The sequence below is a fragment of the Kumtagia ephedrae genome (assembly GCF_003012745.1).
Classification (GTDB): Bacteria; Pseudomonadota; Alphaproteobacteria; order Rhizobiales; family Rhizobiaceae; genus Kumtagia; species Kumtagia ephedrae.
In genome coordinates this window covers 1-57,671 of the sequence record NZ_PXYK01000023.1, presented here as the reverse complement: position 1 = coordinate 57,671, position 57,671 = coordinate 1, and the positions used below count along the sequence as shown (strand labels likewise).

Annotated in this window: 45 protein-coding genes, 1 tRNA gene and 5 pseudogenes (1 of these 51 running past the window's edge); 26 read left to right on the top strand and 25 right to left on the bottom strand. The window is 62.6% G+C overall.

Going from position 1 to position 57,671, the window contains the following annotated elements:
* Positions 1-1,615, top strand: the 3' portion of a protein-coding gene (locus C7I84_RS21590) for a calcium-binding protein (protein WP_106774286.1). Its footprint begins 74 nt before the window's first position; 1,615 of the gene's 1,689 nt are visible here — the last part of the coding sequence; its start codon lies off the left edge, out of view; the stop codon is at positions 1,613-1,615.
* A gap of 97 nt (positions 1,616-1,712) precedes the next feature.
* Here the strand turns inward: C7I84_RS21590 and C7I84_RS21585 are convergent, their stop codons facing one another.
* Positions 1,713-1,967 (bottom strand): hypothetical protein, encoded by a 255-nt coding sequence (locus C7I84_RS21585; protein ID WP_106774285.1) that lies wholly within the window; start codon positions 1,965-1,967, stop codon positions 1,713-1,715.
* A gap of 86 nt (positions 1,968-2,053) precedes the next feature.
* Between C7I84_RS21585 and C7I84_RS21580 the strand changes: the two genes are divergently transcribed.
* Complete coding sequence (locus C7I84_RS21580; protein WP_106774284.1) at positions 2,054-2,407, top strand: transposase; 354 nt, start codon at positions 2,054-2,056, stop codon at positions 2,405-2,407.
* A gap of 329 nt (positions 2,408-2,736) precedes the next feature.
* On the opposite strand, the pseudogene C7I84_RS21575 reads toward C7I84_RS21580, so the two are convergent.
* Positions 2,737-3,248, bottom strand: a pseudogene (locus C7I84_RS21575) (Hsp20/alpha crystallin family protein).
* Positions 3,249-3,350: 102 nt separating this feature from the next.
* A complete protein-coding gene (locus C7I84_RS21570) occupies positions 3,351-3,830 on the bottom strand; it encodes an Hsp20 family protein (protein ID WP_106774283.1) in 480 nt (159 codons plus the stop codon).
* Positions 3,831-4,060: 230 nt separating this feature from the next.
* Here C7I84_RS21570 and C7I84_RS21565 point away from each other — a divergent pair, with 230 nt between their 5' ends.
* Positions 4,061-4,279, top strand: a complete 219-nt coding sequence (locus tag C7I84_RS21565; protein WP_106774317.1) for a hypothetical protein — start codon at positions 4,061-4,063, stop codon at positions 4,277-4,279.
* Between the two features lie 198 nt (positions 4,280-4,477).
* Here C7I84_RS21565 and C7I84_RS21560 read toward each other — a convergent pair whose 3' ends face one another.
* A complete protein-coding gene (locus tag C7I84_RS21560; protein WP_106774282.1) occupies positions 4,478-4,756 on the bottom strand; it encodes an usg protein in 279 nt (92 codons plus the stop codon).
* Between the two features lie 26 nt (positions 4,757-4,782).
* Entirely contained in the window at positions 4,783-5,130 is a 348-nt protein-coding gene (locus C7I84_RS21555) for a hypothetical protein (RefSeq protein WP_106774281.1), read from the bottom strand.
* A 337-nt stretch (positions 5,131-5,467) separates the two neighbouring features.
* On the opposite strand from C7I84_RS21555, the gene groES reads away from it, so the two are divergent.
* The 3 genes from groES (at position 5,468) to C7I84_RS21540 (ending at position 7,763) form a co-directional block, all read left to right on the top strand.
* Entirely contained in the window at positions 5,468-5,782 is a 315-nt protein-coding gene (gene groES / locus C7I84_RS21550) for a co-chaperone GroES (RefSeq protein ID WP_106774316.1), read from the top strand.
* Between the two features lie 57 nt (positions 5,783-5,839).
* On the top strand, positions 5,840-7,468 hold the full coding sequence (groL, locus tag C7I84_RS21545; RefSeq protein ID WP_106774280.1) for a chaperonin GroEL: 1,629 nt from the start codon (positions 5,840-5,842) through the stop codon (positions 7,466-7,468).
* Between the two features lie 67 nt (positions 7,469-7,535).
* Positions 7,536-7,763 carry a hypothetical protein gene (locus tag C7I84_RS21540; RefSeq protein WP_106774315.1) on the top strand — a complete coding sequence of 76 codons (228 nt, stop codon included), beginning with the start codon at positions 7,536-7,538 and terminating at the stop codon, positions 7,761-7,763.
* Here C7I84_RS21540 and C7I84_RS30135 read toward each other — a convergent pair.
* From C7I84_RS30135 to C7I84_RS21520, 4 genes are all read right to left on the bottom strand, one after another.
* Positions 7,726-7,962: a hypothetical protein gene (locus C7I84_RS30135; protein WP_165816167.1), complete on the bottom strand. Its 237-nt coding sequence runs from the start codon at positions 7,960-7,962 to the stop codon at positions 7,726-7,728. The genes C7I84_RS21540 and C7I84_RS30135 overlap by 38 nt on opposite strands.
* Before the next feature lie 305 nt (positions 7,963-8,267).
* Complete coding sequence (locus C7I84_RS21530; protein WP_106774279.1) at positions 8,268-8,555, bottom strand: hypothetical protein; 288 nt, start codon at positions 8,553-8,555, stop codon at positions 8,268-8,270.
* A gap of 432 nt (positions 8,556-8,987) precedes the next feature.
* A complete protein-coding gene (locus C7I84_RS21525; protein WP_106774278.1) occupies positions 8,988-10,055 on the bottom strand; it encodes a sensor histidine kinase in 1,068 nt (355 codons plus the stop codon).
* Positions 10,052-11,491: a DUF7125 family protein gene (locus C7I84_RS21520; RefSeq protein WP_106774277.1), complete on the bottom strand. Its 1,440-nt coding sequence runs from the start codon at positions 11,489-11,491 to the stop codon at positions 10,052-10,054. Before C7I84_RS21520 ends, C7I84_RS21525 begins: the two co-directional genes overlap by 4 nt.
* A gap of 321 nt (positions 11,492-11,812) precedes the next feature.
* Here C7I84_RS21520 and C7I84_RS21515 point away from each other — a divergent pair, with 321 nt between their 5' ends.
* The 5 genes and pseudogenes from C7I84_RS21515 to C7I84_RS21490 all read left to right on the top strand — a co-directional run bounded on the left by C7I84_RS21515 (position 11,813) and on the right by C7I84_RS21490 (position 17,596).
* Positions 11,813-13,732 carry a hybrid sensor histidine kinase/response regulator gene (locus tag C7I84_RS21515; protein ID WP_165816166.1) on the top strand — a complete coding sequence of 640 codons (1,920 nt, stop codon included), beginning with the start codon at positions 11,813-11,815 and terminating at the stop codon, positions 13,730-13,732.
* Between the two features lie 341 nt (positions 13,733-14,073).
* Positions 14,074-14,859: a YoaK family protein gene (locus C7I84_RS21510; protein ID WP_207771051.1), complete on the top strand. Its 786-nt coding sequence runs from the start codon at positions 14,074-14,076 to the stop codon at positions 14,857-14,859.
* 462 nt (positions 14,860-15,321) lie between these two features.
* Complete coding sequence (locus C7I84_RS21500) at positions 15,322-15,606, top strand: DUF982 domain-containing protein (RefSeq protein WP_106774274.1); 285 nt, start codon at positions 15,322-15,324, stop codon at positions 15,604-15,606.
* Positions 15,607-15,688: 82 nt separating this feature from the next.
* Positions 15,689-15,991 (top strand): DUF982 domain-containing protein, encoded by a 303-nt coding sequence (locus tag C7I84_RS21495; protein ID WP_106774273.1) that lies wholly within the window; start codon positions 15,689-15,691, stop codon positions 15,989-15,991.
* Positions 15,992-16,400: 409 nt separating this feature from the next.
* Positions 16,401-17,596, top strand: a pseudogene (locus C7I84_RS21490) (IS256 family transposase).
* Positions 17,597-18,002: 406 nt separating this feature from the next.
* On the opposite strand, the gene C7I84_RS21485 reads toward C7I84_RS21490, so the two are convergent.
* Positions 18,003-24,740 carry an autotransporter outer membrane beta-barrel domain-containing protein gene (locus C7I84_RS21485; protein ID WP_342587176.1) on the bottom strand — a complete coding sequence of 2,246 codons (6,738 nt, stop codon included), beginning with the start codon at positions 24,738-24,740 and terminating at the stop codon, positions 18,003-18,005.
* Between the two features lie 521 nt (positions 24,741-25,261).
* On the opposite strand from C7I84_RS21485, the gene C7I84_RS21480 reads away from it, so the two are divergent.
* Complete coding sequence (locus C7I84_RS21480) at positions 25,262-26,710, top strand: sensor histidine kinase (protein ID WP_106774272.1); 1,449 nt, start codon at positions 25,262-25,264, stop codon at positions 26,708-26,710.
* A gap of 8 nt (positions 26,711-26,718) precedes the next feature.
* Positions 26,719-27,402 (top strand): response regulator transcription factor, encoded by a 684-nt coding sequence (locus tag C7I84_RS21475; protein WP_245428543.1) that lies wholly within the window; start codon positions 26,719-26,721, stop codon positions 27,400-27,402.
* Here the strand turns inward: C7I84_RS21475 and C7I84_RS21470 are convergent.
* Entirely contained in the window at positions 27,377-27,682 is a 306-nt protein-coding gene (locus C7I84_RS21470) for a winged helix-turn-helix domain-containing protein (protein ID WP_106774270.1), read from the bottom strand. The genes C7I84_RS21475 and C7I84_RS21470 overlap by 26 nt on opposite strands.
* Before the next feature lie 593 nt (positions 27,683-28,275).
* On the opposite strand from C7I84_RS21470, the gene C7I84_RS21465 reads away from it, so the two are divergent.
* Positions 28,276-29,721, top strand: coding sequence for a sensor histidine kinase (locus C7I84_RS21465; RefSeq protein WP_245428541.1), 1,446 nt, complete (start codon positions 28,276-28,278; stop codon positions 29,719-29,721).
* Positions 29,718-30,392, top strand: a complete 675-nt coding sequence (locus C7I84_RS21460) for a response regulator (protein ID WP_106774268.1) — start codon at positions 29,718-29,720, stop codon at positions 30,390-30,392. Before C7I84_RS21465 ends, C7I84_RS21460 begins: the two co-directional genes overlap by 4 nt.
* Here C7I84_RS21460 and C7I84_RS29760 read toward each other — a convergent pair.
* The gene (locus C7I84_RS29760; protein ID WP_133170130.1) at positions 30,365-30,778 is read right to left on the bottom strand and encodes a hypothetical protein; all 414 of its coding nucleotides are present in this window, start codon (positions 30,776-30,778) and stop codon (positions 30,365-30,367) included. The two genes, C7I84_RS21460 and C7I84_RS29760, sit on opposite strands and share 28 nt — an antisense overlap.
* Before the next feature lie 479 nt (positions 30,779-31,257).
* Between C7I84_RS29760 and C7I84_RS21455 the strand changes: the two genes are divergently transcribed.
* Positions 31,258-31,554 carry a DUF1236 domain-containing protein gene (locus tag C7I84_RS21455; RefSeq protein ID WP_106774267.1) on the top strand — a complete coding sequence of 99 codons (297 nt, stop codon included), beginning with the start codon at positions 31,258-31,260 and terminating at the stop codon, positions 31,552-31,554.
* A gap of 47 nt (positions 31,555-31,601) precedes the next feature.
* Positions 31,602-32,297, top strand: coding sequence for a DUF1236 domain-containing protein (locus tag C7I84_RS21450; protein ID WP_106774266.1), 696 nt, complete (start codon positions 31,602-31,604; stop codon positions 32,295-32,297).
* A 378-nt stretch (positions 32,298-32,675) separates the two neighbouring features.
* On the opposite strand, the gene C7I84_RS31065 is transcribed toward C7I84_RS21450, so the two are convergent.
* Entirely contained in the window at positions 32,676-32,903 is a 228-nt protein-coding gene (locus C7I84_RS31065; RefSeq protein WP_425351376.1) for a LysR substrate-binding domain-containing protein, read from the bottom strand.
* 267 nt (positions 32,904-33,170) lie between these two features.
* Here C7I84_RS31065 and C7I84_RS21430 point away from each other — a divergent pair, with 267 nt between their 5' ends.
* Positions 33,171-34,418 (top strand): NAD(P)H-dependent oxidoreductase, encoded by a 1,248-nt coding sequence (locus tag C7I84_RS21430; RefSeq protein ID WP_106774263.1) that lies wholly within the window; start codon positions 33,171-33,173, stop codon positions 34,416-34,418.
* A 110-nt stretch (positions 34,419-34,528) separates the two neighbouring features.
* Here the strand turns inward: C7I84_RS21430 and C7I84_RS21425 are convergent, their stop codons facing one another.
* Genes C7I84_RS21425 through C7I84_RS21415 form a run of 3 tightly spaced genes read right to left on the bottom strand, consistent with a single transcriptional unit; the run spans position 34,529 to position 38,370 of the window.
* Positions 34,529-36,739 (bottom strand): xanthine dehydrogenase family protein molybdopterin-binding subunit, encoded by a 2,211-nt coding sequence (locus tag C7I84_RS21425; protein ID WP_106774262.1) that lies wholly within the window; start codon positions 36,737-36,739, stop codon positions 34,529-34,531.
* Complete coding sequence (locus C7I84_RS21420) at positions 36,736-37,713, bottom strand: FAD binding domain-containing protein (RefSeq protein ID WP_106774261.1); 978 nt, start codon at positions 37,711-37,713, stop codon at positions 36,736-36,738. The genes C7I84_RS21425 and C7I84_RS21420 overlap by 4 nt, the downstream gene beginning before the upstream one ends.
* A 3-nt stretch (positions 37,714-37,716) precedes the next feature.
* Positions 37,717-38,370, bottom strand: a complete 654-nt coding sequence (locus tag C7I84_RS21415; RefSeq protein WP_106774260.1) for a (2Fe-2S)-binding protein — start codon at positions 38,368-38,370, stop codon at positions 37,717-37,719.
* 318 nt (positions 38,371-38,688) lie between these two features.
* On the opposite strand from C7I84_RS21415, the gene C7I84_RS21410 reads away from it, so the two are divergent.
* The 6 genes and pseudogenes from C7I84_RS21410 (at position 38,689) to C7I84_RS21385 (ending at position 49,157) form a co-directional block, all read left to right on the top strand.
* Positions 38,689-39,663 carry a LysR family transcriptional regulator gene (locus C7I84_RS21410; RefSeq protein ID WP_106774259.1) on the top strand — a complete coding sequence of 325 codons (975 nt, stop codon included), beginning with the start codon at positions 38,689-38,691 and terminating at the stop codon, positions 39,661-39,663.
* Positions 39,664-39,740: 77 nt separating this feature from the next.
* A pseudogene (locus tag C7I84_RS21405) lies at positions 39,741-40,423 on the top strand (IS630 family transposase); the annotation flags it as partial.
* Between the two features lie 29 nt (positions 40,424-40,452).
* Positions 40,453-41,994 (top strand): annotated as a pseudogene (rtcR, locus tag C7I84_RS21400) (RNA repair transcriptional activator RtcR); the annotation flags it as partial.
* 311 nt (positions 41,995-42,305) lie between these two features.
* Complete coding sequence (locus C7I84_RS21395) at positions 42,306-43,397, top strand: helix-turn-helix transcriptional regulator (RefSeq protein ID WP_106774257.1); 1,092 nt, start codon at positions 42,306-42,308, stop codon at positions 43,395-43,397.
* Positions 43,398-43,757: 360 nt separating this feature from the next.
* A complete protein-coding gene (locus tag C7I84_RS30895; protein WP_106774256.1) occupies positions 43,758-48,329 on the top strand; it encodes a beta strand repeat-containing protein in 4,572 nt (1,523 codons plus the stop codon).
* 25 nt (positions 48,330-48,354) lie between these two features.
* Positions 48,355-49,157 (top strand): annotated as a pseudogene (locus C7I84_RS21385) (IclR family transcriptional regulator).
* 269 nt (positions 49,158-49,426) lie between these two features.
* On the opposite strand, the gene C7I84_RS21380 reads toward C7I84_RS21385, so the two are convergent.
* Both C7I84_RS21380 and C7I84_RS21375 read right to left on the bottom strand, forming a co-directional pair.
* Entirely contained in the window at positions 49,427-49,741 is a 315-nt protein-coding gene (locus C7I84_RS21380) for a DUF736 domain-containing protein (RefSeq protein WP_106774254.1), read from the bottom strand.
* Positions 49,742-50,559: 818 nt separating this feature from the next.
* Positions 50,560-50,829, bottom strand: coding sequence for a helix-turn-helix domain-containing protein (locus C7I84_RS21375; protein ID WP_106774253.1), 270 nt, complete (start codon positions 50,827-50,829; stop codon positions 50,560-50,562).
* A 95-nt stretch (positions 50,830-50,924) separates the two neighbouring features.
* On the opposite strand from C7I84_RS21375, the gene C7I84_RS21370 reads away from it, so the two are divergent.
* On the top strand, positions 50,925-51,362 hold the full coding sequence (locus C7I84_RS21370; protein WP_106774252.1) for a PAS domain-containing protein: 438 nt from the start codon (positions 50,925-50,927) through the stop codon (positions 51,360-51,362).
* 44 nt (positions 51,363-51,406) lie between these two features.
* On the opposite strand, the gene C7I84_RS21365 is transcribed toward C7I84_RS21370, so the two are convergent.
* The 7 genes from C7I84_RS21365 to C7I84_RS21335 all read right to left on the bottom strand — a co-directional run bounded on the left by C7I84_RS21365 (position 51,407) and on the right by C7I84_RS21335 (position 57,271).
* The gene (locus tag C7I84_RS21365) at positions 51,407-51,823 is read right to left on the bottom strand and encodes a hypothetical protein (protein ID WP_106774251.1); all 417 of its coding nucleotides are present in this window, start codon (positions 51,821-51,823) and stop codon (positions 51,407-51,409) included.
* Positions 51,824-51,883: 60 nt separating this feature from the next.
* Entirely contained in the window at positions 51,884-52,255 is a 372-nt protein-coding gene (locus tag C7I84_RS21360) for a DUF2958 domain-containing protein (RefSeq protein ID WP_106774250.1), read from the bottom strand.
* Between the two features lie 21 nt (positions 52,256-52,276).
* Positions 52,277-52,588: a hypothetical protein gene (locus C7I84_RS21355; RefSeq protein ID WP_245428540.1), complete on the bottom strand. Its 312-nt coding sequence runs from the start codon at positions 52,586-52,588 to the stop codon at positions 52,277-52,279.
* Between the two features lie 122 nt (positions 52,589-52,710).
* On the bottom strand, positions 52,711-54,936 hold the full coding sequence (locus tag C7I84_RS21350; protein ID WP_106774249.1) for a ParB/RepB/Spo0J family partition protein: 2,226 nt from the start codon (positions 54,934-54,936) through the stop codon (positions 52,711-52,713).
* 482 nt (positions 54,937-55,418) lie between these two features.
* A tRNA-Arg gene (locus tag C7I84_RS21345) sits at positions 55,419-55,495 on the bottom strand.
* 282 nt (positions 55,496-55,777) lie between these two features.
* Positions 55,778-56,620 (bottom strand): aldo/keto reductase, encoded by an 843-nt coding sequence (locus tag C7I84_RS21340; protein ID WP_106774248.1) that lies wholly within the window; start codon positions 56,618-56,620, stop codon positions 55,778-55,780.
* Between the two features lie 408 nt (positions 56,621-57,028).
* On the bottom strand, positions 57,029-57,271 hold the full coding sequence (locus C7I84_RS21335; protein ID WP_106774247.1) for a hypothetical protein: 243 nt from the start codon (positions 57,269-57,271) through the stop codon (positions 57,029-57,031).
* Positions 57,272-57,508: 237 nt separating this feature from the next.
* On the opposite strand from C7I84_RS21335, the gene C7I84_RS21330 reads away from it, so the two are divergent.
* The coding region (locus C7I84_RS21330; RefSeq protein ID WP_133170129.1) for a transposase family protein at positions 57,509-57,671 on the top strand (163 nt) is incomplete at its 3' end.

Genomic DNA, 57,671 nt, shown 5'->3' with positions numbered 1-57,671 from the left:
TGATGAAATCTATGGCTATGGCGGCAACGATACGCTGATCGGCTATGCCGGCGACGACATCATTGAAGGCGGGGCCGGCCAAGACAACATCATCGGCGGTGTGTTGAACGTCGTTCTCAACGTCGGCGAGATCAGCTTGTCTGGTAACGACACTGCGATCTACGACACCTCCAACGCCGGCGTGACTGTCAACCTGAGCACCACGTCGACGATCGACGTCGAGGTGTTGGGTGTCCAGATCGCGCTCACCAATGCGACGGTTGGCAAGGGAGGCCATGCCGAGGGAGACATCCTTACTGGCATTACCAACCTGCGGGGGTCCAACTTCAGCGACGCCCTCACGGGCAATGCCGACGCCAATATCCTCACCGGATTGAGTGGCGATGACGATCTGGTTGGTGCTGCTGGCGATGATACGCTTAACGGCGGCAACGGTGCTGACACGCTGAACGGCGGCCTCGGCAACGACACTATGACCGGTGGTGCGGGCAATGACACCTACATCGTCAACAGCCTGTTGGACGAGGTGATCGAACTAGCCGGTGGAGGCACTGCCGACCGCGTCGCATCCAGCATCGACTGGGTTCTTGGCTCTGACGATCAGATCGAGATACTCACGACCACCAACTCGCAAGGCACGGCGAGCATCAACCTGCGCGGCAATGCCTTTGCTCAGACGATCACCGGCAATGACGGCAACAACGTCTTGCATGACGGCGGTACGGGACCAGGAGGCAGCGACAGCCAACCCGATACTTTGGTCGGACGCCTCGGCAACGACACCTACATCGTCTACAATTCCGATGCCGTAGTTGTCGAGCGTGCTGGCGAAGGCACCGATCGTGTTGCTGCCGGCGTCGATTACAAGCTCGCCACCGGCGTGCACGTGGAAGCCCTGAGCACGACCTCCCAGACCGCCATTTACGAGATCAATCTGACCGGCAACAGGTTCGCTCAGACGATCACCGGCAATGACGGCAACAACGTCCTGAACGACGGCGGCGCCGGCGCGGCCGACGTGCTGCGTGGACGCGATGGGGACGACACCTACTTCGTCTACAACTCCAATGACACGATCATCGAAGTTGCCGGTGAAGGAAACGACACGGTTGGCACCAATGTCGACTTCGCGTTGTCGGCCAGTGCATCGGTCGAGGTGATGCGGACTACCAGCTCGCAGGGCGTTTCCGGGATCGATCTGACCGGCAACAACTTCGCCCAGGAGATCTTCGGCAATGCCGGGGCCAACCGTCTCGACGGCAAGGGCGGCTCGGATACGCTGACCGGCGGTGCCGGCCCCGACACCTACGTGTTTTCGAGCGCGCTGGGTGCCGGCAATGTCGACACCATCAACGGCTTCAGCGTGGTCTCGGACACGATCGAGCTGGAGAACGCGATCTTCACCGTTCTCACGACCGGCACCCTGGCGGCGGGCGCTTTCCGGGCAAACGCCACCGGGCTGGCACAGGACTCGTCAGATCGCATCATCTACGACACCGACAGCGGCGCGCTGTTCTACGACGCCGACGGCAGCGGCAGCGGCTCGTCTGCGATCCAGTTCGCCACGTTGACTCCGGGCCTGTCACTCACCAATGCGGATTTCTCCGTGGCGTAGTAAAACGACAGTGCCCCGTCGGCTGGACCGACGGGGCACTGCACGTCCCAGACGGAAAACCGCGAGGGCGAAGCTCGGCTGGCTGGGGTCTCACCTGTCAGCTTGCGGCTTTAGTCGCCGGACCACCAGCTCCAAGAGAATATCGGCAATCCACATGGCGCACAGGCCCGCCGCCGATGAGAAAGGCAGCCGCATGTGCGCTGGCCACGTCGTCCGGCGGCAGCGGCAGCCCAATCGACTTGATGTAATGCAACGTCGGGACGGTCAGATAGCCGGCCGCAAGCGCGCCGCAGATCGGCGAGGCGACTATCTCGCGAAACTTGAACACGCTGCAAACGAAGCAGATCGACATCGAGAACGAGATCCGCGGGACGCTTCGTGTCTTCGGCATCAAGCTGGCCGGCCGCGTAACCTCGGGACCGTTCGAAGGCAGGGTTCTTGATAGAGGATTTTCCTCGCCTGGCGGCGATGGTGAAGCCGATGCTGGCCGCCCGGGCAGCTCTTCGGCATGAATGCGCAGTGCTTCACAAGATGATGCTGGACATCGTGCGGAAGGATGAGACGTGCCGGCGCCTGATGACCATACTTGGCGTAGCAGCCATCACTGCCGTCACCTACCTCACGACCATTGACGATCCTGTTCGCTTCGAACGATCTCGGGACGTCGGCGCACATCTTGGACTGAGGCCGAAGAAATACGGAGAGGTCGACCGAAACAGCGGCATCTCGAAATGCGGCGACGTGGCAATGCGGACGGTGCTCTACCAAGCCAGTCTGGTCTGGCGTTGCTGACACGGTCCGAAGAAGCAATCTGGTCTTCGGGATATCGCTGGGAGAACAAAGCCGTCGAGACTGCCTGAATGTGACCTGAACTGATTTCCAGAATCTGCCGGAGGCAGAGCGATGTCCCGCAAGGACCTGGTCTAGATGACTGACCGCATCGTGCGGGAATGTGGAGCGCCCGATGGGCAACGCGAAAGAACCGACCGGACAATTGTCGTTGTCAGGCCGGAGATTGTTCCCCGGGGGAACCGAATTGTTGTGTAGCGTCTCCATAATTCGTGTCTCCCTCGCAAGAGAAGGAGATGCTGGAGGCGGCCAGACCGCCTCCAGCGCCGTAGTCAGTGCGCGCCGTTGATGGCGATGCGTTTCGCCTTCGTCTGCGCTTTCTCGGTCTTCGGCAGGGTGACAGTCAGCACGCCATTCCTGAAATCGGCGCTGACCTTGTCGTCCTCGACCTCGTAGCCGAGCGGTATGCGGCGCTCAAAGCGACCGTAGAAGCGCTCCGAGAACTGACGGTCCTTGTCCTCGGTCTCGGACCTCTTCTCTCCTTTCAGCGTCAGCACGCCATCTTCGAGCAGGACCTCGACGTCCTTTTCCTCGAGGCCGGGGCGGTGACACGGATATCCTTTTCACCATCGGAGACCTCCACGCTCGGCCAGCCACCGCCGCCGAAGGAGGAGAGCCTGCCGAGCGCCGGCAGACGGCTGTCGAAGCCGCGGAAGACATCGTCGAACAGCCGGTTCACTTCGCGGTGCAGCGAGAGGAACGGGTCACGATCGTCATCACGGAAGACCCTCGGAAGTTGGTTGCCGTTGTTGCGGCCCCAAGGAATCAGATCACGTACGCTCATCGTAATTTCTCCTTTCATGTCTTCATGGTCGTTTTCAGGAAGACTCCACCGCGAGCCGGACGCAAACGCCCGGCTCGAGGCAAGTCGTCATCGTGCACGACTTCAGGCAGCCTGCTTTTCCGCCTCGATCTTGCGCTGCGCGACCTTCGGCATGGCCGTGGCGTTGCCGATCTCGATCCGGCGCGGCTTCATCTCTTCGGGAATTTCGCGCTTGAGATCGATCGTCAGAAGGCCGTTCTCCAGCCCAGCGCCAGTGACCTTCACGTGGTCGGCCAACTGGAAGCGGCGCTGGAAGGTGCGCCCCGCAATACCGCGATGCAGGTATTCGCCGGTGTCCTCGCCAGACTTCTGGCCCGACACGACGAGCATGTTCTGCTCCTGCGTGATCGACAGCTCGTCCTGGCTGAAGCCGGCTACCGCCATGGTGATGCGGTAGTCGTCGTCGCCAGTCTTGGCGATGTCATAGGGCGGCCAGTTGTCGACGGTTGTTGTCGCCCGGCTCGCGTTCTCGAGCAGGTCGAACACCCGATCGAAGCCGATGCTCGACCGGTAGAGGGGAGAAAAGTCGAATGCGGTTCTCATAGCCATATCCTCCATTGAGCAACATGGATACGAGGAGCGCCAAGAAGCTGGCGCTCCCTGACCATGCCGGGTCCTATTCAGCGACCGGCTCCTTTGAGCTAGGAATCTTGTTTCGAAGCGTCAAGACCCATCCATCAGGAGTCGAAAATTGTCGCCGGAACGTCGATCAGACATCCGGTGTTAGACGTCACATGCTCAGAATGGGCTCGCAGATACTGGGAGGCCGGACGATGGCGATTACACGTGACGAGATCGTATCGATCCTCGGGCCGGTCGACGCCCAACTCATCGCAGAGCTGATGGGGACCGGAGCATCGGCCGAGGAAATCAGAGAGGCCTGGGGTTGGCTGCATAACGACGAGGCTCTGATGGGTGCGGGGCGCCCGCTGCCGGGGACACGTGTCGGCAGGTTGATCGAGATGCTGGAACCGGACGAGGACGAGGCTTAGCGCGCCGTCGGGGCACCGGGCGTCTTGAGCTCAGGCCAGCCTGTCGCGATAGGCTCGACGGATGGTTTCACGAAGGCGTCACGGCAGAGTTTCGTCAAGGCCGCCGATCGCATAGGGCTGTTGCCGGGCGGGCGGCGGTCCAGCGCCGGTTTGGCACCGGACGGAATCCGGCGAGGCACGCGTAGCGACCGCCGGCACTCAGTGAATTGCGATAATGCCGTCCACCACCTTCCACTCCGACGGTTGGATCAAGCGATGGTGGGCTACCCGCACCGAATGCAGCGCGCCCTCCAGCGTTTCCTTCCAGTAGTCGAGAAAGCCGCGCAGTTCGGGAAAATCTGGCGCGAGGTCATACTCCTGCCAGACATAGAGCTGCAGCAGGCTCGGATGATCGGGCATGTGGTAGTGAATCTCGGCGGTCGTCAGGCCATAGCCCTCCATTTGCATCCGGAATTCCCGGCTCACGCTCGCTGCCATTCTCCACCTTTCCTCTTGCTCGCTGCCTATGCATCCAGCCGCTGCTGCTCGGAACCACGTTCGCCTTTGGCTCCGTTCGAACGCCTGGAATCGATGCCGTCGAGCTGACGTAGCGCGTCCATGACTGCGTCGAAGGGGATTGGCTGCCGGGCCCCCGGCGGCTGCCTCAACGCCGGCATGGATTCGACCGCGCAGGCGTCGGACGCCCATGATGAAAGGATTGCGCGCTTTTCGCCAATATCCAGCGCACGGTCGCGAAGAACGTGGTCTGGATGCTTGTAGTGGCGAGCCGGCGACAGCAGCCGGTCAAGCGCGAGGTCAGATGTTTCGAGGGCGAGGGAAGGAATGATCGGCGAAAGCTTCTGTCGGTCCATCGTTGTCCTCCGTCTCCGATAACTCCTTGTGTCGATCCCGGTTTCGTCCTCCCGGCACGGCCGAGGCTTGCGGTAATTTTGTCCGGCTTGGCGGCAAATTCAAGGGGCAAGATTCTTCGCGAAGGCCGGAATAGCTTCATGTTTTCATGGCACTAGCACTCTATAGGTGCGAGTGCCAAAAAAATTGCGCGCCAGCTCTTGAAACTCGAAAAACGCACAACTAGGTCGATTTGCGCGCGATGCCTGATGAAGGGTCGCCGCGGCCCGCATCGGCCCGATATTGCCGGTCCGGTGTGGAGGAATCTTAAAAAGCTGTTTGTCCTTGAAGGAGAACGACATGGCGTTCCGTCCATTGCATGACCGTATCTTGGTCCGCCGCATCGAAGCCGACGAAAAGACGGCCGGCGGCATCATCATCCCCGACACCGCGAAGGAGAAGCCGCAGGAGGGTGAGGTCATCGCCGTCGGTCGCGGCGCGCGTGACGAGAGCGGCAAGCTGGTCGAACTCGACGTGAAGGTCGGCGACCGCATTCTGTTCGGCAAATGGTCCGGCACCGAGATCAAGCTGAACGGCGAGGACCTGCTCATCATGAAGGAAAGCGATGTGATGGGCGTGATCGACCAGAGCGTCGCGTTCAAGAAGGCCGCGTGAAAACGGGCCACGAAGAACCAGTCAACGAAAGCTGCCTAGATTTGAAGGAGTGATCCAATGGCTGCCAAGGAAGTCAAATTCCACACCGAGGCCCGCGAGAAGATGCTGCGTGGCGTGGATATTCTTGCCAATGCGGTGAAGGTGACGCTCGGCCCCAAGGGCCGCAACGTCGTCATCGACAAGTCGTTCGGCGCGCCTCGCATCACCAAGGACGGTGTCACCGTCGCCAAGGAAATCGAGCTTGAGGACAAGTTCGAGAATATGGGCGCCCAGATGGTGCGCGAAGTCGCCTCCAAAACCAATGATCTTGCCGGCGACGGCACCACGACCGCGACCGTTCTCGCGCAGGCGATCGTCAAGGAAGGTGCCAAGGCCGTCGCCTCCGGCATGAACCCGATGGACCTGAAGCGCGGTATCGACAAGGCTGTGGACGCCGTCGTCGCCGAACTCAAGGCCAACGCCCGCAAGGTGACGCAGAACAACGAGATCGCACAGGTCGGGACCATCTCGGCCAATGGCGACGGCGAGATCGGCCGCTTTCTGGCGGAAGCAATGGAGAAGGTCGGCAACGAGGGCGTCATCACCGTCGAGGAAGCCAAGACCGCCGAGACCGAACTGGAGGTGGTCGAAGGCATGCAGTTCGATCGTGGCTACCTGTCGCCGTACTTCATCACCAATCAGGACAAGATGCGGGTCGAGCTTGAAGAGCCCTACGTGCTGATCCACGAGAAGAAGCTCGGAAATCTGCAGGCGATGCTTCCGGTGCTCGAAGCCGTGGTGCAGTCGGGCAAGCCGCTGCTCATCATCGCCGAGGACGTCGAGGGCGAGGCGCTGGCCACGCTCGTCGTCAACAAGCTGCGGGGTGGGCTCAAAGTTGCAGCGGTCAAGGCCCCCGGCTTCGGCGATCGCCGCAAGGCCATGTTGGAGGACATCGCAATCCTGACCGGCGGTACAGCGATCAGCGAGGATCTTGGCATCAAGCTGGAGAATGTCACGCTGCAGATGCTCGGCAGGGCGAAGAAGGTCGTCATCGAGAAAGAGAACACCACCATCGTCGACGGCGCCGGCTCGAAGGCCGAGATCGAAGGCCGTGTGAAGCAGATCAAGGCGCAGATCGAGGAGACCACCTCGGACTATGACCGTGAGAAGCTGCAGGAGCGCCTGGCGAAGCTTGCTGGCGGTGTCGCGGTGATCCGCGTCGGCGGCTCGACCGAGGTGGAGGTCAAGGAGCGTAAGGACCGAGTCGACGACGCGCTGCATGCCACGCGCGCGGCTGTCGAGGAAGGCATCCTGCCCGGCGGCGGTGTGGCGCTGCTGCGCGCGTCGAAAGCACTGGATAACCTAGAGGTCGATAACCCCGACCAGAGGACCGGCGTCGAAATCGTGCGCCGCGCCATCGAGACGCCGGCCCGCCAGATCGCCGAGAACGCAGGGGCCGAAGGCTCCATCATCGTCGGCAAGCTGCGCGAGAAGACCGAGTTCGCCTGGGGCTGGAACGCCCAGACCAACGAGTTCGGCGATCTCTACAGCCAAGGCGTCATCGACCCGGCCAAGGTCGTGCGCACTGCGTTGCAGGACGCCGCCTCCGTCGCCGGCCTTCTCGTCACCACCGAGGCGATGGTGGCCGAGAAGCCGAAGAAGGAAGCCGCCCCGGCAGTGCCCGCTGGCGCCGGCATGGACTTCTGAGGCAAGCCGAGATCGCCCGGCGCCTCTTTGAGAGACGCTGGCGTCCATGGAGAGCTTCGAGGCTGACATGAACATCATGTCCGGCATCGGGACAGTCGCGTCGCCGACCCGTCCGCCGAACGACTTCCTGGGGCACGAGACCGAGTGCCGCGACGTACTGAGGCCGTGGCTCGAGGGCGTGCTCGACATGGCCGAGTCCGCTGGTTGGAACCGGCGAACCGCGGCATCGACGCTGATGTTTCTTGCCGCACAGCACGTCAGTTCGGCAGGACCTTCGGCAGACCGCAAAGCGTGAACAGGCCCGAGAGGCGGCCGACCCGATGGCCGCCTCTCGGAAGAAGGGAGAAGAGACGTTTCGGGAGTTCGACGATGACCGTTTGCTCGCCAAAGCGGGTGAACCGATTTTCGCCCCCCTGGTCGCCGCCATCGTTCTTTCCTATCCGGGTTGCGGTGTCGCGCCCGTGACCACGCAGACGGGCTTCGCCGCTGGCCATCGAAGCACGCTCCCACGCCGGCCGTGGTCAACATCGCCGTGACGTCACAAGCGCCGGATGAGACCAATCCACTTTTCGATCCCTATTTCCGCGAAGGCTGACGCTCACCTTGCTAGCGTCAGATAAACAGCAGGCGGGATCTGCTTGGGCAAACACGAATTTTGAGCCCAGTGAGGGGGCACCATACGCGCCAGCTGTGCGATGAACCGTCGGAGGGCCAGCTGTGTTTTGTAGGACAAAACCATCTCGGCAAGGGAGGCTCGCTGCGCGCCTCCCGTTGCATCGCTCCCTGCCAAGCGGTCCAATCAGGCACTGAGCACCAGTGCATCCTTGCAGCGCGAACCGGCAGGCCTTGATCCGCTGAAACGCGAGGCGATATTTGGCCTTCCGGTGTGAAGCTGCACCGAATGAGCGGGCTCACGCACCGAGAAATCCACATTGTTCAGTGCCACACCGACGGTGGCCTTGGCGGACAGGACGCCACCCCCGGCCGCATTGCCATTGCCATCGTAATAGAGTTCCCCAGTGTCAGACTCGTAGATGATGCGGTCGGTTGTGTCCTGCGCGAGCCCGGTCGAAAGCTGCAGCCGCAAGGATGCCCGGGGTCAGCGCCGTGAAGATGGCGTCGGACAAGCGAAAGCGGTCGTCAGCAGCATTGAAGTCGGTGATCCGGTCGACATTCGAGGCGCCCAGCACCGAGGCGAACACGAACGTATCCCTGCCGGCGCCGCCATGCAGCGTATCGCTTCCTCAGGCTGGCGATTCCGTTTGAGGTGACGACAAGGTCTGCTCTTGTGAAAGGCCAGCATGACCGTGATGTCTTGGATCATTCCTCGCACCAGATTGGACTTGGACAACCAGGGCCTACCCGGCGGACATCGATGAACCCGCCCCCGCCAGCGAAATTGAGTGCGCGCTCGCGAGCGGCTGCGCGGCCGCCGAGCTACACCACCTCAGGGAACTCTGGCCTTCGATCGATCCGAGCGTAGCTGGCGGGGGTTGGTTTTCGCCAATCCTGGCTAACATTATGTGGTCGGGGGTGATGGAAGTGATGCCGGAGCGAGACGGGAAAGCAGGCCGCGGATTGAGAATCGCAGACCGTCCGGAGCGAAGATAAGATCGGGAGGCTCTCCAAACAGATCGGTCAGCGCGGCACGAATATACCGTGTTCCATATCCTGCCCGGGAAGGCTCAACGACCGGCGGTCCCCCCGATTCTATCCACCTCAACGTCAGCGTTGGCTCCGAGTCCGAGGCGATCTCCCAGTCCAACCGTATTCTGCCTTCGGGCTTGGATAGGCCACCATACTTGATAGCATTGGTCGCAAGTTCGTGAAGACAGAGGGCAAGGGCAGTGCCGGCGTCGCGCGAAAGCACGACCTCAGGTCCCTCGACGACGACGCCACTTTGGCGGTCTGAGCCGTAGGGCGCGAGAATCGAGTGCGCGACATCCCTCAGAGGCACCGTCTCACCTCCTGCGGCAAAGACTGCGGAATGGACATTCGACAGAGCCCTCAATCGCCCCTTGAAGTCCTCTGCGAGGCCATCCGCCGAGGTTGCGCCGCGCCGTGTCATTTCGAAGATGGATACGACACTTGCGAGGATGTTCTTCACCCGATGATTTAGCTCGCGCCGTAGCTCCGTCTCGCGTTCAAGGTAATCACGCACATCCCGCTGGCGAGCTCTGGTAAGGAGGGCGGACTGGACGCCGCTTATCAGTTCCAATGCCGCCACGGGACGTTGATAAAATATCTGGCGTGAACCTGGCCAGGCTGCACTCAGGGCCGCCTGGATGCCCGACTGGCGTGCGCGTCGGTCCAGCAGGACTATGATAGGAATCTCCGACCAGTTCGGCTGGCCTTGCAAATACTTGGCGATGGTGGCGATAGCCTCCGGATTAAGTGCTTCATGCGTCACGACAAGCACCCCGGGAGCTTCTGTCAGCAGCTTCCCCAAATCTGCGGTGTTGGCCGCTTGAGCCCGGATGCCGCGCTCTTGCAGCAGGGAGGCCGTGTAGGAGGCGTCCTTGCGGTAGGGTGCTAAAATGAGCACCCAATCGAGTGTTCCCAAGCCGTTATGCTCGACGTCGTTCACGTCTCAGGCAAGGGATTGTAGGCAACGACCGAAACACCGGAACTCGCGATGAAGAGTTCCCGGACATCGAGGTCGTGGGGACCATGGCGCTTTTTGACAACCGTGATGTTGCGTCTCAGCTTACCTTCATGTTCGGCCATACGAAGGAGAAGCACCGTGTCGCCCAGAAAGCTGACATCTACGTCGATCCCGACATTCTGTCCGAGCAATCCATGCTGAGCGACAATGAGCATGGTCAGTACGTCCGCACGCGCGAGATGCTTGAGGAGAGACTGGATGTCGAGAACCGCTTTTTCGCGGTGGGGAAGCGAATTCAGATAGCCGGTGAAGCTGTCGATCACCACAACGCGCGTATTGTTGCGACTGACCACCTGCTGCACGATCTGGCCGAACTCGCCCGGAGAAATCTCGTTCGGGCTGAAATCATAGATGATGAGCTGGCCATCCTTATAAAATTGCCGAAGATCCATCCCCAAGCCCTCGGACCGGCGAAAGAACGTCTCCAGCCGCTCCTCAAACAGAAAGAGCGCAACGCTCTCGCCTCGCTGGAGAGCAGCTGTCGCATAAAGTGACGACATCGTTGACTTGCCAGTCCCCGACTGGCCAATCACGAGCGTGATCGTTCCTGATTCCTGACCGCCCCCGAACATCTCGTCGAGGGCCTCGACCCCGGATTTGATCAGTTGCGGCTTGGCAACTTCGGTGGGCGAACCGGGCACAATCCTCGGGAACACGACGATGCCTTCGCCCTCGCGGATCGCCATGTCATGATAACCGTCGGCAAACGGCACGCCCCGCATCTTGCTGACTTCGATGCGCCGACGTATGGCGCCATAGTCCTCGAGCGATTTATCCAACCGGATGACGCCGTGCGCGATCCCCTCGATCTCCTCGCCGTTGTGGTCGCCCCCACTGGTTTGCGTATCGAGCAGAACCGCCACGATTCCCCGCCTGGCGAGGAAAGCCTTGAAGCCGATCAGTTCGCGGCGAAACCTCGGCGTGTCGCCGGTGATCAGTCGGATTTCAAGAAGAGAGTCGTAAACTAGCCGATGTGGTTTGTGTTCATCGATGGCGCGTTCGATCGCCTTGCGCGTTTCGTCCAGTCGAAGATCGGACGTCTGAAAAATGCTCTGATCGGCAGCGCCACTTAGGGTATCGGAAGCTGACAGTTCTTCGACGCGAATTCCTTCGAGCGTCCAACCGTGTGAAGACGCGATCGCCTGAAGTTCGGATGCGGTTTGCGAAAGACTGACATAGATGCAGCGTTCGCCGGCTGCCACCCCAGCGCGCAGAAATTGCAAAGCCGCCGTCGTCTTGCCTGCCCCTGGATCGCCCTGCACGATGTAAAAATTCGACGCTGGCAGTCCGCCGCGAAGAATTTCGTCCAAACCGGCAATGCCGGAACTTACAACGGGCTGTTTCTTTCGCTCTGCCATGTCCGCCTCGTGTCCACCAACTTGGGGATCGTATCCCATGGTCGGGTATTAAATGCGTTCGAAAGATGACAACCGGCAGTCCTGCTGACCGTTTGGCGGAAGCGCTTCACTTCTCCGAGCTAGCTGTAATCGCGACGCTCACGCTAGGCAAGCAAACGGCTCGCACACCTTTGAATGCGGTACGCAACCGTCGGCGGGTCACCTGCGCGAGCACAATATCTATCCCTTTTCGATCGTTTCACCTTGGTCTCGCAACATCGCCCGGAACCAACGCCGCGCGATGGCATTTCGTAGAGTTAGCCAAAGTTGATGGGCGGGGGAATGATTCAAAGAAACGACAGTACGGGCAACGAGGATCGGTATCGTGTTCTCGTCCAGGCCGTCACCGACTACGCAATCTATATGCTGGATCCGTCGGGGACCGTGACCAGTTGGAACGCAGGAGCCGAGCGGTTCAAAGGCTATTCCTCCGGCGAGATCATCGGACAGCATTTCTCACGCTTCTACACGGATGAGGATCGGAAAAACGGTCTTCCCGCCCGCGCTTTGGAAATTTCAGAACGCGAGGGCAAATTTGAGAGCGAAGGCTGGCGGATTCGCCGCGATGGAACTCGTTTCTGGGCTCATGTTGTCATCGATCCGATACGCGACCCCAGCGGTAAATTGACCGGCTACGCCAAAATCACCCGCGATCTTACCGAGCGAAAGAAGGCGGAGGACGAACTTCGCAAAAGCCAGGAGCAGTTTCAACGCCTGGTTCAGGGTGTGACGGATTATGCGATCTACCTGCTCGACCCTGACGGGACGATCACGAGTTGGAATTCGGGCGCAGAACACATCAAGGGCTATTCGGCAGATGAGATAATCGGCCAGCACTTTTCGCAGTTTTATACGCCTGAAGATCGCGAGCGTGGCAGTCCGCAAACTGCGCTGGAAACCGCTGCTCGTGAGGGGCGGGTCGAACGGGAAGGCTGGCGAGTGCGCAAGGACGGCACCCGCTTCTGGTCTCACGTGGTCATCGACGCTATTCGGGGCGAGGACGGCACCCTTCTGGGTTTTGCGAAGATCACCCGCGACATCACCGAACGCAAGAAGGTACAAGAGTCGCTGGATCAGGCACGTGAAGCGCTTTTTCATTCGCAAAAGATGGACGCCATCGGCAAGCTAACGGGCGGCGTCGCGCACGACTTCAACAATCTGTTGATGGCCGTTCTGGGTAGCCTCGAGTTGCTTCGCAAACGGCTGCCCGACGATCCTCAGATGTTGCGCCTTCTCGATAATGCCGTGCTCGGTGCTCAACGGGGCGCGTCGTTGACTCAGCGCATGTTGGCTTTTGCCCGGCGGCAGCAACTCGATCCGAAACCTATCGATCTTGTTGAGCTGATAATGGGAATGCAGGAGTTGTTGGAGCGATCGCTGGGTTCCCGGGCTATTATAGAGACCAAGTTTCCGCTTTCGCTCAACCAGGTCATGGCGGATGAGAGTCAGATTGAACTCGCACTGCTTAATCTGTGCGTCAACGCCAGGGACGCCATGACCGACGGTGGGACGATCTTGATCTCAGCCCGGGAAGAACACATCAACCAAAGTCATAAAGCTGGCTTGGCACCAGGCCACTATGTCTGCCTTTCGATTGCCGACAGCGGCCAGGGAATGGACGAGGAAACGCTTGCCCGCGCGACCGAGCCGTTTTTCACTACCAAAGGCGTTGGCAAGGGCACCGGCCTTGGTCTGTCGATGGTGCATGGCATGATGGAACAGATAGGCGGACGTCTGGTCCTCAAGAGCCGCAAGGGAGAAGGGACGACTGCTGAATTATGGCTGCCGGTGGCGGCAGCCGCATCGGATCTTGCACGCGAGCAGATCATTCTCACGGAGGAGACGATTGACGCGGCACCCCTACGAATTCTGGCGGTGGATGACGATGCCCTGGTGCTCTTGAATACAGCTGCGATGCTTGAGGAACTCGGGCATACCGTCGCGGAGGCGCATTCGGCGGCCGCAGCGCTTGACCTGCTAGAAGAGCAGCCGTTTGATCTCGTCATTACCGACCACGCAATGCCGAAGATGACCGGCCTGCAGCTGTTCGATGCAATCAAGGACAAGTGGCCGAATGTTCCCGTCATTATAGCGACAGGCTATGCTGAACTGCCGGGCGCTCGGGAGATGAAGATTCTCAACAAGCCGTTCACAGAACACGAGCTGGCAAGCGCGATAGCTTCTTTTAGCAGCGCTGTTTAGGCCATAAACCGTATCACCGATCATGCGCAGCATGTGTGTGCCGCGTCGGCGCGGCGCCGCCGGGCTCGAAGGTTGCGACGTCGGCGCCCTCTGTTGGCGAGAATGCCGAGCGTTCCGGTGCGAATCGACACGCAATCCGGCTTGCCGAGGATGCTGCCTTGCTCTAGCGCGAAGAAGGTTCGCGACATCCGCATGGCGGAAACGCCACGTCCGAGAAGGAGCGGATAGCCCTGCCGCGTCAGCTGATCGAGGTGGGGGCCAGGCGGAGCGGCACGAGCTGCCCGATGCCGAGTGCCGCCGCTCTCACGCATGCCCGAGCCGACCGGGCGATGGACGGCGGCTTGCTTGGCATCGAGTTTTCTGTGTGTGATGAAGAGGACTCTCACCGGCTTCGTCTTTACCAGATCGGGACCTTCAGAATGCTTGTACGCGAGGGCGACGAGCGAAACATCGCCATCGACATGGGATTGGCTGCCATCCTCTCGGGAGTGGCGGGCGCGTTGAACTCAGCCGGGTTTCATGCACTCGGCTTCTTCTCGGCCAACATGACCGGAAACGCCTCGTTGCTCTCCGACATGCTGGCAATGGGTCGGTTCAGCTCGGCAATGATGTTCGGGGTGGTCATACTGGCTTTCGTCGGTGGCGCCTTTACCGCAACGAACTGGATTGAAAGCGGAAGGTCTCGGGGCGTCCGCGCCATCTATGCCTACGTGATCGCCGCAGAGGGACTGGCTATCGCGTTGTTGGGCGCAGTCGCTTTCCTGCTGCCCTCCGGTTGGGACGACTACTGCCTTTTTCTGGCTCTGAGTTTCCTGATGGGGTTGCAGAACGCGACCACAACCCGAATTTCCAACGCTCGCGTCCGGACAACCCACGTTTCCGGAATGGCGACCGATATCGGCATCGGCCTTGCTCTGCTGCGGAGACCTGCCGGTCGTGACAATCCCGAACAAAAGGGTGTCGGCGCGAGGCTGCGACTTCACGGCGTCGGCATTGCGTCCTTTGTTGTCGGCGGCCTGGCTGGCGTCCTACTGTACGAGCAGCTCGGCGGTGGTCTGCTAATAGCAGCAGGGATCATGCTTCTTGGCGCATCAGGGTACGAAATACTACGCGCGTCCAAAGCTTAGTTGTAGATCATGTAACTGCGCTGATGCTGACGATTGCCGGAGAGCCCGCCGGCCGTGGGCGAGTGGTTTGCTGGGGACGAGAGATCGATGGATGAGCCGATGCCAGACGGGGTTTTGGTCGAGGAGATCGGAGGGCGATGGGCCGTTAGAGTAATTGAGCAGGGGAAGGTCGTCGAAAAGGTCTTCGAGGAGGAAGAGGCTGCCCGAGACCACGCTTGGCGAGAACGCCTTCGCCTCAATCTCGGCACACGTCCCGACGGACGGCTATCCGGCCCCCGACAAAGCAAGGAATAGGGTCATCGGTCCTCCGGCCTCCGACGGCAGCAGCAGCTCAAAGCAAATCTCTCCGGACCTCTTGAAAACCGAAAACGGAGTCGCAAATTTTCTACGCGCCGCTACCCAGCGGCGTCCGTCACAACCCTCGCCCGGCATAATGCCCGGCCAAGAAGTTAGGAGGTCAAGATGCTTGCGAAGCCGTTTGGAAAGCCAATTCATGTTTTCGTCGGACTTGGCTTCCCACGTCAGATCAACACCGTTGTGGATGCCTACCAGTTCGCGTTGGAGTGGGGCGGCAATAGTCCGGAGCAGCGGGCTGCGGTTCGCGCCTGCAAGGCGGCACTGGCTGGTGAGGTCGAGGCCGATACCGCCCGTGGCGTTTTCATCGAATTCGCGCGTAGGAAGGACATCCTCATCGAGGATGAATTCGTTACTCCTGCCACTTTGGGAACGCGACCGAACCACGTCTGACGTTTTCACTCGGAATTTCCGAGGCTGGCAACGCACATCGGCCAGCGTTTGATGTGGCCATCCGTTCAACCTGGAGGACGTCATGAAGGATCGGTTTTTCCAAAACCCTATCTTTGTAGAGAGCAGGCCGCGACTCGTTCAGGAAATCGCCGGCCTCAACGAGGCGCTCGATTTCCTGCACGACTGGCCGGAGGAGCTTCGGGACATCATCCATAGTGCCGCACTACGCGCCTGTCAGAAGGCATATGCGAGCGAGTATCCGATAGAAGCGGCATTTCAGGCGTTTGTCGGTTTCGCCAAGTCCGCGAACATCCTTGCGGTGGTGGACGCCCCTTTGCTTCTGGCGACATCACCAGTTGGTCACGAAGAAGGAGTCCCCGCCTGATTGCCTTGGAGCCGAATAGCGTCCGCCCCCAACTTCTCGTTGGATTGGGCGCGGAACGCTGTACCGTCCATAATTATCTGTCGTTGGCCGAAATTGTTCCTAGCAAGCCGGGATTAGGCGGGAGACTCTGGCATTGCGCGAGGGGTAGCGGGTTTGACGTGGGATTTGAAATAGCGCCTGTGGGAACTCACCCATCAAATCCAGGGCATTGAGCTAGTGCTGCGCGTCGGCTTGCACATACTACCCGCGTACTGCCTGCCTTTGTACAACGCCTTGAGGACTAACAGGCAGAACGTCAGCTTTGGGAGCCGGGGAGCCTGAGTTCTACGTCTAACATCAGCGCATTGCCGGGGACTGTCAGGGAATTCTGTGCGCGAGGCCATGATGATGGAAAGGAGAGAATCATCACATGGCTATCGAGAAGGAAGTTCTGGACCATCTGCTTGCCGGGCGCGATCCAAATGCCAAGGACGGTTTGCTCGACGACCTGAAGACGGCGCCTTCGGAGCGGATTCTGAACACCGAGCTCGACGAGCACCTCGAGGCGGAACGCAGCGGGGGCGGCGGTAGCAATCGCCGCAACGGCCATTCGAAGAAGACGGTGCTGACGGGCACGTCGAGGATGACATTGTCGATCCCGCGCGACCGGGCGGGAACGTTCGATCCGAAGCTGATCGCCCGACACCAGCGCCGTTTCTCCGACTTCGATGCCAAGATCGTGTCAATGTACGCGCGCGGCATGAGCGTGCGCGAGATTCGCGGCCACCTGGAGAAGCTTTACGGTATCGAGGTCTCCGCCGGACCTGATCTCGGCTGTGACCCACGCCGTGCTTGAGGAAGTGAGCGAATGGCAGAACCGGCCGCTCGACGTCTGCTACCCGCTCGTCTTCTTCGATGCGATCCGGGTCAAGATCAGAGACGAAGGGTTCGTTCGCAACAAGGCCATCTACATCGCGCTCGGTGTCCTGCCCGACGGTGAAGGAGATTCTCGGCCTCTGGATCGAGCAGACCGAAGGCGCCAGGTTCTGGCTGCGCGTCATGAACGAGCTGAAGAACCGCGGCGCCACTGACATCCTGATCGCCGTCGTCGACGGCCTCAAGGGCTTCCCCGAAGCGATCGGCGCCGTCTTTCCGCAGCCCGTGGTGCAGACCTGCATCGTGCATCTGATCCGCCATTCGCTGGAGTTCGTGTCGTGGAAGGACCGCAAAGCGGTCATGCCGGCGCTCCGGGCGATCTATCGCGCCAGTGACGCAGACGCCGGCCGCCAGGCGCTCGAGGCGTTCGATTCCGGCGCCTGGGGCCGGAAGTATCCGGCAATCGCCCAGAGCTGGCGCCGAAACTGGGAACACGTCGTGCCGTTTTTCGCCTTTCCCGAGAGCGTGCGCCGCATCATCTACACGACCAATGCCATCGAGGCGCTGAATTCGAAGCTGCGGCGCGCCGTCCGCACCAGAGGCCACTCCCCAAATGACGAGGCCGCCAGGAAGCTGCTATATCTGGTTCTGAACCACGCCGCCAAGCAATGGAAACGAGCGCCCCCCGAGTGGTTCCAGGCCAGGATCCAGTTCGCCCTCGTGTTCGGCGACCGGTTCGTCAGCCAATGACGAGAACTGGCATCGTGCACAGAATTCCTGATAGTCCCCATTGCCGCGCCCGGCATCGTTGGGGCCGAAAGCAGACGGGTGGCTTCAGGTTAGGCCTGCCTGTCAGCCGGCCTTGTCTGTGGCGCGCCGAAGGGCTTCTGTAGACTCACTTCACGGCCGTTTGGGGTGTCAATGCGCCGTCGAAGGCTCGAAACGCCGCTCACGTTATCCATGAACAAGCGAGAACCGACTGCCCGGTCGGCATCTACACTTACTGAGTTGCGCCCGTGCTCCGCGGAATGACGTGCTTACACGCGATCCGTCAGATCCTATTCGAATGCTTCATCGGTTGACGGACCAGCAGCCGGGAGGCGGCGAGGCCACCCGATCGCCGGAGCCGCAATGACGGTCAAAAATTCGTGTCCTCTCAGAACCTGTAGCCCAGACGCAGCGTGCCGCCATGGCTCGTATAGGTGTCGGAAAACGAGCCTCCATAGTCGACGCGCAGGCTGAAACCGTTGTCGTCGGTGATATCGACGCCCGCGGTTAGCCGGCCGACCACTTGAGCCAGCGGGATCTCGCTGTCGAACGTGCCGGCCCCGGCCGGCGCGCTGGCCAGCCGCGCCGAGGTATCCCAGTTGTTCGCCGTGCCGAAGCTGACGCCGGCGGCGGCGAAGGCCCGCATCACCGTCGTCTCGCTCAGCGCCACGCGTGTGCCGATCTCGACCGCCGGCGTTGCATGGAAACTCCATTGGCTGGCGTCGTCGACCGCGAGGTCGAGCATGCCCGCGCCCGACTCGCGATAGCCGCCGGCGTGCGCATAGATCAGGTCGAAGTCGACCAAAGGGCGCACGTAATATGCGTCTTGCGCAAAGGTATAGGCGGCGCGGAACCGGGCGCTGAGATTGTAGACGTCCGGATCGGCCTCGGCCTGGCCCGCGAAGCCGGGGATGCTGATCATGCGCGTGTTGTCGTACCAGCCGTAGCTGCCGGCGATGGCGCCCGATAGCAGCCATGGACCGGTCTGGCGCTTCAGCGACGCGCCGGCATAGAGAACGTCGCCGTCGGCGTTCACCCGGTCGTCGTCGGCGCTGATGGAGTTGCGGTCGTATCCGCCTGCAAGACCGACGAACCAGTCCGGCGACACCTCGACCTGTACCCCGGCCTGCAGGGAGTAGGTCGTGGTGTCGAAGCCCGACACGCCGCCGCTGGCCTTCTGGTCGAGCGTCTGGGCGCCGGCCTGGCTCCATGCGCATTCCGTCTCGACCAGCATCGAACTGCCGGCGGAGAACCTCGGACAGCTCAGCAGCAGGTCGAGATGCTGCTGCGTCATGGCGATGCTGCCCGCCGCGGCCGCGCCGGAGACGCCGGGCGACAGGTCGGACAAGGCGGATTGGTAGCCGCCCCCGTCGCTGGCGGCGAGCGAGCCGAGCGTGCCGAACAGCGTACCGAAGGGGCCGCCCCCGGCATCCCAGATCGACTGGAGGTGGCTCGCCACCTCCTCCTGGTCTTCGCTGAGCGAGAAGCCGGGTTCGCCGAAATGGGCCGAACCCGCCGACAGCGACAGCTCGTTGCCGGCCTGCGTGACGGCATAGTCGAAGATCGACGACTGGGCGCTCAGCGAATGGTCGAGGGTGCCTCCGACGGTGAGAAAGGAGAGCTTCACGCCGGGCAATACGCTTTCGGCATTCACCTCGAAGCTGCCGGCGAGCGTGGCGTCGCCCTCGACGGCCAGGCGATCGATGCGGGAGCCGGCAAAGTCGGCGTCGACCGCCAGCACGCCGCCGGCGTCCTGCGTAATATCGCCGGTAATTCTGATGGCATCGACATCGCCGGAGTGGCCGATTGCCAGCCGGCCGCGATTGACCACGTTGGCCTCGTAAATCTCGGCGTCGGTCAACAGGCCGTCCGCCTGGTTGAACACGGAGATGTCGTGGCCGAAGCGAGCCCCCATCGTCACTTTGGCCTCGACGGACAGGGCGTTTATGACACTGCCGCTGACGGTACCGCCGTTGTTCACCACCGTCAGGGTACTGCCGGCGGGCGAGTTTTTGCCGACGGAATATTGGACGGCGACGCCCGAAGCGGCCGAGACGCTGCCTCCATTGACGGTCACCACGTTGTCTTTCCCGCCCGAAACCCAGATGCCGGCGCCATTGTCGCCGGAGCCGCCGGTGACGGACCCATTGACGGTGACATTGACTACGCCGTTGTTGTCGGTCCCGGCATCACTTTGCGCGAATATGCCGATCGAGTCCTTGCCCGTCGCCTGGATGCTCTTGCCGGCATCAAGGGTGACCGTCACGTCGCCGCTTTTGCCGTCAGACGAGAGATTGCCGTTGGAGCCGATGAAGGCGCTCGTCGCATTGCCGCCGAAACCACCGCCGCCGCCGATGGACTGCGCCAGCACGCCGAAGGAATAGTCGCCGTTCGTGACGATTCCGCCGTCGACCGCGACGGTAACGTCGTAGCCGTCGCCGTTGCTGCCCGGGCTGTTGCCCGTGAAAGAGAGCGGCGCACCAGAGGCGCTGCCGCCAATACCGCCGCCACCGCCGATCGACTGGGCAACGATGCCGTGGGCGGCCAGGCCCCTCGTATGGATCGAGCTGTCGTTGGTCAGATCAACCGTAACGACGCCGCCGTTGATTGTTCCACCGCCTGAGCCGCCGACCACCAGCGAGCCGATGCTGTCGACCTCGCCGGCGCCGCCGATGCCGCCACCGCCGCCGATCGACTGTGCGACAATGCCATGGGCTCGGTCGCCATAGGTGTCCACGCCGCCGCCATAGTTCACGTCGATTTCGCCGCCACTGCCACCGATTCCGCCGCTGCCGCCAACGACCAGATCGATCGTGTGGCTATCGTCGTCCTCCGCGGCGGTGCTGCTTCCGGCGCCGCCGACACCGCCGCCGCCGCCGATCGATTGGGCCAGCAGGCCGATGGAGTCGTCGCCATTGGTCTGCAGGGCGAGCCAGCTTCCCTCACCCACCGTAACTTTGGCGCCGCTGCCGCCGACGCCACCGCTGCCGCCGAAACCGCCGCCGACGGTGATCTTGCCGGCCGCCTCATCGGAACCGTCGCCGCCCTGGCCGCCGCCGCCGCCGATCGACTGCAGCAGCACGCCATGGGCGCTATAACCCGAGGTGCTGATGCCAGCGGTGCCGTTATCACTGTCAAAGGTAATGTCGACCGTGCCGCCATCGCCGCCCGCGCCGCCACTGCCGCCAACACCGATGGTGATGTTGGCCGTGGCCTGGCTGCCGGATGCGGTGGACGTGCCGCCGGCCCCGCCGCCGCCGCCGATCGATTGGGCGACGATGCCGTCGGCCCAATCGCCCGTGGTGGCGATGTGGCCGGCATGCGTCAGCGTGACGGCGTTTCCACCGGCGGCCGTGCCGCCAGTGCCGCCGTCGTCAATGGTGGCGCCGACACTGACGTTGAAGCAGTAACCGTGTCCATCATCGCCATCGCTATCGTCGCTGTCGCACTCGCTGTCGCCGTCGTCGTCGAGCGGCTCGGAATCGTCGGAACTGGCCCGCCCCACCGAGCCACCCAGCCCGCCGCCGCCGCCGATCGACTGCGCGAGCACCCCGTCCGCATCCGCGCCAACGGTGTAGATTTGGCCTGCGGTGGTGACGTTGACTGCACCGGCCGAACCGCCGGTGCCGCCGGTGCGGCCGACGGAAACGTCGACCGACGCGGAGAAGGCGCTGCTGCCCTCCCCTTCTTCGTCTTCATCGGCTTCTTCGCCGGGCAGGCTGGCGCTGGCCGACAGGCCGACGCTCGCGCCCTGAGACGTGCCGCCGCTACCGCCGATCGATTGGGCGATCACGCCGCGCGAGCCGGACCCGGTGGTCTGCAGATACGTGCCGCTGTCGAGGTCGACATTCACGGTCCCGCCGTCGGAGCCGCTGTTGCCCACGCCACCGACCCCGACTTTTGCCGTCAGGTTGAAGCCGCTGCCGATCTGCTTGCTGTTGACGCTGCCTACGCCGCCGTTGCCGCCGCCGCCGCCGATCGACTGAGCCACGATCGCATTGGCATAGTCACCGGCTGTCGCCACCAGGGCGCTGTCCTTGAGAGCGACCGTGACTGTATCTCCATACCCGCCCGAGCCGCCCGAGCCGCCGACCGAGACGCCGATATCGGCGCTGATCGTATCTTCTATGCCGGCGGTCGCGGCCAACGTCGACGCGCTGCCGCCATTGCCGCCGCCGCCGCCGATCGATTGCGCCACGAGGCCGTGCGATGAATCGCCTTTGGTGGAAACCGCAGTGCTGCCGTCCAGGGTCAGCGACACCGCCTCGCTGTAACCGCCCGAACCGCCGCTGCCGCCGACGGCGGTGGACACGCTCATCGCCAGGGAGACGTCTTCGCCGGTCGGCACCGCCACGGTGAGCGCATCGGCAACCGACGAACCGCCGCTGCCGCCACCGCCGCCGATCGACTGCGCGAGCACGCCGATGGCGTCGGTCACGTCGCCGCTGCCCTGGCCGGTGTAGATGCTGCTGTCGGTTAGATCTACGACGACTTCGCCGCCATTGCCGCCGGAGCCGCCGCTGCCGCCGACCGCCACCGACGCCGTGAAGCCGATGTCCGCGGAATAGGAGCTGGCGGATCCGCCGGTGCCGCCGCCGCCGCCGATCGACTGCGCGACGATGCCCGCGGCGTGCGAACCCTGGGTCATCAGCGTCAGGCCGTCAAAGCCGACGGTTACGGTATTTGCATAGCCGCCGGCCCCGCCGCCGCCGCCGATCTGGAAGCTGCCGAGCCCGGCATCGCCGCCCGTGGCGTTGCCCCCATTGCCGCCGCCGCCGCCGACCGACTGCGCAAGTATGCCGAGCGCACCGGAGCCCGCGGTGGCTATGGTGACGGCCTGCGGCGTTCCAGTGCCTGCGGAACAATCATCGCTCATATCTTTGTTGGTGACGCACGCCCATCCGCCGCTGCCGCCGCCCGAGGCGGTGCCGCCGATGCCCAGCGCCGGAACGCCGACCGACAGGTCGATCACATTGCCGCCATTGCCGCCGCCGCCGCCGATCGACTGCGCCATGATCCCATGCGCCATCTCGCCCTGCGTGGTGATCGAGCCGCCGGTCAGCAGCACGTCGGCATGGCTGCCGGTGCCGCCGGCGCCGCCCGAGCCGCCGACGGTGGCGATGCCCTTCGCACCGCCGCCAGTGCCGCCGCCGCCGCCGATCGATTGCGATATGATGCCGATGGCCGCGTCGCCGGCCGTGCTGATGACGCCCGAGCTCTGGACCTCCGCATTGCCGGCGTGATTCCCGGACCCGCCGGAACCGCCAATCGACAATATGCCGCCCTCCGTACCGGCAGCGCCGCCGCCGCCGGTGATCGACTGGGCAACGATGCCGTGCGCCGAATAGCCGGCGGTGGTGATCGTGCCTGCGTTCTGGACGCTGGCGGTTCCAGAAGCCCCGCCGTCGCCGCCGTCACCGCCCAGTTCCAGCGTCAACCCGTCGGCGATGCCGCCGGTGCCGCCGCTGCCGCCGATCGACTGCACCAGGATGCCATAGGAATGGTCGCCCAAGGTGGTGAGCGTCCCGCCATCGTTGTTGACGGTGGCCGTTTCGCCGCTGCCGCCATTGCCGCCATTGCCGCCGCCGCCGCCAAGCACGTCGGTAAAATCGCCTCCGGTGCCGCCGCCGCCGCCGATCGAATGCAGGGTGACCGCGGCCGAAAAATCTCCGGTCGTCGCGATGCTGGAGCCAATGGTCATATAGGCGCCGACACCGCCAGCATCGCCGCCGTAGCCGCCGCCGCCGCTGGTGCCGACGACGGCCGTGTCGTCGCCGCCATTGCCGCCCTGGCCGCCGATGCTCTGGCCCAGCAGGCCATAGGCATTGCTGCCCGCCGTCTCGATGGTGCCGTAGTTGTTCATCTGGATCTGGCCGCCGGTGCCGCCGGTGCCGCCGGAGCTGTCCTTCTCGCCGTCGGCTCCGTCGCCGCCGCGACCGCCCTGGCTCAGCCCGACCATGCCGGCGATATTGTCACCCTGGGTCGAGACGGTGGCGCCAGACTGGACCGTCAGGGTGACGACGTTGGCGGAGCCGGCACCACCGGCGCCTCCGTCGGACGAACTGTAGCCGGTGCCGCCGTCGCCGCCCTGTCCGATCGCCAAAAGGCCGCCCGACACGTCGCTCACCTCGCCGGTGCTGACGATTGTTATGTCGGCATAGGTGCTTATGTTGATCCCCTCGCCGACCGCGCCGGCGCCGCCATTGTCGGAAGAATCGAAGGATGCGGTGCCGTCGCTGCCCTGGCTCAGCGCATAGATGCCGCGCACGCTGTCGGTGTCGTTGGCGTAGACGCTGATCGCGCCGGTCGAGGTATCGCCGCCGGTCGCGCCGTTGGTGATTGTGATGAAGCCGCCCGCCCCGCCCGCGCCGTTGTCGTTGCCGCCCGCGCCGCCGATCGACTTGGCGGCAATCCCCCAGGCACTGTCCAGTCCGCTCAGCGGGGTAGCCACGCCGCCGAGAATCACCTGGCCGGTGTTGGTGATGTTGATGGTCCCGCCGCTGCCGCCATTGCCACCTACCTGGTCGCCGACCGCACCGCTGTTCTGCTCACCGCCGATGCCGCCCTGGCTCCAGCCAAGGATACCGGAAATGCCCCTGGCTGTATTCGAGCTCATCGATTCCACGATCAGCGTTCCGGAATTGGTGATGGTCACCGTATTCCCGGCTCCGCCATGACCGCCGCTCGACTTGTAGTTGTCGTTGTCTGAATCCCCGTCGCCGCCGAAGCTCAGCCCCGAAATCAAACTGCCGATGGAGCCTGGATCGTTCGGGCTGGTCAGGGTCATATCGCCGCCATTGATGATGGTCACGGTGCCGCCGGCGCCCGCTGCACCCTCGTCGACGCCATCGCCGCCACGTGTGCGTGCCATCATGACACCGTTCTGGTCGGCTCCTTCCGAGCTATAAGGGAGGGGGTTGCCAGCCGCGTATGCTCCAGCATTGCTGGCGTTGAAGTTTATGTTTTCCCCGGCGGTGCCGTCTTTCTCATCGTCATCATCGACGCCATCGGCGCCTTGGCAGATCGACCACGAATAGCCGTAGGAGGCCGCATCGAGGGTCTGGGTTGCCGATCCGTTGCAGTCTGCCTGCGCATCACCGGCCATCGCCGTGCCGAACAGGCCCATGGCCAGGACGGCCAGCACATGCAGGGCGTTCGATGTGAGGGCTGATCGGCCGCTGTCCGCGGATGAGTGCTTGCTCGCGATGCCGCCGCCCGCCCAAAGCCCGAGTCCTCTAAGGATCTTACCGGTGCGCGCGGCATCTCTCATGCGATGAGCCCCTCAAAAAATGAAGCAAGCGAGCCCCGTTCCGCCGCATCCGCAACCGGCGCGCGGAAACCTTGACTCGGCCCTCCTCCAACCAAAATTGCAAGGTCGCGATGGTGCGGACGATAGCAAAAGATGCCTGAGATTCTACCGAACAAAACTATTCAATTCTGACCAAAACCTGCATTGCGGCGTCCGACATGGGCCGCTCCTCGGACGGCGCATCGGTGACGCCCGAAACGATCGGCCAGTCAATTCTTGTGAATTCTTGCCCATTCTGATATTCCCTTTGCTCTACTTTCCATCCTTTCGTTTACTTCCAACTATGCTGCGCAGCATGTGACTTGCGCCGGCGGGAACCCTGTGCAAATTCACCGGGCATGCTCGACCTCAAGACAGTGCTGGTCGTCGATCTGGCAACCGCAAGTTTGCAAGCGGTCGCGTGGATTTTTGTCTGGCTGGCCTGGCGCCATCTTTACGAGCTGAAGTTTCTCGCGGCGGGATACACCGCCATCGCCATCGGGCTACTGCTGATGATTCTCAGAGGCGAGCAGCCGACGGCATGGTCCATCGTGCTGCATAACACGATCATCAAGCTCGGCCTCGTCCTGCTCGCCGAAGGTCTGGCGCGCTTCCTGGGGCAGCCGCGCTACACGTGGATCGGCATCTCGCTGCTCGCCTTTCAGGTTGTGGCCTGGAGCATTGCCGTCACCGTCGATCCGGGCAATCTTGCCATACGCGTTCACACGTCGACGCTCTTCACGGTGATCATGATGTCGGTGATGTGCGTCGCGCTGCAGCGGGATCGGACGCAACCGCGGCTTCTGCGCTGGATTACGATGGCGGCGCTGGGCGAATATATGGCAGCCAGCATCGTACACAGCGCTATCGAATTCTGGTTTCCTGCCACCCCCCAGGACATCACGGTCCTCAACAATCGCAATGCCTGGTATCTGCTGCAGGGAACGCTGTTCCTGATCGCCTTGTTCGCCTGCCTGCTCTTCATGGTCAGTTCACGGCTTTCCGCGGCCGTACGCGAGAAGAACCAAGCCTTGTCCCGGGAAGTCCTGGAGCGCCGGAGGCTGGAGAACCAATTGAGTGCCAGCCTCGATGCCGAACGCGCCCTGCGTGAGGAGCAGGCCGACTTCATGCGCATCGTCAGCCACGAGTTCCGCACGCCCCTGGCGGTCATCCGCAACGCGGTCGACATGATCAGCCTCGTCGGCGACAAGTCGCGGGACGCGACGAAGGAACGGCTCGCCGGCATCGGCGAGGCGCTCGACCGGCTGTTCTCGCTGATCGAGCGCTTCATGACCAACGACGGCGATAGTGGCTTTCGGCCGGAGCCAATGCAGATCGCGTCCCTCATCGCCGATGTGCAACTTCACTTCGAAATGACCGGGCGAGGTGGGCGCTTGCATTTCAGGACGGAAGGCGAGGCGACCTCGATTTTTGCCGACCCCGACATGCTGGCTACCGTCGTTATCAATCTCATCGACAACGCCCTCAAATATTCGCCCGAGGATCAGCCCATTCACATCGATGCCCGCTCCGAATCCGACCTCGTCATCATCCAGGTGCGCGATCGCGGCATCGGTATTCCGAAAGCCGACATGCACAAGATCGGGCGTCGCTTCTTCCGGGCCTCCAACACCAAGGCCGGGAGCGGAACGGGGCTTGGCCTGTATTCGTCCCGCAAGCTTCTGGCCTATCATGGCGGCACGCTGGAATTGGCCTCCGATGAAGGACGGGGAACAGCAGCCGTGGCGCGCGTGCCATTGTCGAGGAAAGCAGCCGAGCCAGCCCTGCCAGAGGAGGCAATGACTTGACGCATATCTTGATCGTCGAGGACGAGCAGCGGCTGCGCAAGGACCTGGTCGATTTCCTAGGGCTGTGCGGTTTCACTGCCGAAGGCATTGCGACTGCGGAAGGACTGCGCCGGGCGCTGGCGGACGACAAGCGACCCGACGTCGTCATCCTCGACGTCGGGCTGCCCGACGGTAACGGATTCGAACTCGCCGGCGAGATCCGCAGGATCCATCGCTGCGGCATCATCATGCTCACGGCTCTCGGCGACAGCGACGACCGCGTCCGCGGATTTGAAAGCGGCGCCGACATCTATCTCGTCAAGCACAGTACCTTGCGGGAGATCGAGGCAGCGATCCGGAGCCTGTTGCGACGAACGGGAGATCAAGCCGGCGTGGCCGACGGCGCCGGGGACAAATGGGTGCTGGACAGCAGAACCTGGACCCTTACCGCGCCGAACCAGCGCTCGCTCAAGCTGACGGCGACCGAATTCGCGCTGGTGAGCGCGCTCTGCAAGCATGGCGGCGGCATTTGCGAACGCGAAAAGCTGGCGGACACGCTTGCCCGACCGAGAACCCATTTCGACAACCGGCATCTGGATGCCGTCGTCAGTCGCCTTCGCCGCAAGATAGGCGAGCAGACCAACCTGCAAGTGCCGATCAAGGTGGTCTACGGCGTCGGCTACACGTTTACGGCACCTGCCGTGGTGCAATGAGAGACCGGAAAGAAAGTTGAAATCGATCAAGATCTCTTCGGCAGTCTAAGGTCAGTTGGGACTGTGGGGGTGCCTTGCAAATGGCCCGCTGTTCATCGCGCGATGTCCCGCCGCCTTCAGCATGGCGGCATTCGCTCCGGACTGTGAGCAGAACCCGCGGCTTGTCGGGATCGAATTCGATCTTCTTGCGCAGGCGCGTGATTCGGATGTCGATGCTGCGGTCGCCAGGGTAGAGGTCGCGGCTATGCGCGAGCTGGCTGAGGCGATCGCGCGACAGCACCTGGCGAGGATGATCGAAATCAACATAGCACCGATGAGCGCAGCGATCAGTAGAGGCGAATCGTCCATCGCCGAGCGATCAGGCCGTCCGGAGCTGGTGTAGGCGTTGGCGAAGGAGCCGTGGTAGTCGGCGCGCAGACTCATGCCGTTGTCGCTGGCGATGTCAACGCCGGCGGTTACTGTCCGACCACACATCGGCCAGCGCCACCTCGCTGTCGAAGCCCTAGGCACGCCGGCGCGCCGGCCGGCCGCGCCGAACTCGGCGGGAGCAACATTGCGATCGGCGCGGTTTGCTCGACAGCCCTTTTCTTGGCGGGATGGCTCACCCCAGCTGCAGTCTCTGCACTGGTCTTCTACGGCATCCCAACCACCCTGCATCCTGGCCGCCATAGTGCTGACTGCATTCCTGACGGGGGAGACCCTTTCACGTGAGGGACACCGTTCCGCGGCTTGATGCCGATCTCAACGGACAATCGCTTGTGGAACCTGATCCGGCTCTCGAATGTTTGCATCGACCATAGGAAGCAGGTTCCAAGCCAGCATGCGCGGCCAGACGGTAGAAAACCGCCTGCAGAAGTGATTGGATGACGAAACGTGTTCGCCGACACGTCCGAAAGAGGTATACCCACGGGTGTCGGTGACGCGACTGCGCCTTCAAACACCGAACGCCCCAAACGGCGATGGCATCACCGCTCGCTTGTCTTTCAGTTTTTCTTCATCGGCGGACTGGTTTCTCTGTGCGCCATGCTTGTGGTTGGCGCTGTCGTAAGCACGCTTATCGAACGGGCGGTGACCCGCAGTGCCGGTGCGACGACGGCTCTCTATGTGGATAGCGTCATAGCCCCGCTTCTGCCGGACATGCAAAGGAGCTTGGTTCTCGATGAGGCGGTAAAGCGCGCGCTCGACGAGACCCTCGGACAAGGAGCGCTCGGCAGCCGCCTTGCCGCAATGCGCTTATGGGGACCTGACGGTCAGATCCTCTATTCAGACGATGAAAGTCTCATCGGTCTTCGCCTGGGATTGTCTGATAGCTTGCGGCGGGCATTCTCCGGCGCGATGGTGGCCAACTACGAGCCCGTCGCGGCAATCGAAGAGGTAGCATCCGGTCCAGTATTGCAGATCTACAATCCTATTTTGCAGCCGTGGTCGGGGGAGCCGGTTGCCGTGATTGAATTCTTCGAATTCGCGCACGAGTTTGAGGCGACACTTCGGAACGCACGGTTGCGCAGTTGGCTCGCGGTTGCAGCAGTCACAGCGGTCTTCTTCCTCGCGCTTAACGCGGTGGTGTTACGCGGTAGCCGAACGATAGATCGGCAGGCTCATGATCTGAAGAACCGAGTCGCAGATTTGAGCGCGCTGCTTGAGCAGAACAGCGAATTGCATGAGCGTGTCAGGAATGCCGCGCAGCGTGCCACCACACTGAACGAAAGATATCTGCGGCGGCTAGGAGCCGACCTGCATGATGGCCCGGCGCAGCTCGTCGCGCTCGCATCCCTTCGGCTCGACAGTGCAACAGTACTTGGCCCAAGGGTTCCCACCCGAGTACGTGAACGTGAGGTTGCCTCGATCAGAGCGACGCTGAATGAGGCGTTGCAGGAAATCCGCAGCATTTGCAACGGCCTTGTCCTGCCTCAGGTCGAGACGGCAACGGTGCTGGAAGTCGTAAATCACGCCATCGATTCATACGAGAAACGAACCGGCACCAGCGTAGGGCGCCACCTGACGCCTCCTGCATGGACGATGTCCGCCGCCGGACGCATCTGCATCTATCGTTTTCTTCAGGAGGCCCTCAACAACGGCTATCGACACTGCCGCGGTGCGCACCAAGTTGTGACAATGACGACGAAAGGACAATCGCTCTCCATCGCCGTTTCTGACGACGGACCTGGCTTTGATCCCACCTCGGTCGGCACTGGTCGCATCGGTCTCGCTGGCTTGCGCGAACGAGTCGAGAGCCTAGGAGGGTCGTTTCACCTACACACGTCATCAACGGGCACAGAAGTGGCAATAATCTTTGACAACAAGCCGGCTCCGTCATGACAGACGCGATCTCAATAGCCGTCATCGATGACCACCCGCTATTCCGAGAGGGTGTAGTGCGCAGTCTTGCTGAGATAGAGCGCTTTAAGTTCGTTGCTGAGGGCGCTTCGCGCGACGATGCGATCCGCATCGCCGCCGAGACACTCCCCGACATCATGCTGCTTGACTTGTCGATGCCAGGCGGCGGTCTAGCCGCCATAACAGAAATCCTGGGCGCAAATCCGCGCTTGCGGATTGTCGTGCTTACCGTCTCGGAATCCAGCGAAGATGTCGCGACCGCCCTCAATAGCGGGGCAAAGGGTTACGTTCTTAAGGGAGTCGGCTCTCGCTCCCTCGCGGAAGTGCTGACCGCCGTAGCAGCAGGTGAAACATACGTCTCGCCGAGCCTGTCGGCGAAGCTCCTTTCAAGTCTATCGAAAGCCGGTTCACCTATCGCCACGGATCCTGTCCGGACGCTGAGCAAGCGAGAACTGGAAGTGCTGAGCCTCGTGGCCTGCGGATTGAGCAACAAGGAGGCCGCGTTGCGGCTCGATCGTCATGAGAAAACCATCAAGCACCACATGTCACGGATTTTGGCAAAGCTGCAGGTCGGCAACCGCACCGAAGCTGCTTTGATGTACCGCGCCTCTACAAATTCCGACGCCTACCTCGACAATCGCATGCGCAGATAGTCGGCCAGCGTGGCCTCGCGGCTGATGATTCGTCTGCCCTGGGCATCGTGCATCTCGTAGCGACCGTTTAGGATCGTCTCGCGCATGCCGTTCCGGTGCACGACCCCACCATTTGGATTCGACATCGACACGCCCTTGCTGCTCGCTGCGCTGGCGCCATCCTGGCCATTGCCGTTTTCACCGCCCTTGCCCTTGCCGGCGCCCTGTCCGTGGCCGCCTTTGCCTTTGCCCTTGCCTTGGCCACCTCCGCCATTGCCTTGGGCGAGAGCAAAGGCAGGTTCAAGGCGAATGCCGTAGGAGGTTTTACCAAGGGTGTAAGGACACGTGGTGGCGCCCGCTGCGGCCGCGCCGAAAATCCCATAGAGGAACTTACGTCGAGAAATCATTTGTCTAACATAGTTTGGTTCACACCAAATATATAGGGAGTGGAAAGCCCGCCTGACCCCTCCTTGGGCGGCGGACTTTCCACGGCGCAGGAAGGGACCATACTGCGCCGACACATCAGCCCAGAATAACACCCATGGCGACGAATGCGAGCGCGATACTGAAAACCGGCGTCAGCAGCCACCGGGCCTGATAGACGCTTTTTTCCATCTCGCTCTCCTTTGTCGGTCATGAAAGCACTGTCTTGGCTGGCGCTCGTGTCGGAAAGCGAGAGCCTCCAGCATCTGTTCCGTTCTTTAGCTAACGAAGGCCCTTTGCCATGCCCTTGTAGGTCCAAGGTCTTATCGGGCTAAGGGCAATTGGCCCCACGCGCTCGGTATGAAGTCGCACAACTGGAACGTCGCCGAGCACGCAGTGTTGGGCAGTGACTTCCAACAGTGGGAGTTCAGAAAGCCCGTCCTTAACACGAAAGGAAGAAGCCATGACGCGCCATGCCTTTGTTGCCACTACCCTGGCAATGCTGCTTTCAGGCAGCGCATTTGCCCAAGATATCGTGGTCTCGCCGGAACAAGAAACGGTCATCCGCGAGTATGTGACTAAGCACAAGGTCGCTCCCGCCGATGTAACTGGGGTCGAAATCGCCGTCGGCGCCACGCTGCCCGAATCGGTCGAACTCCACGCAATCGAGGAGGCGGATGTGAAATATCGCTACGTCGTCGTCGACGGAAAGACCGTGCTCGTGGAACCGGAGACGCGGAAGATCGTCCACATCATGTGAGCGACCGGCCGCCAGCACGACAATCTGGTCAAGGGAGAAAGCAACCGATGAAACGCTTCAACAAGTGCGGCGTGGCCGCAGCTCTTCTGGCGACCTCAGCGCTCGTGAGCACAATTGCGCTGGCGCAAGAGAGTTCGACGCAGCCGCCGATCATGAAGGATGCTGGCAAGGCAAAGGGTTCGACGGAAACAAAGCCTTCCGCCAAGGGTGACGCACCCGTGCAAATCCAGCAGTCCCGCGATAGCCAAGCTGCAAGCGGAGCAGCGCCTGGTGAACAGCAACAGCCGGGTGAAGCGGAGACGGCAAAGGAAGCCGCGCCCGGACAAGTCAAACGGGACTCTACACCCGGCAGCGCCGAAGCCGAGGGAACAGGCACTTCGGAGCAGCCCCCAAATGCAACCACCAAAACCGCTACCGAGACCACCCCTGGCCAAACCGAGCAGAATCAGGCTTCGGAGGATAAGCCATCTACTGAGACGACCGGAAGTATCGACATATCAAGCGAGCAGAAGGTCGAAATCCGAAACGCAATCCGACAGGCGGACGTCAAGCCGATCGATGTCGACTTCGAGGTGAATGTCGGCGTCGCGGTTCCGACAACTGTCGAATTGCGGCCACTGCCCCCGCGCATCATCGAGATTGTGCCTGACTATCGTGGCTATGAATACTTTGTGCTGGCGGACGGACGCATCATCATCGTCGAGCCGGACTCCCACAGAATCGTTTACGTTCTCGTGGTGTGATCGATGACGGACGCGGGTTGCCCCGGCAATCCCGCGTCATCGCTACCTTCTCGGTTGCCGCCCCTCGATGGGTTTGCACACCAGCACCGAATAGAGGGGGATCCTCTTAAGCGCACAGTGAATATATGGGCGACCGCGAAGGCCTCGGTGTAGCTGCAGAGATAGTCCATGATTAGGTTCGGCGTGAAGTCGCTGATGAAGCGGGTTTTGCGATCAGCTTTGGTCGCCCAGACCCCTTGCAATCCCGTCGGCGCAGGATCAGCTGCAGGGTCGCCTTGCACACAGCAGGGATAACTCGGCGATGTCTAGTTCTAACCGATTGCCTGCTCGTTGACGCTCAGAGCTGCTCGGCCTGAAAGTATCTTATTAGGTTGTCGATCAGCGTACGAACTTTTGCCGGCACTGCGGTCCCCGGCGGGCGCACAACATAGACGCCGACATCGGATGCTGAGTATTCGTGGAGATAATTTCAAGGCGTCCGTCCTCAAGTTCATTTCCGATCAGAAATGACGGCGTGTTAGCGATACCAAGCCCGGCCACGGCCCACTGCATCAATGCCTCGCCGCTGTCCGATCGCAGACGGCCGTTTGGTCTGACCGCGACGATGCGTTCCCTGCCCGCAGTTTCCAGTCAGACGACACCATGCCCGAGTAAATGAGGCATTCGTGCCGCACCAAATCAGTCGGAACAAGGGGGCGCCCTTTGCTACGGGCTGGGGTCACCTTCCGCTACGGCGAAGCGGGACCCGAAGGCCTTGTGAGGGGCAAGCGCGCCATGGTGATCTGACCACGCTCAGACAGATATGAGATTCTTGCATTGAGGGAGGGGTTCTCCGTAACTCGGGTTGCGAAGCTCGAATCCCAGGAGAACCCCATGCAGGTTTTTGGCCTGCCCGGCCATGTTATACGCAATGCTGGCCGGGCGTCGCGTCTTCTCGGCGCGCAGACCTCAACTATCGAAGCGACGAGAAGACGCGACGCGGTGGCGCGATGGCGGCGCGCGATGAAGGATGGGCTGAGTGCCGATCAGGCGGCGCATGCGGTGCCGCGCTCGACGCTGTATCGCTGGGAGGCGCAACCGGCGCCGAAGAGCCGGCGGCCGCACCGGATGCGCGCCAACGGCTGGAGCCGGGAACTGCGCGCCGAGGTCGAGCGGCTGAGATGCGATTTTCCGTTCTGGGGCAAGGACAAGCTCGGTCCGCTGTTGCGCAAGGCAGGCCAGGTCGTCTCCAACGCCACGGTCGGCCGCATCCTCAAGAGCCTGGTCGAGCGCGGCCGGGTCACGCCGGTTCCGCAGCTGATCCGTAAGATCGGCCGCAAATGCGCTGCCAAAGCCCGGCCCCACGCCGTCCGCAAGCCGAAAGACGTGGTCTTCGAAAGACCCGGCGACATCGTCCAGATCGACACGCTGACGGTGTCGCTGGCCCCCAATCTCGCCGTCAAGCACTTCGACGCCTATGACGTCCATGCCAAGTGGACCGTCGCCAAGCCCTATCGCAGCGCCACCGCCAAGAACGCCGCCGACTTCCTCGACAAGGTAACCGCCGAGATGCCCTGGCCCGTCAAGGCCATCCAGATCGACGGCGGCTCCGAGTTCATGGCCGAGTTCGAGACTGCCTGCGCCGCCAAAGCCATCCCCCTCTATGTCCTGCCGCCGAGATCGCCAAAACTCAACGGCGCCGTCGAGCGATGCAACGGCGCAATGGCGATACGAGTTCTACGCAACCGTCGACCTGCCGACCAACATCGACAGCATCGCCGAGCACGTCGATGCCTTCCAGCATCTCTACAACCATCACCGACCCCACGGCGCCCTCGACGGACTAACTCCAAACGAGTATCTCAAAATATGCCGAGACCGGATCACCCACCCGTCTCATATGTCCTGAGCGCGGACATGATCTTGACGCGCGGTGGGCTCTACAGCGAGGGTCCGGCCGAGACGATGGACTCGCAGGAGCCGCATCTGAGGACGTTGCTTGGTTTCTTCGGTATTACCGACGTGACTTTGGTTCGCGCGGAGAAGCTGGGTTTCGGTCCCGAGTACCGCGAGCAGGCCATTCATTCCGCCCGGCTTCAGATCGAGGACGCCGTCAGCCAGCCTGTAGCCCAGGCAGCGTAGGCCGGCCGCAAGAAGCCTAAGGAGCGTCTGCAATATAGACCCCGGATCGGCGAGACCCGGGTCGTTTCGTTCGAATAGTGCCAATACCGAACCCACCGGTGCCGCGTGGCTCAAGCAGTCAGGATGTCCTCGATCTTGATTGGCTGTGTGCGCACGCGCTTCCCGGTTGCGTGGAACACGGCATTGGCAATTGCCGGCGCGGTTCCCACCAGCGCGATCTCGCCTAGTCCTTTTACGCCGAGGGGGTTCACGTGCGGATCGATCTCGTCGACGAACAGAGCCTCCATCTCCGGCGCGTCGAGGTTCACCGGCATAAGGTAGTCTGCCATGTGGGCGTTCACCGGCCGGCCGTCGCGTGCATCCAGGACCGTCCGCTCCATCAGCGCCATTCCCATTCCGCCAATCATGCCGCCGGTGCACTGACTCCTGGCGAGGAGCGGGTTGACCACTCGCCCGATGCCATAGGCACCGACGAGACGGCGTACCCTGATGGTCCCGACGTCGGGATCTATGGACACTTCGGCAAAGACAGCCCCGAACGAATGCATCGAGTATCGTTCCGCCGCTTCCGGGTCACGCTGAGCCGAGCCTTCGGCCTCGATGGGGTCGCCTGTCTTCGCCAGGATCTCTTGGTAAGACAGCCCAGCCGATGCATCTGCCCGTCGGCGCAAGCGCCCTTCCGCCCATTCGATCGTATCGATCGACGCTCCGAAGACCGGCGAGCCGTTATCGGCTATCGCGCGCTTGGCAGCCTGAAATTGCGCTTCCAGGCAGGCCGCCCGAATAGCGGACCCCACCGAAGTCATCGTCCAGGAGCCGCCATGCGAAGGCGTCGGCGGAAAGTCCGTCGTGCCGAGTCTGAACCGCACCTGCGCCGGCTGCAGCCCCAGGAATTCGGCCGCAACCTGCGTCATCGACGTGTAGGTACCGGGTCCCATGTCGCTCGCAGCCGCCTCGACCTCGGCGGTACCGTCGGCAAGCAGTCGAACCCGAGCATTCGACGGCGCATGGAACGCCGGATAGGTCGCGGTCGCCGTGCCCATGCCGATCAGCAGGCGTCCGTCGCGCATCGAGCGTGGTTCTGGCGTCTTGCGAGACCATCCAAAGCGTTCGGCGCCCAGTTCGTAGCAATGGATCAGGGAGCGGCTTGAAAACGGCTTGTTCTCGGCTTCGTCGATCTGGGGCTCGTTGCGGCGCCGCAGCTCGATAGGATCAATGCCGAGTTTGTAGGACAGTTCGTCCAGGGCGCTTTCGAGCGCGAAGATGCCGCTTGCCTCGCCCGGGCCGCGCATATGGTTGGGAGTCCCCGTGTCGAGCGGCGCCAGCCGATACTGCGTGCGCACGTTCGGGCATGAATAGAGGTAGTCGGTAACGGCGGTCAGGGCCTCCGTGAACTGCTCGTAGCGGCTTGTTTCTCCCGTACCCTCGTGGATCACACCTGTAAGCTTGCCCTCCTGCGTCGCGCCGAGCGCGACCCTCTGGAGCGAGCGCGGCCGATGGCCGGTGGTGAAGAACATCTGCTTGCGCGTTAGCACGAGCTTGACGGGCCGCTGAACATGCTTGGCGGCCAGCGCTGCCAAAGTCACATGCGGCCATGTCCTGAGACTCGTGCCGAAGGCTCCCCCGATAAAGGGGCAGATCACCTCGACACTTTCGGCCGGCAGGCCGAAGATCGCGGCGATCTCAGCCTGCTCGTTCATTAGGAACTGGCTCTTGCTCCAAAGGGTCAGCCGGTCGCCGTTCCAGGCCGCGATCGTCGCGTGCGGCTCCATGGGATTGTGGTTTTCGCGGGCCATGTCGTAGTGCTCATCGACCGTGACGGCCGCCTCTGCCACCGCGGCATCGGCATCTCCCCGCGATCGGTCAGCGCCGGCCGCATCCGGAATGATCCTGGCGACGTCCGGATCCGCATGGTCAACCACCGGCCGGCGGGCGTCATAGATAATGCGCAACGCCGCCGCGGCATGCTCGGCATGATCGAGGGAATCCGCAACGACGATTGCGACCGGCTGGCCGAAAAAACGCACCGCGTCGTCCTGAAGCACATGAAGGCGCTCGCCGACCGCCGGATCAATGACACCCTTATGCAGCAGATAGGGCAGCTTAGGCGCGTTGCTGTGCGTGATCACGGCGGCAACGCCGGGCATGGCCTCGATATTGGCGCTTCGGATTTCAGACACCCGGCCAAGGCCGACGGTCGCGCTGACGATGACAGCGTAGAGTTGGCCTGGCTGGTTGAAGTCCGCTGCGTACTGGGCTCCGCCCGTGACCTTGGCGCGGCCATCAACCCGCGTGAGTGGCTTTCCAACAATAACGTTCATGCGACCTCTCCTGCCATCTCGAGCGCCCGGACAATCGTCCGTGGCAACAGTTCGACCTTGAAGCCATTATGGTGCAGTGGCCGGGCTCCTTCGGTGGCGAGTCGCGCAGCTTCTTCGAATGCGGCTCTGCTCAGCTTTCTGCCGGCGAGCGCTGCTTCGCAGGCCCGCAACCGCCAGGGACGCGTTCCGACACCGCCCGCCGCGATGCGCGCCTCGCGAACGACGCCATCCATGATACTCAGCGCGGCAGCGGCTGATACCAGTGCGAATTCGTAGGATGCTCTGTCGCGAACCTTGAGGTACCGAGCCCTACGCGTGTGGGCTCCGCCCGGCACTCGGATTTCCACAATCAGCTCGCCTGGCAGCAGTGTGTGTTCGAGGTGCGGCGTGTCAGCCGGCAACCGGAAGAGATCTTCTACCGGAAAGCTTCGCTCCCCTCGGGGGCCTTGCACGCGCATGGTGGCGTCGAGAGCGACGAGTGCGACGGCGACATCGGAGGGGTGCGTCGCTGCGCAAGCCTTGCTCGTCCCGAGGATCGCATGACCCGCGTTCCGTCCCTCGATGGCAGAGCAGCCTGAGCTTGGCGCCCGCTTGTTGCATGCGGCATCAAGCATCCGGAAATACGGACAGCGTACCCGCTGCAGCAGGTTGCCGCCCATTGACGCCATGTTGCGCAACTGCGGAGAGGCGCCTTCGATCAAGCTCTCTGCGATCAGCGGCTGCAACCGTTGGACGTTCTCGTCGGCGGCTACTTCGGCCATACGCGCCAGCGCTCCGATTACGATTTCCTCGCCATCAACCCTGATGCCGCCCAGCGGAAGCTTGTTGATGTCAACAAGCCGTTCAGGCCGTTCGACTTCGTCGCGCATCAAATCCACAAGCGTCGTGCCGCCTGCGATGTAGCGGGCGCCCTCCGCGCCAGCCGCAATAGCGGCTTGGGTGCTAGTTGCCTTCTCGAGCGTAAAGGGAAACATGGGTCAGCTCCTTTGCGCCGTATCCGCCACGGCCGCAACAATCCCAGGATAGGCGCCGCAGCGGCAGATGTTGCCGCTCATCCAGAACCTGATCTCTTCGGGCGAGCCGGCGTGGCCTTCCGAAATACAGCCGATACCCGACATGATTTGACCCGACGTGCAGAAGCCGCACTGCAGTCCCTCGTGGTCGATGAACGCTTGCTGGAGAGGATGAAGTTCGCCGTCCTTCGACAGCCCTTCAATCGTCTCGATATGTGCGCCATCATGCAGGGATGCCAGCGTCAGGCACGAGACGATCCGCTTGCCGTTGACAAGGACAGTGCAGGCGCCGCAGGCACCCTGGTTGCAGCCCTTCTTGGTGCCGGTGAGGTCAAGCGTCTCGCGCAAGACGTCCAGCAGCGACTGCCTGGGATCGAGAGGCAATTCCCTAGCATTGCCGTTGACGAGAAGGCGAACCGGCCGGGCGGCCGTTTCCATCGAAGGTTGGGTAGTGACTGCCTGGGCCGCCGCTGGTGTGACTGCGGCAAGCGAAACGGCACTACCAGCGATCTGCAGGACAGTTCGTCGCGTTATGGACGTCGGATCCGATTGCGCGGCGACTGCCCGCGACTGCTTGTCTGTACCTGCCTTACCTGCTGCCGGGTTTTGGTGGGTCATGTGGGCCTCCTTCTAAATTGCCGGACGCCGAGTGGGGTGGCGCATCGCGGACTGCTGGTGTTAGGGCTGCACCGCGTCCAGAGATGATTGGCTCGCGGTTATCTCCAATGGAAAACTCCTGCGTTGCCTCAACCTCAGGGGCGAAAGCTATACTATGGCCGAACGCCATCACAATCGCGTGCGCAAACCGCGCTTTCGATCGGTTGGTCCGCTGCTCGATTGACGAATTCTTCTTGTCGCGCGAAGTTTTGTTTGCTTCCGCGGGGGAAGGCAAGTTCAGAATTCACGCGACCGTATTCCCAAACCTTATGGGCGATTATGAACATCCGTCAGATAGAAGCACTGCGGGCCATCATGAAATCCGGCTCGGCGACTCGAGCGGCTGAAGCCCTGGGGGTTACGCAGCCTGCCGTAAGCCGCCTGGTCTCCGAGCTTGAGAAAGCGATCGGGTTTCAGCTCTTCGAAAGGGCCCGCGGACGGCTACAACCGACGCCGCAGTGCCAGCTGTTTTACGCCGATGTCGAACGGACATTTGTCGGCCTGGAGGTACTGAAGCACACGGCTTCCCAAATTCGCGAACGCGGACCCGGTCTTGTTCGGATCGCAAACATGCCAGGCATCGGATTGGCAGTTGTTGCGCGCGCGGTTACCGCGTTCCGTGAGATTCATCCCGATGTTGCGGTCTCAGCGCAGTTGATGTCGACCGCGGAAGTATGGACGGCCGTGGCGACCAGCCAGGTCGACATTGGCGTCGCCCCCAAGGAAACTGATATCGCAGGGCTCGCTTACGAGCCCTTTTCGGGCGATGCGGCCATGTGCGCCATGTCTCCGACACATAAGCTAACAAGCAAGGACGTCATCACCCCCGCCGATCTTCACAACGTCGAGTATATCGCGCACACGCCGGCCGCGCGGTTGCGGCGAGCCTTGGCGGACATCATGGAATCGGGGGGCTACAAATTCAACGTTGCCGCGGAAACGCCGATGTGCATGACGCTGCTGTCTATCGTTAGCGCGGGGGTCGGGGTCGGCCTGGTAAACCCGATGTCCGTCGAAGGCTTGGGGAACATTGATCTGGTGCTCCGTCCTTTCAAGCCGACAATGCCGTTGAATTTCTTCCTCGGTTATCGCGCGGAGGCCAGCAGATCACGATACATACGCTCGATGGCAAAATGTTTGTTGGAAGCTAGGCCCCAGCCCACCTCCCATTCGCCCCGTGGCCAATTCATTGGAATAGCAAACAGCAAGCACATTGATCCTGCAGGCCGCGAAAACGGAGCCGCTAGAGCATAACCCGATCTGATCGAATTGGATTCCCAAATCAGCGCTGAGGTGATTCAAGCTGTCTGCCGGAATGGAGGCCGGGGGACATGTCGAAAGCTCTGTCGGTTGATCTTCGGGAGCGTGCGGTGGATGCGGTGCGTGAAGGTGCGACGCATCGTGAGGCGGCCGAGCGGTTTGGTGTGAGCGCTGCCAGCGTGAGCCGCTGGCAGGTTCTGGAGCGCGAACAGGGTGACGTTCGCCCCAGGGCGCTGGGCGGCGACCGCAAGTCGGCTCGCATCGACGCCCACAAGCAGGCCATCCTCGATGCGCTTGGCCCGGAAGCCGATCGTTCGATCGAGGAGGCTCGTGTGGCACTGAAGGAACAGGGTCTGGTGTTCAGCTTCGGATCACTCCAGCGCTTCTTCAAGCGTCACGCCATCACGCGCAAAAAAAGACCGAGCATGCCACCGAGCAGGATCGCCCCGACATCGTGAAGCGGCGGCAGGCCTGGTTCGACGGCCAACTCGATCTCGACCCGGAGCGGCTCGTCTTCATCGATGAAACCTGGGCCTCGACGAACATGGCGCGGCGGCATGGCCGATGCGCTCGCGGCGAGCGGCTCAGGGTGGGCGTGCCGCATGGCCACTGGAAGGCGACCACCTTCGTCGCCGGACTGCGCAGCCGCGGCATCGCCGCGCCCTTCGTGCTCGATGGGCCGATCAACCGCACCGCCTTCGAGACCTATGTCGACAAGGTGCTCGTGCCCGGACTTGAGCCCGGCGACATCGTGACGCAGCCAGGCGCGGCGAACGATGAAAAAAGTGGCGGCCGACTGTGGCGCTCTGCCAGCAGCCTGGCCTGTTCATCGATCGGCTGAAGCTCATTCACGGGCCGAACTCGCTCAGTCTTGCCCGCGAAATCGTCGGCGACATTGAACAGATCTCTCCGGCCACGGAGGTCAGGCCCCACATCATTCCGCAGAACGATCCTTGGGACTTCAGCGAGGTCTATACGAGCCTGCGCGATTTCGCCCGCGCTTATGCCTTCGACCCCGAGCGGGAGGACTACCTAGTCAACATCACCACCGGCACGCATGTCGCGCAGATCTGCTGGTTCCTGCTGACGGAAGCCCGCTTCATTCCAGCGCGGCTGATCCAGCTCTCGCCGCCGAGGGATCGCCGCGAAGGCGACGACTATTCTGGCACCCATTCCATCATCGACCTCGATCTGTCGCGCTACGACGACATCGCTACCCGCTTCGTGGCCGAGCGCGACGAGGCTACGTCCTTCCTCAAGTCCGGCATCCCCACGCGCAACCTGGCCTTCAACCAGATGATCGATCAGATCGAGAAGGTTGCGATCCGCTCGCGCGCCCCGGTGCTGCTCACAGGCCCGACCGGCGCCGGCAAGTCGCAGCTGGCAAAACGCATCTACGAGTTGAAGAAGGCGCAGCGACAGGTGTCCGGCGCCTTCATCGAGGTGAACTGCGCGACACTGCGTGGCGACCAGGCGATGTCGACGCTGTTCGGCCATGTGAAGGGCGCCTTCACCGGCGCGCAGTCGGCGCGCGCCGGGCTGATGAAATCGGCCGACAAGGGCGTCCTGTTCCTCGACGAGATCGGTGAGCTCGGACTGGACGAGCAGGCCATGTGCCTGCGCGCTATCGAGGAGAAGCGTTTCCTGCCAGTTGGCGCCGACGAGGATGCGGTCTCGGACTTCCAGCTTCTTGCCGGCACCAATCGCGACCTTTCGATCGACGTCGCCGAGGGAAGGTTCCGCGAGGATCTGTTCGCACGCCTCAATCTGTGGACCTTCCAGCTGCCGGCGCTTAAGGATCGCAAGGAGGACATCGAGCCCAATCTCGACTTCGAGCTGCGCCGCTTTTCCGAGCGGGAGGGGATGAACGCCACCTTCAACAAAGAAGCGCGCGACCTCTACCTCAGATTTGCAATGGCACCGGATGCCTCGTGGCGAGCGAACTTCCGTGACCTGTCGGCGTCGGTGACACGAATGGCGACGCTGGCGCCACACGGCCGGATCAACGAGGAGACGGTGCGCGAGGAGATCGCCAGGCTCTCCAGGCAGTGGCGTTCCGGCCAAGGCGCCAGACCGGTCGGCGAGGCCATCCTCGATGAGGTTCTGGGCGCAGACGGAGCGGCAGCCATCGATCCGTTCGATCGCGCGCAGCTGGCGGCCGTGCTGGAAGTCTGCTGCGAGTCCGCGTCGGTCAGCGCGGCCGGACGCAAGCTGTTCGCCGTCTCTCGGCTGCAGAAGACAAGTGGCAACGATGCCGACCGCCTGCGCAAGTATCTGCTGCGGTTCGGCCTGACGTTCGACCATGTCGTTCGGTCTGGCACATGATTGCGACCGGGTTCAGGAAGAGTAGCAAGCTGTCCGGCACAAATACGGGTTGATCAACGCGCTATGTCGCCTCTGAAAATCCCTCCACATAAACAGCCCTTCTATAAGCGTGCGAAACTCCAATCGATCGTCCTAGAATCCAATTTCTTCTGGAGAACAACCCATTTGGGGTATGACAAACATTCCCTTCTGCACAATGGTTGCATTTTGGGGGCGCCGTTCTTCCGCCAAATCGTCGAAGAGGCGGTTGTTGTGATGGCGTGGGGATCGAACGGCATATGTTCTGATGCCGTCGACGGAGTTGTATTCGGTTGCGGGGGCAGACAGCGATAGACGAGTTCAGGCGAGCGCTTGACGCCGCCGTTCTCGACGCATCCTCTTGGCGCGTTGTCTGCGACAAGCTCGCGGCTGTGTTCGGCGGCATAGGAACTTGCTTCGTCCCTATCGAGCCGGAGCTCAGGGGCCCCTGGCTGGTGCATTCCGAGTCTCTTACCGGCATCATCCAGGAATATGTCGGGGCAGGCTGGCACAAGCGCGATTTCCGGCAGACCTGCGTCTCGATCGCGCGCGAACGCGGCTATGCTACCGATCTGGACATCGCGTCCCCCGAGACCCTCAGGTCCCATCCCTACTACGCTGACTTGATGAGGCGGCACGGCCTCGGAATCTTCATCGGCATTCATCTGCGGATCGGCGAGCGCGATTGGATCGCCGCGGTCCAGCGCCCGCTGAAGAGCGATCCGCCCGACGCGGCCCTGCTGGCGCCGGTGCAGATCCTCCGTAACGATCTGATGCAAGCGGCGCGATCGGCCTATCTCGTAGGGATGCCGAAGCTCGAAACCTGGGTGGCAAATTTCGACGAAGATGACCGTGGTAGCATTCTGCTCGCCAAGAACGGCGGCGTCATCAAGATAAACGCTGCCGCAGAACTACTGCTCGCGCGCGTCGGGACGCATACCGGCGGCGTGGTGACACTGCGCGAGGCGCGTTCCGACAAGGACCTTCAGTATCTGATCTCGGCGGGATGCAATCTGCAACTCGGCCAGGCCATGCCGCCGCCGCTTGTTGTCGCCGCAGGTCCTGGTGAGGTGCTGGTATTCGAAATGTTTCGCGCACCGGCAGCCCTGCGCCATTTCAGCCTCGATGTCGCTGGGTTGATGATGATCCGGCGCGGGCAGGTTCCGATCCAGAACGTTGCTGACCAATTGTCCAAGCGCTTCGGTCTTTCTTTCGCCGAAATACGCGTTGCCCGTGGCGTTGGGGACGGGCTCCGTCCGAGAGATATGGCCGAAACATTTGGTCTGGCCGAAGGCACCGTGCGGCAGCAGCTCAAAGCTGTTCTTCGAAAATCGGGGGTCCACAGCCAGTCGCAGCTTGCTGCCCTTGTGAGCAGGCTTGGATGAATTACCGGCGGCGACCGAAGTTGCAGCCCAAAATTGTTGCCGATTGCACAGCCGACGAGCGTATTTTTCATCACGCCGTATACCATCTGGTAGTTTCGCTTCCCGACATGTGATGATTTTTTAACCATTGCGGGGTGGGAACCACAAAATATTCGGATGTTCGGGCAAAACACGGCACCCGGTATCAACAATATCTCCCACTGAAAGCACATACAGCGCAGGACATATAAACGTGTTCTTGCGGGCGTGAATACGTGTGTTGCCGTAGTTGAGCTTCGTCGGCCGAGAGCTGGCGAAGGCAGGAAGCTGTTTGCCGCATCCATGCTCTATCCGGATGCGGCCCAAAGGAGGACTTTAGTCGTGGCCGAGTTTACTGTTGACCCGAATGCCGTCGCGAGCGGAAACGTCTACAACACAATCCAGGCTGCGATAAATAATGCCGCGGATGGCGATACCATCGTCGTCGTCGCAGGGACCTACAATGAGGATCTGCTCATCGACAAGGCGGTGACGATCCAGGGGGCCCAGTCGGGCGTTGCCGGAGCCAACGGAGGCCGCGACGCAGCCTCGGGCGCCGGCGAGACCACCATCATCGGCAACAGCAGGATCACGGCTACCGACGCCGTGACCGTCGACGGCCTGCGTTTCGTCAACGACGCGACCACCACTGACGGCGGGCCGTCGAATCCGACCCTCTGGATCGCCAATGGCGCCGGGCATGTCGTCGAGAACTCGATCTTCTGGTCGGATGTGGCAGGTGGCGCGACGGGCGTCGACGACCGCGCCATCGGGATGCCGCCGATCGCCGGCGGCTCGATCACCATCGCCGACAACTACATCGGCGGCGACGGCGGAAAGTATGGCGACGCGTCCTGGGGCCGCGGCATCTGGTCGGACGGCGGCGGCGTCGCGCTGACCGTCGAAGGCAATGCCTTCGAATCCACCCGCACGTCGATCAATCTCGATGCCTTCGATCCCACGAAGGTGATCATCGACGGCAACGAATTCAGGCTGGCCGGGACGGCTCTGTCGATCGGGACGCCGACCTCAAGCACGATCGGCGGCATCGAAAACAACGTCTTCGGCAACACCGACACCGATCTCAACCTGAAGAACGTCACCATCGGCATGACGGTCGACCTTAGCACCACCGGCAATACCAGCACCGGCGGCACCTTCTACGTCGACGGTCCGCTGGGCGCGACGACTTTCATCGGCGGAGCGACCGACGACGCCTATTTCGGGCGAGCCGCCGCGGATAATGTCAACACCGGCGCGGGCAACGACTACATCTTCGCATCGGCCGGCGGCGACAAGATCGACGGCGGCGATGGCAACGACACGCTCGACATGAGCGCCGCAGGCTCCGGCGGTTCTTTCGTCGACCTCTCCTCGGGCCTGGCCTTCTCGAGTGCCACGGGCATCATCGGCATCAGCGGGATCGAAAACGTCAAGGGCAGCGCCGGCAATGATGGCCTCTTCGGCGACGGCGCGGACAATATATTCCACGCGACTGCGGGTTCTGACACGATCGACGGCCGCGGTGGAACCGATACGTTCGACGCCTCCGCGGCGACCGGCGCGGTCAACATCGATCTCGCCAAGGGTTCCGCCACCGGCTCCATTTCAGCCAGCCTCGCCTCGATCGAAAACGCCAAGGGGGGCTCGGGAGACGACCATTTCACCGGCACGGCGGGAAACAACACCTTCAGCGGCGGGGCGGGTGTCGATACCTATCATGTCTCGGACAAGGCCGGCGACATCAAATGGAACGTGGACCATTTCGAGGCCACGACCGGCGCCGGCGGCACGGATGTGCTGAACGGCGTCGAGAAGGCCGAGTTCGACGACGGAACCGTGTGGCTGGTGCACAACTCGGCCGAACTCACCAATGCGCTGGCTTCGGCCGGCTCGGGCGACAAGGTCCTGCTCGCCTCCGGCAATTATACCGGCAACTTCGCGGTGGCGGCCGACAACGTGACCATCGAGAGCGCCACCGGCAACGCCGCCGATGTCGTGTTCACCGGAACCTTCAAGACCGACAACGATATCGGCTCCGCCTATGTTTCGGATTGGGTCAAGACAGCGACCAGCTACACGACCGCGGCCGGCTCCGGCTTCACCGTCACGGGCGACAATGTCGAGATCAAGAATATCACCATCACCGGCTACAGCAGCGCCGTCGGACTGGCGACGAGCGACGGCCTGACGCTCTCCGGCCTGGTGCTCGACGACAATCTTTTCGGTATCTACAACAACGGTAGCGCCTCCGCCGTGACCAATTTTTCGCTGATCGGCGGCAAGATATCGCACAGCCTGGAAGGATTGGCCTTCGACGCAGTGGCTGGCAGCGAATTTTCCGACGTGCTCATTCAGGGCACGACTTTCGAACACCTCACCTGGAAAGGCATCTATGTCGAGCGGCTGCAGGATGCCGAACTCATCGACATCATCATGAGCGATGTCGGCCAGTTCGGCCGGATCCCGACTTACGGCGGCTCCGGGCCAGGCGCTGACGGGTCCGGCATCGAGCTGAATCTTAAATACGGCGACTATTCCAATATCCGGATCGAGAACCCAACCCTGACCAATGTCGGACTTTCGAACGGCAGCGGCTCGCCGCATTTCAATGGCGCTGCGATCGCCATCAAAGCACGCTCGGACGCACCGTCTTACAACTCGAACCCGGCTACGCTCGACGGCGTCACCATCGTCGGCGGCTCGATCATCGGCACGTCGACGGGTATTCGCATCGGCGAGCCGAACAAATCGCAGAACGGTCCGACCAACGTCAGTGTCGACGGCGTCGACATCAGCGGCGCGGTGACCGGCGAATATGACAATCGCTCTAACGCCGTGCTCACCGTCACGCTCTCCAACGGCAATGACAATGTGAGCACCAATCCCGACGCGACGGGACCGATCGCCTATTCGGCGCTCGACGGCAACGACAACGTGGCTGGCGGCAAAGGAAACGACACCCTTCTCGGCGGCGATGGCAACGACACGCTCGCCGGCGGCCTGGGCGCCGACACGCTGGAGGGAGGCAAGGGCGACGACGTCTACGTCGCCGACGCTTCCGACACCATCACCGAAGCCGCGGATGGCGGCACGGACACCGTCGAGAGCGCCGGCACGATCACGCTGGCGGGGAACATCGAAAACCTGACGCTGACGGGGTCAGCCAACGCAGACGGCACCGGCAACGGCGAAGCCAACGTCATCAAGGGCAACTCGGGCAACAACACGCTATCGGGCCTCGTCGGAAATGACGCGCTGCACGGCGGCGCCGGCACCGACACGCTGAATGGCGGCGACGACGACGACCTGCTGGACGGCGGGGAAGGCGCCGACAACCTCAATGGCGGCGACGGCATCGACACCGCCAGCTACGCGAATTCCCAGTCCGCGGTCAGCGTCAATCTTGGCGGCGCCTCCTCCGGCGGCGATGCGACGGGAGACACCTTCAACTCGGTCGAGAACCTTGTCGGCTCGACGTTCGGCGACATTCTGGTCGGCGATACGGGAGACAATGGCATCGACGGTGGGCTGGGGGGCGACTTCCTGTTCGGCGGCGGCGGCACGGATACGCTGTCCTACCGCAACTCGGCTGCCGGCGTGTCGGTCAATCTCATGACCGGGATCGGCTCCGGCGGCGACGCGCAAGGTGACTTCGTCTTCGAATTCGAGCGGATTGTCGGTTCGGGTTTCGGCGACGTGCTGGTCGGCAACAGTGCTGCGAACACCCTGAGCGGCATGGACGGCGACGACCAACTGGACGGCGGGACCGGCGGGGATACCCTCGCCGGTGGCCTGGGCGACGATTCCTACGTCGTTGACGACATGGGAGACGTGATCCAGGAAGGTGCCGGCGAAGGGGACGACGACCACGTGGCGGCGAGCGCATCATACAAGCTCACTGCCGGCGCGCATGTCGAGCGGCTGACCACCATTGCCGCCGGCGCCACCACGGCGATCGATCTCACCGGCAACGCGCTGAGCCAGGAGATCACCGGCAATGCCGGCGCGAATGTGTTCCACGAAGGCGGGGCCGGCGCGGCGGATGTATTGCGTGGTCTGGAGGGCAACGACACCTACCGCATCTTCAATTCCGGCGCCGTCATTGTTGAAACGGCCGGACAGGGAGACCTCGACAAGGTCAATACTGCCGTGAGCTATGCGCTCGGGGCCGACGTGCATGTGGAGGTTCTCCAGACGAACGGCTCGACAGGGACGGGGGCGATCAATCTCACCGGCAATGCCCTGAAACAGGAGATTATCGGCAATGCCGGCAGCAACGTCCTTCATGATGGCGGCAAGGGCGAAGTCGACACGTTGCGGGGCTTCGGGGGCAACGACACCTACCGCATCTTCAACTCCGGCGACGTCATCGTAGAGACCGCGACACAGGGCGATGCCGACAAGGTCAATGCCGCAGTGGACTATGCGCTCGGCAACGGCGTCTATATCGAGATCCTGCAAACGAACGGCACGACCGGCACCTCCGGCATCGATCTCACCGGCAACGAGATCGCCCAGTCGATCATAGGCAACGCCGGGTCGAACATCCTCGACGGCAAGGGCGGCAACGACACGCTGACCGGGCTGGCCGGCAAGGATTACTTCGTCTTCTCCTCGGCGCTTGGTGCCGGCAACGTGGATACGATAACCGACTTCAATGTGGCGGACGATACGATCCGTCTGGAGAATGCCGTCTTCACGGCACTCGCAACCACGGGCACCTTTGCAGCCTCCGCCTTCCGCACCAACGCGACCGGAGAGGCGGAGGCATCCAATGACCGGATCATCTACGAAGCCGATACCGGCAGGCTGTTCTACGATGCAGATGGTGCGGGAGGCGAAGCCGGTGTGCATTTCGCTACGCTTACATCGGGTCTCTCACTCACCAATGCCGATTTCGTGGTGATCTGAGTAGCGGTATCTGCAGCGAGCCTGAATGAAGGGGCGGCCCAATTGGTTGGCCGCCCCGGCGAGCAGCGCTCCCGCCGAGCCATGGACTTGGGGGTTACCTCATGCCGACATCGACATGCGGGTGCTGATGGCATTGGAGGTGGTGCCGGACGGCGCATCCGTCGCAAGCCTGGCGCGGGCCCTCTCCCTTTCCAGGACGACCGTCTACAGAATGCTGAACACGCTGGAGGAGCATGGAATGGTGGCACGCCGCCACGGCGATGCAGCCTATTGCCTCGGCCCCACCCTAATCAGGCTGGCGCGGCGCGTGCCAGTCGCGCCGGATCTCGCCACCACGCTGCGCCCCTTCGTGGAGAGCCTTGCCACGCGGCTTGGGCAGACGGCCAAGGCATCGGTCCGCGAAGGAGACGAGGCGGTGGTGATCGCCGTTGCACTTGGCGCCGGCGCGTTCAGCATCTCCGCGCAGGTCGGCCGGCGATTTCCCCTGCATGCGGGGGCGGCCAGCAAGGTCCTGCTGGCCTTCGCGCCGCCACAAGACGTCACGGCCTTCCTGAAGGCAAACTGGTGCGCCATACGGAGAGGACGCTCACCGACAAAGCAGCGCTTGATGCTGGGCTGGCGGAAGTGCGGGCTCGCGGCTATGCCGTCGATCGTGGCGAGTTTGTCGATGGTGTTCAGGCGGTCGGCGCGCCGGTACGCGATGCAGCCGGAAATGTGGTGGCAGCCATCAGCGTGACCTTCGTCGCGACAGCAGGTGAGATTCCGGCCGGAACGATTTCTGAAGTTTTGCAAACGGCTGCGTCGGCAACGCGCAGCCTGGGCGGTTGAGCCTCCACTTTTGTAAGGAGGCCCCTGCGGCCCGAGGCGGCCGTCTTTCGCTTGTCGCTTCTCACCCACTTACGAATCGGCCAGTCGCATGACGCGAGTAATGTACCGATCTCAAGAATGTCGGCTCCAAACCTCCTTGAGCCTCGAAGCCGCCAGTCAGCTTCCGGCTCCATTTCGGTCGTTGGGAGGTGTCTGGCGCGGACAAACGGCGGTAGCGGGCATGAGCATGGCAGAGCCCCGCGTGCGCGGGGCTCTGCCGGTGGCCGGTCTTATTCGGCGACGCGGCGGCGGGACCAGATGAGCGCGAGTTCCTCGCCATCCGCCTCGACCAGGCTCGCGTAGATCGGAGAGGCGAAGCTCGGATCGTCCAGCTTGACCGAGAGATAGTCGTTGCCCTTGTCGGACCGCTTCTTCCACGCCGCCCCGAACTCGGTGGCGCCTGCGAACACGCGGAAGTCCGGTCCCTTCTCGTTGTCGCCCTCGGCCGGGACGAACTTCACCGACTTGACGTTGAGGGTGAGGGTCTTGACCGAGCCGGTGTAGTTGCCGGTTTCGATGCGGGAGAAAGTGCCGATCGTAGCCATGTGGTGATTTCCTTTTGCTGATCGGGCCGCGCCCATCGCGGCCTCGATGCGGGGTGAAGGACCGGGGACGATCGGCCCGCAACATCCGGCGAGGACTTTTTCGTTGGCGATGCAAAGGCGGTCTTGGCCGGCGGCGGGTAAAAGCCGCAGGCGGCGTGTTGCGGGATGAAGATCGAGGTGACGCTTCCGTCACCGGTCTTCGGTCAAAAGGACCAAATCGAGGACGCTGTGGGTGCGTCCTGAAACCGGCAGAAACCAGGAAATCGCGATATGGCTTCGGCAATCGGCCGCGCGCTTTCTCATCAAGTACTAAAACCGGCAACTACATCGGCTTGCGGCCGGACACAGCGCCCGGACCTCGATGTCGAGCGGCACGTGCAGATCCCGCGGCCAATAGCGACAGCGTCAAGGGATTCGCCTTTCCATTCGAAACGCTGAACCGCCGAATTCGGGACTAGCGGACGGATGACTTGTTTCGACAAGAGCTACGCCTCCCTCGCAGCCGAGCAAATTGGCGCTCCTGAACTTGCCGCGCCAGTCGACTCAATGTGAGCGTGGTCGGGGTGGATACGTGGACATGGCTACTAATCGTCGCCCATGACGTGCTTTGCCGACCGGGACCGGCATCGATCGGGCTTCCACAGAAGCGAAGGTGTTGCTCGCGAAATGCCCGCCGCCATCCCTTGCGTCAGGGTCAAGGCCCGAAGGCTGAAGACCCGCATGGCGGGGTTTCAGCGCTAGCCGCGAGCCCGGCGCGAAGGGCGACGCCTTGAAAATCAGTCCGTTGCCGATAAGACGCCGAACCCAATGACAATTGACTATGACAGCCTAGGAGCTGCCTTGTGTTGCTGGGCGGTTTCGGCAACTTCGCGTAGCACTTCAAAGGGATCGAAGCCAATCACTTCCGCGAGCTCAAGGAACTCGACGACATCGACGCGGCGTCCGCCGGATTCGACGGCCGCTACGACCGACTGGTATCGGCCGAGCGCTTTGGCAAGATCGGCCTGGCTCATGCCGGTTTTTCGGCGTTTCTCGACGATGATCTGAACGAGGCGCAGATGCCTTGGCGAGCGAAGGGTTTTCTGCATATGCGCTGCCGGCCATTGACGAAACCGGCAGACCAACTAAACCGAAATACAGATAACCAGAAAATCTGGTTGCCCCTTAGACGGTGGAGACCCGCATGGATTCTCGACTGATGGCCGACCGCCATCCGGTGCTCGGGCGGCTCTATCGGCTCTGGCTCGCCCGCGGTGACGGCACGGCCATGCCGCTGGCCGAGAACATCGCAGGGCGTCTAGCCGACCTGGATGATGTGACCGCGATGATCCAGCGTCCGACCGAATCGGGTGAGATGCCGAGAATTGAGCGCAGCGGCCGGGTTGTCGACCGAATTTTCGGGGTCGCGTTGGCCGGCGAGCCTATTGGTCGGCTTACGCCGTCAAGCGATCATGCGGAGAATGAAGCGGCACTCGTATTCGCGTCGGGCCGCACATTGATGATGGAAGACCAAGTGGAGCTTCCGGGTGGGCCGGCGCGCATTGCCCGGCTTTATCTGCCACTTGCGGACGCCCATGGCGAGGTGACGGCCATCATGGTTGGCGTCGCCAAGGTCGCCTGAAATCCGCAAAGCCGGATTTCCGTAAATCGTGAGTTATGTTGCCGCTACCGGCTGCCGGACGAAAGCAGCGCGGCAAGGCGCGCGAGCGCGGAGATGCCGACCGCGATCGCGCTTATCACGGAGAAGAGTTGGTGCCAGATCGGGGACGGTACGATCTCGGCCGCGGCACTATGGACGAGGGCATAGCCGGCTACGGTGGCGGGCGCGGCGAAGATCACGGCTACGATCACGCGCAGGATCGGTGCTCGAGCGGCGGCGAACAGAAATGCGAGGATGCCGAAAGATACTGCCGCCGCGACAAGGCCAGCCAATACCGCTCCGATTAAACTGGCGCCCGTGCCATAGGCGTATCGGGCGGCGCCGAGAGCCACCATGAAAGGCAGCGCGTAAGTCGCAAGCCGGTATGCGAGGACGCACAACATGATTACCAGCGTCACGGTCACGACAGTCAGCGCGATCATTGTGGGTCTCCATCATCGTCGATCCGGCGCGTGATCGGCACGACGCGCCGGATCATGGTTTCATGTGACGATCATCCCGGCGTGGTGGGCGAGCTTGGCGTAGATGCTGAGCCGGTGCTCGGCCTTGAAATACAGGTCGCGTTCGACCGGCAGGCCGAGCTTGCCGCGTAGGTCCTCGATCTCACGAAGCATGGCATAACCTAGCTCGGGACTGCCCAAGCCAAGGTCCATCAAACCGAACAGCCTCAAGTCAGAATCTTCGGGATAAGCTTCGGTGATCAGCCACGTCGCAGCGGCATCCGGCGTGAACAGCTTGACGACCGGGAACGGATCGAAGCTGTCGCGATCTTCAGCTATGCGGCCGTTCTCGATCAGCCTGTTGCGCAGATCGTGGGGGATTAGCGCTTCGGTGCGGGGAAATCGCCGGGTCATGACGCCAGTTCCTCCGGCTGCTCATCGATCGGATAGCGGGTGCGGACGGCGGCGATGGCTCCGGCCTGCCGCGCCAGCTTGCGGGTGAGCGCATCGATCTCGCCGCCGTGCGAGGCGCAGGATCGCGACATTCTCCTGACAATCGCGCTCGTCGGCGCGGCTCCAGTTGGAGGAGAAGCGCCCGAACAGGCGCGACTTGATGCCGTTGTTGATCGTCGCGCGTTCGGCGCGGGTGACGATCTGTCGTTCGATGATGGCAAGGTGGCGTTCGGCCTCCGCCTTCGCCCCTTCCATGCGTGCCAGCATGGCTCGCTGCTCTGCATAGGTTCTCATTATCGTGGTTCCAGTTGTCGTGCTGTCGAGGTCTCCGGCCGCGCCAGTTCGGCGCGGCCGGAATTTTTCTCGAAACTGCCGGGAGGCTGGCCGGAACCGCTGCGCGGCTCCGGCCGTGGCGTTCATTCCGCGGCGATGTGGAAGGCTTCGCCGTCTTCTGCGGCGGCGGGGTCTGCCGCTTCCGGCTCGTTCGCTGCCGGCGCTTCCGCCTGCGGTTCGTCCAGCCATGCGGGCTGCGCAGTCCGCATCAGCGGCGGAAGCCAGCCGGTCTCGGCAAGCAATTGCTCGGCGGCTTCGGCCATCGGCTGCTTCTTCATCGCAGCGATGCGGTCCGCCGCCTCGTCGGCGACGGCTTCCCGCACGGCGGCGAGGATATGCGCCTTGGTGACGCGACCGAAATAGGTCCGCACCGTAGGCGTCCAATATGCCGTCATGTCGAGGCTGATAGCCGTCGCCAGCCTGTCCGCCGTCTCATGAGCGCGCGGCTTGCGCTCCCAAGGCTGCTTTACCGCGTTGACGGTCAACGAGGCGCAATGGGCGAACAGCGCCATGACGCTTGTCTCATCCAGCCCAACAAGGAAACCCCACAGGTCGGCCACATCGCGTGGCATGTCCGCCGCCCACGCTGAATGACGATCTGCCAGCGCCTTCGCTGCCGCCGTGTCCTCGATGCCGTCCGCGTGAGAAGCGAGGTAGCTGCTCGTCGGGCGGATTTCGAGGCAGGTGGCGTCTATGCCCCGATAGAAGGTTTGCGCGGCGAGCGCATGGGTGACGGCGAGCAAGGCCATGTCCGGCTGCTCGCCAAGCGCAAGGCGCAAGCCTAGCGTCCGGTGGGCAGTCAGATCGCGGATGAGAAGATCGGAGAGCGGCTTGCCGTCTTCCTCCGCTTCCTCGTCCTCCGGCTCGAGGTCGGAAACAAGGTTCCCGCCCGCGTCATACTCGCTACTCTCGATGATCTCGCCATCGCCGTTGACGCGAACGCCGTCGATGACGGTTTCGCCGTCCTCAGCTTCGTCCGGCTCCGGCTTTTCGTCCTCGGGGCGGATGAAGCCGCGTTCGATACGGGCTTCGCCGTCATGAGAGACCACGACGAAAACGCCGCCGCGCGCAACTGCATCCGGATCGTAAGCATGACGCAGTGCATCGATGCGTTCGATCTTGGCTTCAAGCTCCGCGAAGCGCTCGTCCACTTCGGGTGTCAGGTCCACGTCCGCGTCCTCCCACTCTGCCGACAGGCGTTCGAGTTCCTCCTGTGCGGCATCGTAGGCGGCGGCATCTTCTTCGGAAAGCTCCACCGGCTGTGGATAGGCGCGACGCATGCCGTTGCCATGCGGATAGTCGACATGGACGTCCGCCCACTTCCAGCCTTCCGCCTCCTGAACCTGCGCGGCGATCTTTCCCAGCTTCTCGATGACAAGCTGGTCCAGCAGTGCGGCGTCCTCATAGAAGCCGCCGCGATCTTCCGTGAACAGGTCGCGGATGATCGCCCCGCCTGCCTCGGTGTAGGCTTCCGCGCCGACGAAGATCGCACGCCGATCCGTTGCCGCCACATGGGTCTTGGTCAGGTCGCGGCGGATGATCCACGGCTCGCGATTGTAGCCGAGACCGTCATAGACCTGCTCCTGCCTCGCATGGTCCTCGGTGATTGCGAAGGCCATCAACTGGTCGAGGGTCAAGCCGCCGTCGCGATAGACCTGCATGAGCCGGGGTGAGACCGCACCGAGGCGCATTCGCTGCCGTACCACATGCGCTGTCACGCCGAAGCGGGCGGCGATTTCCTCCGCTCCCCATCCGCGCGTTTCCGCAAGCTCGCGGAACGCCTCGTATTGATCTGCTGGATGCATCGCCGTGCGCGTGACGTTCTCGTCAAGGCTGATCTCGAACGGGTCGTTCACCGTGTCGATGACGCAGCGAATCGGCTCGCTCTTCTTGATCTGCTTGCGGTTTGCGCGCAGCAACTGCGCCAGCCTGCGGCCTTCACCGATGGTGACGAGATAGAAGCCGGTCGGCTGGCCTTCACCGTCAAGCTCCGGCTCGACCACGAGGTTCTGAAACATGCCCTTGGCGGCAATGCTGGCCGCATAGGCCTCGATTTCCTCCTCGGTATGCGGGGTCTTGCGGGCATTGCGGGGCGACTTCTTCAACTTGTTGAGCGGAATGAAAACCATCTCGCCGCTCGCAGCAACCGTTTCGGTAGCCTCCACTGACGCGTGTTCCGCTGCATCCGGTGCGGGCAGAGCGGCGATAACGTTCGCCAACACGTCTCCGACATTGCGGATTTCCGCATCCGCCGTCATTTCCGCCGTCGTAACCGCGACGGACTTCGCCTTCTTTGCTGTCCTTGCCATTGTTCCAATCCTTTCTCTCGTCAATGCCGGAGGCATGTCCCCGACATGCCTCCCGGGGGCGCGTGAGCGCTCGGCAGAGAGGGGGGCGGCTGCCGGCGAGCATGGCCGGGCTGCGCGGCGAGCGGGGCGGATCGGAAGGATTGGAACAGTGGCGGCCATGTGGCGCCTTGCGAGCGCGCGGCCCTGCCATCGCGCAGGCGGCGGTCGCGGGGGAGAGATGGCCGAGACCATCTCTCCCCATAGGATTGGCCAGGCTTCAGCCGCAGCCAATCAGGTCAATGTGCGCGAAGCGCTCCGTATTTTTATCGAGGCTATGCAGAAGGGCTGAAGGGGGCGAATCTCCGCCTGATCCACGTCCGACGAGTGCTGCCCGCAAATTTTTCGGGCCTTTCCGTGGATGAAGTTTGCCTCCGCTTGCTTCCTATATGCTTCCTGTAGCGAATTTCAGGATACAAGCAAGCGAGCTAAGTTGTTAATTTTGTTGGCGCACCCGACAGGATTCGAACCTGTGACCTCTGCCTTCGGAGGGCAGCGCTCTATCCAGCTGAGCTACGGGTGCACGCCGAGGCGGCTTGGCCGGCCGGACCTGCGTGCTGCAATCCCGGCAGCCGCTTCTTATACGAAGCCGGGCGCCGCTTCAACGACCTTTGCCAAAACCAGCGCGAGGAATCCGGGCAGAGAATGCTCGTCGCCTCCTCATGGCGCGGCATCGTATCGCCGGCATCGTAGGCGTCGACGGCTGGACCGGAGACCTCGGCGAGGCAGCGCCGATCGTCGCGATGTCTCCCGCCCCCGAAGCGGCGGAATGGGATCAGTCCGCCAAAGGCAATCGGCGTCGCCGTCAAATCATCGCCAGCCGCTGCTTGCGGCGTGGCGGCGGGAAGGCGGCGTCGAGTTCCTTGAGGTCGGCGTCGGTCAGCACGATGTCCAGCGCGGCGCGATTCTCGCGCACGTGCTGTGGCCGCACCGCCTTGGGAATGGCGATGATATCCGGCTTGCGCAGCACGAAGGCGAGCGCGACCTGCGCCGCCGTGGCGTTCTGGCGCGCGGCGATGCGGGCGATGCGCGCGTCGCGCGCCAGATCGCCCTGGCCGACCGGCGAATAGGCCATCACCGACAGGCCGCGTGCCGCCGCCTCGGGCAAAAGGTCGTATTCGATGCCGCGCTCCGACAGATTGTAGAGCACCTGGTTGGTCTCGACGCCCGAGCCGCCGGCATCGGCAAGCTCCTCCATGTCCTCGGTGTCGAAGTTGCTGACGCCCCAGTGCCGGATCTTTCCGGCCTGCTTCAGCGCCTCGAAGGCCGCGACGGTCTCGGCGAGCGGCACGCCGCCGCGCCAGTGCAGCAGATAGAGGTCGATGCGATCGGTGCCGAGGCGTTTCAGGCTGGCCTCGCAGGCGCGCACCGTGCCGGCGCGCGAGGCGTTCGACGGCAGCACCTTGCTGACCAGGAAGACCGCGTCGCGGCGACCGGCGATGGCGTCGCGGACCACTTCCTCGGCGCCGCCGGAGCCATACATCTCGGCGGTGTCGACGAGCGTCATGCCGAGGTCGAGCCCGAGCTTCAACGCCGCCACCTCCTCGGCATGGCGCCGCCGGTCCTCGCCCATGTTCCAGGTGCCGAGGCCGAGCACCGGCACGTCGATGCCGGAGGGCAGGCGGGTGGTGCGGACGGGATCGGACATCGGGCGCTCCTGGCGGGCCTTCTTCCCTTTTATGGCATTCCCGCCGGTCCCGGAAGCGGCCGATCGCCGACATCGTCAAGGTCCTTGCGGCGGCGGAGGAAGAAGGCCGATGCTCGCCCCTCACCCCTGCCCTCTCCCCGTCAGGGCGACTGTCGCGTTCACACATCCGGAATTTGGCTGTGGCTTGCCGACTGTGACGCTCAAGCCGATTCTTTGCCGGCTTTGATTCTTCGAGTCCGAGGATGGATTTCCGACACTCTCCGCTCGCTGCGCTCGCTCACGAGTCGGAATGACGACATCAATTGACGCGCCCGTCAGTCGCCAATGACAGCACCCATCGTCGCGACGCCGCGGAAAATCGGCGCGGCCTGTCAATTTCTTTCTCTTGTTGCGTCCGGCAGGGCGCAATCACGACGTATCGGCCGGCTCCAGAGCCCACTGGGCAAGCCCGTGCACGACGTCGAGAACCTCGTGCACCTCATGAACGGGCTTTTTTCGCCGCCAGCCCGGCGGCCGGCCGGGCTTCAGCGGCGAGAAGCGGCCAAACCGGCGCAGACCGCCGGATTCCCGCTCTTGCGCGAGGACCGCGTCGCGGCGCGCCCGCCAGCGGGCGAAGCGCCTTGCCTGGCCGGGCAGGTCGTCCAGCGCCAAAACCAGCGCCCGCAGCCGCGCGTCCAGCCGTGACGTCGATCGGATCGTTGGGCGACCAGACGGGGATGCGGAACGGCTCGCTGTAGCCGGGACAGGAGATGCGCGGCACGCCCTTCGGCGCCCGCCGCAGGCGGCGGCTCCCACGGCAGCGAGTTCAGGTTAACGTATTGAGATTTTGATTTCCTGCCGCGGTTTGCCGTGATTCATGACTGGTCACATCCTTTGGAGTGATTGGTCATGCATGAACAGACTGGCGCGGTGTACCGGCCTTCTCGGCTTCGGACGCTTCTGGAGCATTTTGCCGCGATCGATGATCCGCGCGAGCCGCCCAAGGTGCGCTACCCGTTGCGCGAGGTGCTGTTCCTGGTGGTCGCGGCGACAATCGCCGATTGTGAAGACT

Bases quoted from the DNA above. Each gene is read 5' to 3' on its own strand.
- C7I84_RS21585 (WP_106774285.1), bottom strand. From the start codon at position 1,967: ATGTCGATCTGCTTCGTTTGCAGCGTGTTCAAGTTTCGCGAGATAGTC.
- C7I84_RS21570 (WP_106774283.1), bottom strand. From the start codon at position 3,830: ATGAGAACCGCATTCGACTTTTCTCCCCTCTACCGGTCGAGCATCGGC.
- C7I84_RS21565 (WP_106774317.1), top strand. From the start codon at position 4,061: ATGGCGATTACACGTGACGAGATCGTATCGATCCTCGGGCCGGTCGAC.
- C7I84_RS21560 (WP_106774282.1), bottom strand. From the start codon at position 4,756: ATGGCAGCGAGCGTGAGCCGGGAATTCCGGATGCAAATGGAGGGCTAT.
- C7I84_RS21555 (WP_106774281.1), bottom strand. From the start codon at position 5,130: ATGGACCGACAGAAGCTTTCGCCGATCATTCCTTCCCTCGCCCTCGAA.
- groES (WP_106774316.1), top strand. From the start codon at position 5,468: ATGGCGTTCCGTCCATTGCATGACCGTATCTTGGTCCGCCGCATCGAA.
- groL (WP_106774280.1), top strand. From the start codon at position 5,840: ATGGCTGCCAAGGAAGTCAAATTCCACACCGAGGCCCGCGAGAAGATG.
- C7I84_RS21540 (WP_106774315.1), top strand. From the start codon at position 7,536: ATGAACATCATGTCCGGCATCGGGACAGTCGCGTCGCCGACCCGTCCG.
- C7I84_RS30135 (WP_165816167.1), bottom strand. From the start codon at position 7,962: ATGGCCAGCGGCGAAGCCCGTCTGCGTGGTCACGGGCGCGACACCGCA.
- C7I84_RS21520 (WP_106774277.1), bottom strand. From the start codon at position 11,491: ATGGCAGAGCGAAAGAAACAGCCCGTTGTAAGTTCCGGCATTGCCGGT.
- C7I84_RS21515 (WP_165816166.1), top strand. From the start codon at position 11,813: ATGATTCAAAGAAACGACAGTACGGGCAACGAGGATCGGTATCGTGTT.
- C7I84_RS21500 (WP_106774274.1), top strand. From the start codon at position 15,322: ATGCTTGCGAAGCCGTTTGGAAAGCCAATTCATGTTTTCGTCGGACTT.
- C7I84_RS21495 (WP_106774273.1), top strand. From the start codon at position 15,689: ATGAAGGATCGGTTTTTCCAAAACCCTATCTTTGTAGAGAGCAGGCCG.
- C7I84_RS21485 (WP_342587176.1), bottom strand. From the start codon at position 24,740: ATGGGCCTGTTCGGCACGGCGATGGCCGGTGATGCGCAGGCAGACTGC.
- C7I84_RS21480 (WP_106774272.1), top strand. From the start codon at position 25,262: ATGCTCGACCTCAAGACAGTGCTGGTCGTCGATCTGGCAACCGCAAGT.
- C7I84_RS21460 (WP_106774268.1), top strand. From the start codon at position 29,718: ATGACAGACGCGATCTCAATAGCCGTCATCGATGACCACCCGCTATTC.
- C7I84_RS29760 (WP_133170130.1), bottom strand. From the start codon at position 30,778: ATGATTTCTCGACGTAAGTTCCTCTATGGGATTTTCGGCGCGGCCGCA.
- C7I84_RS21455 (WP_106774267.1), top strand. From the start codon at position 31,258: ATGACGCGCCATGCCTTTGTTGCCACTACCCTGGCAATGCTGCTTTCA.
- C7I84_RS21450 (WP_106774266.1), top strand. From the start codon at position 31,602: ATGAAACGCTTCAACAAGTGCGGCGTGGCCGCAGCTCTTCTGGCGACC.
- C7I84_RS21430 (WP_106774263.1), top strand. From the start codon at position 33,171: ATGCAGGTTTTTGGCCTGCCCGGCCATGTTATACGCAATGCTGGCCGG.
- C7I84_RS21425 (WP_106774262.1), bottom strand. From the start codon at position 36,739: ATGAACGTTATTGTTGGAAAGCCACTCACGCGGGTTGATGGCCGCGCC.
- C7I84_RS21420 (WP_106774261.1), bottom strand. From the start codon at position 37,713: ATGTTTCCCTTTACGCTCGAGAAGGCAACTAGCACCCAAGCCGCTATT.
- C7I84_RS21415 (WP_106774260.1), bottom strand. From the start codon at position 38,370: ATGACCCACCAAAACCCGGCAGCAGGTAAGGCAGGTACAGACAAGCAG.
- C7I84_RS21410 (WP_106774259.1), top strand. From the start codon at position 38,689: ATGAACATCCGTCAGATAGAAGCACTGCGGGCCATCATGAAATCCGGC.
- C7I84_RS21380 (WP_106774254.1), bottom strand. From the start codon at position 49,741: ATGGCTACGATCGGCACTTTCTCCCGCATCGAAACCGGCAACTACACC.
- C7I84_RS21375 (WP_106774253.1), bottom strand. From the start codon at position 50,829: ATGCAGAAAACCCTTCGCTCGCCAAGGCATCTGCGCCTCGTTCAGATC.
- C7I84_RS21370 (WP_106774252.1), top strand. From the start codon at position 50,925: ATGGATTCTCGACTGATGGCCGACCGCCATCCGGTGCTCGGGCGGCTC.
- C7I84_RS21365 (WP_106774251.1), bottom strand. From the start codon at position 51,823: ATGATCGCGCTGACTGTCGTGACCGTGACGCTGGTAATCATGTTGTGC.
- C7I84_RS21360 (WP_106774250.1), bottom strand. From the start codon at position 52,255: ATGACCCGGCGATTTCCCCGCACCGAAGCGCTAATCCCCCACGATCTG.
- C7I84_RS21355 (WP_245428540.1), bottom strand. From the start codon at position 52,588: ATGAGAACCTATGCAGAGCAGCGAGCCATGCTGGCACGCATGGAAGGG.
- C7I84_RS21350 (WP_106774249.1), bottom strand. From the start codon at position 54,936: ATGGCAAGGACAGCAAAGAAGGCGAAGTCCGTCGCGGTTACGACGGCG.
- C7I84_RS21340 (WP_106774248.1), bottom strand. From the start codon at position 56,620: ATGTCCGATCCCGTCCGCACCACCCGCCTGCCCTCCGGCATCGACGTG.